The organism is Streptomyces sp. NPDC048337, assembly GCF_043201175.1.
Lineage (GTDB): Bacteria > Actinomycetota > Actinomycetes > Streptomycetales > Streptomycetaceae > Streptomyces.
On sequence record NZ_JBICYR010000011.1, the window covers coordinates 111,729 to 167,012 of the forward strand.

The 55,284-nt window shown below is 71.0% G+C and carries 57 protein-coding genes and 1 pseudogene (2 of these 58 running past the window's edge); 9 read left to right on the forward strand and 49 right to left on the reverse strand.

Annotated features, from left to right (window positions below):
* The 12 genes in view from ACGFYU_RS19685 to ACGFYU_RS19740 are tightly spaced (at most 58 nt apart) and all read right to left on the reverse strand, a layout consistent with a single transcriptional unit that may run on beyond the window.
* A protein-coding gene (locus ACGFYU_RS19685) for an STAS domain-containing protein (RefSeq protein ID WP_393828564.1) crosses the window boundary here: on the reverse strand, positions 1-296 show its 5' portion. It extends 16 nt beyond the left edge of the window; the window shows 296 of its 312 coding nt (coding positions 1-296); it begins with the start codon at positions 294-296; the stop codon falls past the left edge of the window.
* Position 297: 1 nt separating this feature from the next.
* The gene (gene glgX, locus ACGFYU_RS19690; RefSeq protein WP_393828565.1) at positions 298-2,436 is read right to left on the reverse strand and encodes a glycogen debranching protein GlgX; all 2,139 of its coding nucleotides are present in this window, start codon (positions 2,434-2,436) and stop codon (positions 298-300) included.
* Positions 2,433-2,783, reverse strand: coding sequence for an STAS domain-containing protein (locus ACGFYU_RS19695; RefSeq protein WP_393828566.1), 351 nt, complete (start codon positions 2,781-2,783; stop codon positions 2,433-2,435). The genes glgX and ACGFYU_RS19695 overlap by 4 nt, the downstream gene beginning before the upstream one ends.
* 58 nt (positions 2,784-2,841) lie before the next feature.
* Positions 2,842-4,662: an AGE family epimerase/isomerase gene (locus ACGFYU_RS19700; RefSeq protein ID WP_393828567.1), complete on the reverse strand. Its 1,821-nt coding sequence runs from the start codon at positions 4,660-4,662 to the stop codon at positions 2,842-2,844.
* A 1-nt stretch (position 4,663) separates the two neighbouring features.
* Complete coding sequence (locus ACGFYU_RS19705; RefSeq protein WP_393828568.1) at positions 4,664-5,098, reverse strand: VOC family protein; 435 nt, start codon at positions 5,096-5,098, stop codon at positions 4,664-4,666.
* Positions 5,095-5,736, reverse strand: a complete 642-nt coding sequence (locus ACGFYU_RS19710) for a DJ-1/PfpI family protein (RefSeq protein WP_393828569.1) — start codon at positions 5,734-5,736, stop codon at positions 5,095-5,097. Before ACGFYU_RS19710 ends, ACGFYU_RS19705 begins: the two co-directional genes overlap by 4 nt.
* Positions 5,729-7,348 (reverse strand): GMC family oxidoreductase, encoded by a 1,620-nt coding sequence (locus ACGFYU_RS19715; protein ID WP_393828570.1) that lies wholly within the window; start codon positions 7,346-7,348, stop codon positions 5,729-5,731. The genes ACGFYU_RS19710 and ACGFYU_RS19715 overlap by 8 nt, the downstream gene beginning before the upstream one ends.
* Before the next feature lie 12 nt (positions 7,349-7,360).
* Entirely contained in the window at positions 7,361-7,747 is a 387-nt protein-coding gene (locus ACGFYU_RS19720) for a nuclear transport factor 2 family protein (protein WP_393828571.1), read from the reverse strand.
* A 3-nt stretch (positions 7,748-7,750) separates the two neighbouring features.
* Complete coding sequence (locus ACGFYU_RS19725) at positions 7,751-8,206, reverse strand: nuclear transport factor 2 family protein (RefSeq protein WP_393828572.1); 456 nt, start codon at positions 8,204-8,206, stop codon at positions 7,751-7,753.
* 23 nt (positions 8,207-8,229) lie between these two features.
* The gene (locus ACGFYU_RS19730) at positions 8,230-8,664 is read right to left on the reverse strand and encodes a nuclear transport factor 2 family protein (RefSeq protein ID WP_393828573.1); all 435 of its coding nucleotides are present in this window, start codon (positions 8,662-8,664) and stop codon (positions 8,230-8,232) included.
* A gap of 27 nt (positions 8,665-8,691) precedes the next feature.
* On the reverse strand, positions 8,692-10,335 hold the full coding sequence (locus ACGFYU_RS19735; protein ID WP_393828574.1) for a thiamine pyrophosphate-binding protein: 1,644 nt from the start codon (positions 10,333-10,335) through the stop codon (positions 8,692-8,694).
* Positions 10,336-10,368: 33 nt separating this feature from the next.
* Positions 10,369-11,193 carry a type 1 glutamine amidotransferase domain-containing protein gene (locus tag ACGFYU_RS19740; protein WP_393743457.1) on the reverse strand — a complete coding sequence of 275 codons (825 nt, stop codon included), beginning with the start codon at positions 11,191-11,193 and terminating at the stop codon, positions 10,369-10,371.
* A gap of 256 nt (positions 11,194-11,449) precedes the next feature.
* On the opposite strand from ACGFYU_RS19740, the gene ACGFYU_RS19745 reads away from it, so the two are divergent.
* The 5 genes from ACGFYU_RS19745 (at position 11,450) to ACGFYU_RS19765 (ending at position 14,927) form a co-directional block, all read left to right on the forward strand.
* Positions 11,450-11,749: a UBP-type zinc finger domain-containing protein gene (locus ACGFYU_RS19745; RefSeq protein ID WP_393828575.1), complete on the forward strand. Its 300-nt coding sequence runs from the start codon at positions 11,450-11,452 to the stop codon at positions 11,747-11,749.
* A gap of 29 nt (positions 11,750-11,778) precedes the next feature.
* Positions 11,779-13,485, forward strand: coding sequence for an FAD-dependent oxidoreductase (locus ACGFYU_RS19750; protein ID WP_393828680.1), 1,707 nt, complete (start codon positions 11,779-11,781; stop codon positions 13,483-13,485).
* A 55-nt stretch (positions 13,486-13,540) separates the two neighbouring features.
* Complete coding sequence (locus ACGFYU_RS19755; RefSeq protein ID WP_393828576.1) at positions 13,541-14,053, forward strand: hypothetical protein; 513 nt, start codon at positions 13,541-13,543, stop codon at positions 14,051-14,053.
* A 71-nt stretch (positions 14,054-14,124) separates the two neighbouring features.
* The gene (locus ACGFYU_RS19760) at positions 14,125-14,448 is read left to right on the forward strand and encodes a putative quinol monooxygenase (protein WP_393828577.1); all 324 of its coding nucleotides are present in this window, start codon (positions 14,125-14,127) and stop codon (positions 14,446-14,448) included.
* Between the two features lie 2 nt (positions 14,449-14,450).
* Positions 14,451-14,927, forward strand: coding sequence for a group II truncated hemoglobin (locus ACGFYU_RS19765; protein ID WP_393828578.1), 477 nt, complete (start codon positions 14,451-14,453; stop codon positions 14,925-14,927).
* A 70-nt stretch (positions 14,928-14,997) separates the two neighbouring features.
* Here ACGFYU_RS19765 and ACGFYU_RS19770 read toward each other — a convergent pair whose 3' ends face one another.
* The 6 genes from ACGFYU_RS19770 to ACGFYU_RS19795 form a co-directional block, all read right to left on the reverse strand.
* Entirely contained in the window at positions 14,998-15,405 is a 408-nt protein-coding gene (locus ACGFYU_RS19770) for a barstar family protein (RefSeq protein ID WP_393828579.1), read from the reverse strand.
* On the reverse strand, positions 15,402-15,857 hold the full coding sequence (locus tag ACGFYU_RS19775) for a ribonuclease domain-containing protein (protein ID WP_393828580.1): 456 nt from the start codon (positions 15,855-15,857) through the stop codon (positions 15,402-15,404). The genes ACGFYU_RS19770 and ACGFYU_RS19775 overlap by 4 nt, the downstream gene beginning before the upstream one ends.
* Before the next feature lie 64 nt (positions 15,858-15,921).
* Positions 15,922-16,143: a CarD family transcriptional regulator gene (locus ACGFYU_RS19780; RefSeq protein WP_329387870.1), complete on the reverse strand. Its 222-nt coding sequence runs from the start codon at positions 16,141-16,143 to the stop codon at positions 15,922-15,924.
* Positions 16,144-16,236: 93 nt separating this feature from the next.
* Positions 16,237-17,286 carry a sugar-binding transcriptional regulator gene (locus ACGFYU_RS19785; RefSeq protein ID WP_382642715.1) on the reverse strand — a complete coding sequence of 350 codons (1,050 nt, stop codon included), beginning with the start codon at positions 17,284-17,286 and terminating at the stop codon, positions 16,237-16,239.
* Positions 17,287-17,377: 91 nt separating this feature from the next.
* Entirely contained in the window at positions 17,378-18,064 is a 687-nt protein-coding gene (gene rpe, locus ACGFYU_RS19790; RefSeq protein ID WP_393828581.1) for a ribulose-phosphate 3-epimerase, read from the reverse strand.
* A gap of 115 nt (positions 18,065-18,179) precedes the next feature.
* Positions 18,180-18,719 (reverse strand): SCO4225 family membrane protein, encoded by a 540-nt coding sequence (locus ACGFYU_RS19795; RefSeq protein WP_393828582.1) that lies wholly within the window; start codon positions 18,717-18,719, stop codon positions 18,180-18,182.
* Between the two features lie 50 nt (positions 18,720-18,769).
* Here ACGFYU_RS19795 and ACGFYU_RS19800 point away from each other — a divergent pair.
* Positions 18,770-18,901: pseudogene (locus ACGFYU_RS19800) on the forward strand (aldo/keto reductase); the annotation flags it as partial.
* A gap of 125 nt (positions 18,902-19,026) precedes the next feature.
* Here the strand turns inward: ACGFYU_RS19800 and ACGFYU_RS19805 are convergent.
* Positions 19,027-20,499, reverse strand: a complete 1,473-nt coding sequence (locus tag ACGFYU_RS19805; RefSeq protein ID WP_393828583.1) for an RsmB/NOP family class I SAM-dependent RNA methyltransferase — start codon at positions 20,497-20,499, stop codon at positions 19,027-19,029.
* Positions 20,500-20,563: 64 nt separating this feature from the next.
* Positions 20,564-21,508: a methionyl-tRNA formyltransferase gene (gene fmt, locus ACGFYU_RS19810; RefSeq protein WP_393828584.1), complete on the reverse strand. Its 945-nt coding sequence runs from the start codon at positions 21,506-21,508 to the stop codon at positions 20,564-20,566.
* 250 nt (positions 21,509-21,758) lie between these two features.
* On the opposite strand from fmt, the gene ACGFYU_RS19815 reads away from it, so the two are divergent.
* A complete protein-coding gene (locus ACGFYU_RS19815; RefSeq protein WP_393828585.1) occupies positions 21,759-22,280 on the forward strand; it encodes a hypothetical protein in 522 nt (173 codons plus the stop codon).
* 102 nt (positions 22,281-22,382) lie between these two features.
* Here the strand turns inward: ACGFYU_RS19815 and ACGFYU_RS19820 are convergent, their stop codons facing one another.
* The 14 genes from ACGFYU_RS19820 to pyrR form a co-directional block, all read right to left on the reverse strand.
* Complete coding sequence (locus tag ACGFYU_RS19820; protein WP_393828681.1) at positions 22,383-24,431, reverse strand: primosomal protein N'; 2,049 nt, start codon at positions 24,429-24,431, stop codon at positions 22,383-22,385.
* A gap of 182 nt (positions 24,432-24,613) precedes the next feature.
* Entirely contained in the window at positions 24,614-25,822 is a 1,209-nt protein-coding gene (gene metK, locus ACGFYU_RS19825) for a methionine adenosyltransferase (RefSeq protein WP_385406392.1), read from the reverse strand.
* A 196-nt stretch (positions 25,823-26,018) separates the two neighbouring features.
* Positions 26,019-27,233 carry a bifunctional phosphopantothenoylcysteine decarboxylase/phosphopantothenate--cysteine ligase CoaBC gene (gene coaBC / locus ACGFYU_RS19830; protein ID WP_393828586.1) on the reverse strand — a complete coding sequence of 405 codons (1,215 nt, stop codon included), beginning with the start codon at positions 27,231-27,233 and terminating at the stop codon, positions 26,019-26,021.
* A 98-nt stretch (positions 27,234-27,331) separates the two neighbouring features.
* Positions 27,332-27,604, reverse strand: coding sequence for a DNA-directed RNA polymerase subunit omega (rpoZ, locus tag ACGFYU_RS19835; protein ID WP_004948662.1), 273 nt, complete (start codon positions 27,602-27,604; stop codon positions 27,332-27,334).
* 64 nt (positions 27,605-27,668) lie between these two features.
* A complete protein-coding gene (gmk, locus tag ACGFYU_RS19840; protein WP_393828587.1) occupies positions 27,669-28,232 on the reverse strand; it encodes a guanylate kinase in 564 nt (187 codons plus the stop codon).
* A gap of 61 nt (positions 28,233-28,293) precedes the next feature.
* Complete coding sequence (locus tag ACGFYU_RS19845; RefSeq protein WP_008740406.1) at positions 28,294-28,617, reverse strand: integration host factor; 324 nt, start codon at positions 28,615-28,617, stop codon at positions 28,294-28,296.
* Positions 28,618-28,896: 279 nt separating this feature from the next.
* A complete protein-coding gene (gene pyrF, locus ACGFYU_RS19850) occupies positions 28,897-29,730 on the reverse strand; it encodes an orotidine-5'-phosphate decarboxylase (protein ID WP_393828588.1) in 834 nt (277 codons plus the stop codon).
* A 2-nt stretch (positions 29,731-29,732) separates the two neighbouring features.
* Positions 29,733-30,842: a quinone-dependent dihydroorotate dehydrogenase gene (locus ACGFYU_RS19855; RefSeq protein ID WP_393828589.1), complete on the reverse strand. Its 1,110-nt coding sequence runs from the start codon at positions 30,840-30,842 to the stop codon at positions 29,733-29,735.
* Between the two features lie 79 nt (positions 30,843-30,921).
* The gene (gene carB, locus ACGFYU_RS19860) at positions 30,922-34,230 is read right to left on the reverse strand and encodes a carbamoyl-phosphate synthase large subunit (protein ID WP_393828590.1); all 3,309 of its coding nucleotides are present in this window, start codon (positions 34,228-34,230) and stop codon (positions 30,922-30,924) included.
* Complete coding sequence (carA, locus tag ACGFYU_RS19865) at positions 34,223-35,380, reverse strand: glutamine-hydrolyzing carbamoyl-phosphate synthase small subunit (protein ID WP_393828591.1); 1,158 nt, start codon at positions 35,378-35,380, stop codon at positions 34,223-34,225. The genes carB and carA overlap by 8 nt, the downstream gene beginning before the upstream one ends.
* Positions 35,377-35,958, reverse strand: a complete 582-nt coding sequence (locus tag ACGFYU_RS19870; protein ID WP_393828592.1) for a hypothetical protein — start codon at positions 35,956-35,958, stop codon at positions 35,377-35,379. Before ACGFYU_RS19870 ends, carA begins: the two co-directional genes overlap by 4 nt.
* The gene (locus ACGFYU_RS19875; protein WP_393828593.1) at positions 35,955-37,241 is read right to left on the reverse strand and encodes a dihydroorotase; all 1,287 of its coding nucleotides are present in this window, start codon (positions 37,239-37,241) and stop codon (positions 35,955-35,957) included. Before ACGFYU_RS19875 ends, ACGFYU_RS19870 begins: the two co-directional genes overlap by 4 nt.
* Before the next feature lie 2 nt (positions 37,242-37,243).
* A complete protein-coding gene (locus tag ACGFYU_RS19880) occupies positions 37,244-38,233 on the reverse strand; it encodes an aspartate carbamoyltransferase catalytic subunit (RefSeq protein ID WP_393828594.1) in 990 nt (329 codons plus the stop codon).
* Positions 38,234-38,365: 132 nt separating this feature from the next.
* A complete protein-coding gene (gene pyrR / locus ACGFYU_RS19885; RefSeq protein ID WP_393828595.1) occupies positions 38,366-38,941 on the reverse strand; it encodes a bifunctional pyr operon transcriptional regulator/uracil phosphoribosyltransferase PyrR in 576 nt (191 codons plus the stop codon).
* Positions 38,942-39,225: 284 nt separating this feature from the next.
* On the opposite strand from pyrR, the gene bldD reads away from it, so the two are divergent.
* Complete coding sequence (bldD, locus tag ACGFYU_RS19890; RefSeq protein WP_030026184.1) at positions 39,226-39,726, forward strand: transcriptional regulator BldD; 501 nt, start codon at positions 39,226-39,228, stop codon at positions 39,724-39,726.
* A 172-nt stretch (positions 39,727-39,898) separates the two neighbouring features.
* Here the strand turns inward: bldD and nusB are convergent, their stop codons facing one another.
* The 15 genes from nusB to ACGFYU_RS19965 all read right to left on the reverse strand — a co-directional run bounded on the left by nusB (position 39,899) and on the right by ACGFYU_RS19965 (position 53,173).
* Positions 39,899-40,330, reverse strand: a complete 432-nt coding sequence (gene nusB, locus ACGFYU_RS19895; RefSeq protein WP_393828596.1) for a transcription antitermination factor NusB — start codon at positions 40,328-40,330, stop codon at positions 39,899-39,901.
* Positions 40,331-40,332: 2 nt separating this feature from the next.
* Positions 40,333-40,899 (reverse strand): elongation factor P, encoded by a 567-nt coding sequence (gene efp, locus ACGFYU_RS19900; protein WP_249765167.1) that lies wholly within the window; start codon positions 40,897-40,899, stop codon positions 40,333-40,335.
* Positions 40,900-40,958: 59 nt separating this feature from the next.
* On the reverse strand, positions 40,959-42,065 hold the full coding sequence (locus ACGFYU_RS19905; RefSeq protein WP_393828597.1) for a M24 family metallopeptidase: 1,107 nt from the start codon (positions 42,063-42,065) through the stop codon (positions 40,959-40,961).
* A gap of 111 nt (positions 42,066-42,176) precedes the next feature.
* Positions 42,177-42,926, reverse strand: a complete 750-nt coding sequence (locus ACGFYU_RS19910; protein WP_393828598.1) for an AAA family ATPase — start codon at positions 42,924-42,926, stop codon at positions 42,177-42,179.
* A 104-nt stretch (positions 42,927-43,030) separates the two neighbouring features.
* Entirely contained in the window at positions 43,031-43,471 is a 441-nt protein-coding gene (aroQ, locus tag ACGFYU_RS19915) for a type II 3-dehydroquinate dehydratase (protein ID WP_393828599.1), read from the reverse strand.
* Positions 43,468-44,559: a 3-dehydroquinate synthase gene (aroB, locus tag ACGFYU_RS19920; RefSeq protein ID WP_393828600.1), complete on the reverse strand. Its 1,092-nt coding sequence runs from the start codon at positions 44,557-44,559 to the stop codon at positions 43,468-43,470. Before aroB ends, aroQ begins: the two co-directional genes overlap by 4 nt.
* A complete protein-coding gene (locus tag ACGFYU_RS19925; protein ID WP_393828682.1) occupies positions 44,556-45,038 on the reverse strand; it encodes a shikimate kinase in 483 nt (160 codons plus the stop codon). The genes aroB and ACGFYU_RS19925 overlap by 4 nt, the downstream gene beginning before the upstream one ends.
* 41 nt (positions 45,039-45,079) lie before the next feature.
* Entirely contained in the window at positions 45,080-46,264 is a 1,185-nt protein-coding gene (gene aroC, locus ACGFYU_RS19930) for a chorismate synthase (RefSeq protein WP_393828601.1), read from the reverse strand.
* 131 nt (positions 46,265-46,395) lie between these two features.
* Entirely contained in the window at positions 46,396-46,587 is a 192-nt protein-coding gene (locus ACGFYU_RS19935; protein ID WP_393828602.1) for a hypothetical protein, read from the reverse strand.
* Between the two features lie 34 nt (positions 46,588-46,621).
* Positions 46,622-47,446: a shikimate dehydrogenase gene (locus ACGFYU_RS19940; RefSeq protein ID WP_393828603.1), complete on the reverse strand. Its 825-nt coding sequence runs from the start codon at positions 47,444-47,446 to the stop codon at positions 46,622-46,624.
* A 6-nt stretch (positions 47,447-47,452) separates the two neighbouring features.
* Positions 47,453-49,126, reverse strand: coding sequence for an endolytic transglycosylase MltG (gene mltG / locus ACGFYU_RS19945; protein ID WP_393828604.1), 1,674 nt, complete (start codon positions 49,124-49,126; stop codon positions 47,453-47,455).
* A 102-nt stretch (positions 49,127-49,228) separates the two neighbouring features.
* A complete protein-coding gene (gene ruvX, locus ACGFYU_RS19950; protein WP_030656200.1) occupies positions 49,229-49,699 on the reverse strand; it encodes a Holliday junction resolvase RuvX in 471 nt (156 codons plus the stop codon).
* A gap of 5 nt (positions 49,700-49,704) precedes the next feature.
* Positions 49,705-52,374 (reverse strand): alanine--tRNA ligase, encoded by a 2,670-nt coding sequence (gene alaS / locus ACGFYU_RS19955; protein WP_393828605.1) that lies wholly within the window; start codon positions 52,372-52,374, stop codon positions 49,705-49,707.
* On the reverse strand, positions 52,374-52,736 hold the full coding sequence (locus tag ACGFYU_RS19960; RefSeq protein ID WP_393828606.1) for a DUF6167 family protein: 363 nt from the start codon (positions 52,734-52,736) through the stop codon (positions 52,374-52,376). The genes alaS and ACGFYU_RS19960 overlap by 1 nt, the downstream gene beginning before the upstream one ends.
* An 8-nt stretch (positions 52,737-52,744) precedes the next feature.
* Positions 52,745-53,173, reverse strand: a complete 429-nt coding sequence (locus tag ACGFYU_RS19965; protein ID WP_393828607.1) for a DUF948 domain-containing protein — start codon at positions 53,171-53,173, stop codon at positions 52,745-52,747.
* Positions 53,174-53,321: 148 nt separating this feature from the next.
* On the opposite strand from ACGFYU_RS19965, the gene ACGFYU_RS19970 reads away from it, so the two are divergent.
* Positions 53,322-55,284, forward strand: the 5' portion of a protein-coding gene (locus ACGFYU_RS19970; RefSeq protein WP_393828608.1) for an ATP-binding protein. Its footprint extends 188 nt past the window's final position; 1,963 of the gene's 2,151 nt are visible here — the first part of the coding sequence; its start codon is at positions 53,322-53,324; its stop codon lies beyond the right edge, outside the window.

Consider the following 55,284-nt stretch of genomic DNA (forward strand, 5'->3'; position numbering starts at 1 on the left):
ACGATGCTGCGGTCGAGCCCGGCCGTCCGGATGGTCCGGGACACGGGCTCGATGGCACCGACCACCTTGATGGTGACGTGGTTCGCGACCTTCTGCTGGGCGAAGACCAGGGAGCGCAGTCCGGCGCTGGCCATGTAGCCGACGCCGGCCATCCTGATCTCGACGGTGCTGGTGCCGTGGCCGGCGGCCTTCTCGATGGTCTGGTGGAAGTCGGGCGCGGTCTTGGCGTCCAGTTCGCCGGTCAGCTCGATCACGGTGGTGTCGCCCTCGATGCTCAGGGACACGGAAAGCGGCATGTCAGGTCTCCTCAGGATCGTTGGTGCGGCCCACCAGGATCACGACCGAGCGCGGGCCGATCAGGTACTTCCCGGCGTTGTCCAGTTCCTGCTCGGCACCCGGGGTGCGGATGTCGTGCGGTGCCTCGGCGCCGGTGTCCGCGAACAGGTGCCAGCTCCGGCCGCCGGGCAGGGCGGGCAGTTCCAGGTCGTGCGACTCCCAGTGCGAGTTCATGGCCACGTACACCACGTCGTCGTCCCCGGTGCCGCAGCGGGCCACCGCCAGTAGCCGGCTCTCGTCCGACCAGTCGGGCTGCCAGGCCCGTTCCCCGTGCCAGCTGATGTCGGGCAGGCCCAGGTGCTCGCGGACCTGTCCGGTGGGGTGGGCGGTGGAGCGCAGCTCGCGGTGGTGCTTGCGGAAGGCGATCATCTCCCGTGTGAACCGGAGCAGTTCGGCGTTGTCGTCGACCTGGCTCCAGTCGAACCAGGAGAGCTCGTTGTCCTGGCAGTACGTGTTGTTGTTGCCCGCCTGTGTCCGGGCGACCTCGTCGCCGGCCAGCAGCATCGGGATGCCCTGGCTGGTGAAGAGGATGGCGATCGCGTTCTTCATCTGCCGGGTCCGCAGCGCGTTGATCTCGGGATCCTCGGTGGGGCCCTCGGCGCCGCAGTTCCAGCTGTTGTTGTCGTTGGCGCCGTCGTTGTTGTTCTCGCCGTTGGCCTCGTTGTGCTTGTCGTTGTAGGAGACCAGGTCGGCGAGGGTGAAGCCGTCGTGCGCGGTCAGGAAGTTGACCGAGGCGGCGGTGCCGCGGCTGGAGTAGAGGTCGGGGGAGCCGGCGATGCGCGTGGCCAGCTCGCCGGTGACCCCGGAGTCGCCCTTGAGCCAGCGGCGTACGGTATCGCGGTACTTCCCGTTCCACTCCGCCCAGCGGCCGTACGCCGGGAAGTTGCCGACCTCGTAGAGTCCGCCGGCGTCCCAGGCCTCGGCGATGAGCTTGGTGTGCCGCAGGACGGGGTCGTAGGCGAGCAGTTCCAGCAGCGGCGGGTTGGGCAGCGGGGTGCCGTCCAGGGCCCGGCCGAGGATGGCCGCGAGGTCGAAGCGGAAGCCGTCGACGTGGTAGTCGGCGACCCAGTGGCGCAGGCAGTCGAGCACGTAGTTGCGCACGACGGGGTGGTTGCAGTTGACGGTGTTGCCGGTGCCGCTGAAGTTGAAGTAGTAGCCCTCGGGCGTGAGCATGTAGTAGGTGGCGTTGTCGAGCCCCTTGAAGGAGATCGTCGGGCCCTGCTCGTTGCCCTCGGCGGTGTGGTTGAAGACGACGTCGAGGATGACCTCGATGCCGGCCGCGTGCAGGTCCTTGATGAGGGTGCGGAACTCGTCGCCCTGCATCCCGTAGCGTCCGGTGGCCGCGTAGCCGGCCTTGGGCGCGAAGAACGAGACGGTGTTGTAGCCCCAGTAGTCGAAGAGCTGCTCGCCCGTCTCCGGGTTGGTGCGCGGGTTGTCGCTCTCGTCGAACTCGAACACGGGGAGCAGCTCGATGCAGTTCACCCCGAGTTCCTTGAGGTACGGGATCTTCTCGCGCAGCCCCGCGAAGGTGCCGGGGGCGGTGACCTGCGAGGAGGGGTGCCGGGTGAATCCGCGCACGTGGGTCTCGTAGACGACGAGGTCCTCGGCGGGGATGCCCAGCGGGGTGTCGTCGCCCCAGTCGAAGTCCTGGAGGCAGACCCGGGAGCGGTACTGGTAGCCGCGGCTGCGGTCGGGCTCCACGCCCCACACGTCGCGGCCGGCGATCAGCCGGGCGTAGGGGTCGGAGAGGACCTGGCGGGCGTCGAAGCGGTGCCCGGTGACCGGGTCGTAGGGGCCGTCGGCCCGGTACCCGTACTCGATGTTCTCGTGGTCGAGGCCGAAGACCGTCATGGCGAAGACGCTGCCGGTGCGGAATTCCTCGGGGAATTCCAGTTCGGCCATCGGCTCGGGCTCTCCGCGCTTGTAGATGACCAGGGTCATGGAGGTGGCCTGGTCGGAGAAGACGGAGAAACTGACCCCGCCGGGGACCACGTTGGCCCCGAAGGGGAACGGTTTGCCGGCGCGGACGCGGTATCCGCCCACCTCGTGGGTCGGGTACGCGTCGACGCGCAGGACCTGCTCGGACTGTGCCTCGCTCATCGCGCGGCCTTGGCCTTGGCCTTGGCGGCCGCGGCCGCCGCCTCGCCGGTCTCGAAGAAGTCGAGGAACCCGGTGGCCGACATGACGAACCGGACTTCCTCGCTCACCCCGTAGAGGGTGACGGCCACGTCGGCGTGCTGGGCCTCGCGGTAGACGACGAGCAGGGTGCGCAGGCCGGCGCTGGAGACGTAGGTGACCGCGGTGAGGTCGATCTTCAGCGGCTTGCCTTCGCGGACCAGCGGCAGCAGCGTCTGGAGCAGCGAGCCGGATGTCTCGCTGTTGATCTCGCCGGTGGCGACGAGCACGGTGCCCGTCTTGTTGCGGCGTTCCTTGAGGTTGAGAGTCATTGCTTGCTTTCCCCTCTGGTTGGGGCGCCCCCCGTTGAGCGCGCGGACCCCTGGAGAACTACTTGGTCACGGGCCGGAGCCGGACCTTGACCTTGACCCGCCCCTGGACGTCGGGGAGGTGGACGGTCAGCTCGTCCGCGTCGAACTCCTCGTACGGCTTCTCGTCGATCTCCACGGACGCGATCCGCACCGAGCCGGCCGGGAGCAGGTCGGGCGAGACGCGCAGGACGCGGTCGGGCAGGTTGGTCGGGTCGGGCTGGAAGTGGAAGTCCATCTCCCGGCCGTTTATGAGCAGGTTGTTGTAGACGGCGGCGAGGTAGCACAGCTCCGCCGAGTGGTACATGGACATCGAGTGGCTGCCCTTGAGCCGCTCGGTGCCGAGGAGGTACGGCGTGCCGCTGGCGAGCACGTTGAAGTAGACGGCTCCCTCGTCGTGGTCGAGGAAGAAGGTGTTGTAGAAGGCCTGCGCCTGCCGGGCCTCGCGCAGGTTGGCGTCGCCGCCGACGGTGCCGCCCAGGATGAGGTAGGCGAGGATGGCCTGCTCCTGCTGCCACCAGGCCTTGCGGTCGTGCCAGGCGAATCGATACGCCTCCTGGTCACCGGACTTGATCCGCTCGACGACGTCGTACCAGCCGCCGCGCTGTACGTCGCTGCCGACGGCCGGCATGATCTCGCCGATCTTCTTGGCGAGCTCCTCGTAGGCCGGCTTGGCCTTCAGCGAGTTCATCCGCATCAGGTTCCAGGCGATCTTCAGGTTGTGGCCGACCACGGCGCGGTCCTGCTGCCAGCTGTGCGCCTTGTCGTGCGACCAGTCGCGGAAGAAGCGCTCCTGGACGAAGGGGCTGTTCTTGTAGTCCGGGAACTTGTCCGCGATGGTGTCGAAGGTGTATTCGAGGAAGTCGGCGTACTTCTGCTCGCCGGTCGCCAGGTACAGGTTGATCAGGTACGCGGGCGCGTGGTCGCCGACCGAGTTCCAGTTCTTGCGCTCGGCGTTCTCGCCCAGGGACTCGTGGTCGGCGCTGAAGAGGATCGGGTCGATGTGCGAGTAGTAGCCGCCCTGCTCCGGGTCGAAGAAGAACTTGTCGAACAGCCGGATGGTGGCGTCCGCGTCGTTCTTGATCCGGATGTCACCGGTGACGCGGTACGTCTGGATGGGGCCGGCCAGCGCGTAGATCTGCTCGTACATCGGGATGGCGTCGTAGTCGTCGGAGAACTCCGAGGTGAACAGCTTGCGTTCGCTGTCCCCGTCGACGCTGATGCCGTGGTACCAGAAGACCACGTCCTCCTCGCTGTCCACGACCCGCATGTGCTTGCGCAGGTACTCGGTGCCGCGCTCGGCGACCTCCAGGTACTCGTCCTTGCCGGTCAGCAGGTAGGCCGAGGCCATGCCGTAGACCAGGCGGGAGATCGTGTCGGTCTCCTGGACGTGGCTGGCGGTCTTGTCACCGCCGAGCCGGATCTCGGTGCGGTACTCGGTGAAGTCCACCGGCCCGTCGCCGAACTGCGCCCGCTTGTAGAAGTCGGCCAGCGATTCGATCTGCTTGATCCACCAGCTGGGCTCCTCGAAGCGGTAGTCCTCGGCGCCGCGGCCCAGGAACACCAGGCGCTTGGCGTCGAAACGCCCGCCCTGCTCCGGGTAGTGGACGCCGTAGACGAAGAGGAACCGGCCCGGCGAGAGCATCTCGTCGATGTGCCCGGAGGCGTCGATGTAGGGCTCTTCCAGGTTGCGGACCAGCTCGGCGCTGGGGCCGCCGGCGAGCGAGACGTCGAACTCGCGCCCGTCGGAGGTCTTCAGGCGCAGCACGCGCGACCCGGAGTCGAAGCGGGCGACGTATCCGGCGATGGTGTCGGAGAAGGAGAAGCTCACGGCGTCCGCCATGTCATGCACCGTCCTTGTCGTGTGTCGGGTCGTCCTCGTATCCCTGGCTGACCTCGACGATCACCCCGTCCGGGTCGCGGACCCACACGGTCCGCCAGCCGCAGATGAAGTCGTCGAAGTCCAGCGGCCCCAGGGTCACTTCGGCCGCGTCCCCCAGCTGCGCCAGGAACGCGTCCACGTCGTCGGTCTGGAAGGCCAGGTGGCGCATCCGGCCCGGGGCCTGCGGCCCGTCGTCGTGCGCCGTGCGGGCCGGTTCGGCGCCGACCGCGAAGAGCTCCAGGTACGCGTCCCCCTTGCGCAGGAACACGATCTGCGTCTCCCCGAGGTCGACCACCCGGGCCCGGGTGAAGCCGAAGTACCGGGTGTAGAACTCCTCGGTGGTCTTCTGGTCCGTGCAGTTCAGGCCCACGTGCGACCAGCGCAGTCCGGCCGTCATCTGGGGGCACCTCCCAGCGGTAGCTGGGGGACGGCCCCCCGGCCCCGCCCGGCCGCGATCAGCTCGATGATCCGGCGGGCGAAGAGGTGGTGGTGGGCGCCCGTGCGGCCGGTGACCAGGTCGCCGTCGACCACCACGTCCGCGTCGACGTACTCGCCGCCCATGTTGCGGACGTCGCCGATGAGGTTGTTGTGGCAGACCACCTTGCGGCCGCGGATCTTGCCGGGGATCGAGGAGGCCAGCCACATGCCGTGGCAGATGATCCCCTTGAGGACCGTCGGCTCCTCGAAGGCCCGGCGCAGCAGCTCGGTCGCCGGCGCGAGGACGTCCACGTCCTCGGTGTAGCGCAGCCGGTCGGCCACCATGCCCGAGGGCACGATGATCGCCGCGTACCGGCGCAGATCGTCGTCGCTCAGCCCCTCCAGGGACTTGTCGGCGGTGAAGGGCGCCCGGTACTCGTGCCCGGAGAAGGTGATGGAGTCGTTGCCCCACAGCCGGGTCAGGAAGTCGACCTCGGCGCCCTCCTCCGCGAACCGGTGCTGGTAGTAGAAGATCTCCGGCTCGTAGAAGTCGCTCTCGACCAGGACCGCGATCCGGGTCCCGCTCAGCGCACCCTCGCGCAGCACGGCATCAGGCACGGGACACCCCCTTCAGGAAGTCCGCCGCGCGCTCGGCGATCATCGCGATGGCGGTGTGGCAGTTGCCGGACGGAACCGCGGGCATCACGCTCGCGTCGACGACGCGCAGGTTCCGTACGCCGTGCACCCGCAGCTCGGGGTCGACGACTGCGAGGTCGTCGATGCCCATGCGGCAGGAGCCGGCCTGGTGGTGGTAGCTCTCCGACTTCTGCTTCACGAAGGCGCGCAGGTCGTCGTCGCTCGCGTGGCCCGGACCGGGCTGGAGCTCCTGCTTGTACCAGGGCGAGAAGGCGGAGGTCGCGAAGATGTCCCGGGCGATCTTGACGCCCTGCACCATCCGCTCCAGGTCCCACCGGTCGCCCAGGTAGTTCGGGTTGATCAGCGGATGGGCCAGCGGGTCGGCGCTCGCCAGCTTGATCCAGCCGCGCGAGACCGGCCGTACGACACCGGGCAGGATGGACACCGTGTTCGGGTGGTCCTGGCCGACGATCACGTCGAACGGGACGTGGACGAAGGCGATCTGCAGGTCCGGCGCGGGCAGCCCGGGCCGGGAGGACAGGAACAGAGCGCTCTCCGACAGGTTCTGCGCCGGCGGCGGCAGCTCCTGGGTGACCTCCGCCATCAGCCCGGTCAGGACGTGGTTGTGGAAGTTCTCGCCGACCCCGGGCAGGGCCGCGGTGACCTCGATGCCGTGCTCGCGCAGCTGGTGCGGGTGGCCGATGCCGGAGAGCAGCAGCAGCTTCGGGGACTCGATCGCCCCGGCGGCCACGATCACCTCCCGGCGGGCGCGTACGGTCTGCAACCCTGGCGCGGCCGCGCCACTGTGGCCGTCCGCGACCGTCCGGCCGGGAACGTCGCTGCCCGAAAGCGCGGCGGGGGCCTGGAGCTGGACGTACTCGACGCCCGTGCAGGTGTCCCCGTCGAAGAGCAGCCGGCTGGACTGGGCGCTGGTGCGCAGGGTCAGGTTGGAGCGGTCGAGCGCGGGCTCCAGGTAGGCGGCGAGGACGCCCTGGCGGCGGCCGTCGGCCACGTCGATGTGGTGCCAGCCGGTGCCGAACAGCCCGCGCCGCGGCCCGTCGGTGTTGAAGTCGGCGATCTCCTCGTGCCCGAGCTCGACGGCCGCGTCGATGAAGGCGCGGGAGACCGGGTTGGGGTTGTGCCGCCCGGCGTGCGTGATCCGCTGCGGCCCCCGGGTGCCGGTGGTGGCCGCGGTGGCGTCCTCCTGGCCCTCCAGCAGGGCGAAGTACGGGAGCACGTCCTCGTACGCCCAGCCGGCCGCGCCCTGGTAGGCCCAGTTGTCGAAGTCCGAGGCGTGGCCCCGGATGTGCATCATGATGTAGAGGTTGCTGCTGCCGCCCGGGGCCTTGCCGCGCGGTTCGTACGTACGGCGGCCGCCCAGGCCGGGCTGCGGGGTGCTGGTGTAGCCCCAGTCCACGGGCCCGCCGAGCAGCTTGTACCAGGAGGACGGATCGTCCACCTCGGGCGGGATCCGGGAGCCGCCGGCCTCCAGGACGAGGACGGACACGTCCGGGTCCTCGGAGAGCCTGTTGGCCAGCACGCTGCCCGCGGTGCCCGATCCCACAACGATGTAGTCGTACTCTTCAGCGCTCACGGATCGGCCCCCTCAGCCCTGGTTCAGCACCTGGAAGGGGACCGTGTCATGGTAGTTCGCCATGTAGGCGATCTTCCCGTCCGCGATCCGGAAGAAGTTCATGACCTCGGCCTCGATGGCCTCGCCGGAGGCGCTGACGGCCGTCAGGTGGGAGACGGCCGCCGCCTTCTCCCCGCCTGCGTCGACGATGAAGTGCACGGGCTCGTTCCGGAAGACCCGGTACATCGTGCCCATGCCCTTCATCATCGAGCGCAGGACGTCCAGGCCCTCGATGTGGCCGGCGAGCTGCTCGTCCATGACCTGGTCGTCGGCGAACAGGTCGCACCAGCGGTCCCAGTCCCCGGCGTTGGCGTACTCGTAGTACTTCTGCAGGATCTGCTTCGCGTCCATCGCGCTCATCCCCTATCGGTCCCTGCGGGTTCCGTCCGGCGCGAAGGGCGCCCAGAACTGGCTGAAGGCGGAGGCCGTGTCGCCGAAGAGCCCGTCGCGGCCCTCCACGACGCGGCCGTCCTGCCAGCGCAAGAAGTGGAAGACGGGGTAGTCCATCCGCTCGTACGGGGACGGGCTGTCCCGGTCCGCGCCGTCCCGCAGGGCGACGTTGCGGCACACGTCCGCGGAGCAGTCCTCGCCGACGAGGATCGCCTCCAGGTCCATCCGGAAGGTGCCGCCGGTGAGCTTGTGGGTCTGCCCCATCAGCTCCAGGAAGGCGTCCAGGCTCTCGTACCAGCCGGCGAGCGGGTGGTTGCCCGGCACCAGCCAGCGCAGGTCCTCGGAGTAGTACTCCAGGATGCGCGCCCGGTCGCCGGAGCCGAGGGCGGCATAGGCCGCCCGGACCCGCTCCGGTGTCACTTCGGTCATCGTCGCTTCTCCTTCGCCGGCCGTCAGAGGGAGCCGGAACCGGGCATAGGAGCCAGGTCGTTGACGGTGTACTGCTTGATCAGCGGTCCGTCGGGGCCGGCCACCACGGTCCAGGTCTGGTCGGCGTCGAATCCGAGCCACTCGCTGCGGGCGGCCGGCGCGTCCCAGATCTTCGCCTGCCAGTTGACGAGGACCCGGACGACCGCCCGGTCGCCCTCGATGACCGGCTCCACCTTGGTGACCGTGTGCACCTCGTCGAAGAACCGGTTCGTGACGGCCTCGTACCAGCGGCCGAAGCCCTGGTGTCCGAGGAAGGTGTCCTCGGGGACCTTGAACTCCAGGTCTTCGGTGATCAGGGCGAGCACGTGGTCGAGCTCTACGTGCCGGTCCAGCGCCACGTACCAGTCCTCGGCGAACCTGCGGATCGCGTCCTCGGTCAACTGCCGCTCGGCGGGCATGCGGTCTCCTCCTGTCCGGTGGGTGTCTCAGATCTGGATGTCGACGAGGAACGGTCCGGGGTGGGCCAGCATCCGGCTCACGGCGGTCACCGCCTCGTCCGGCTTCTCCACCCGTATCCCGCCGGCGCCGAGGGACCGGGCCAGCCCGGCGAAGTCGATCTCGGGGTGGGAGAGGTCGAAGGAGCCCGGGAAGCCGTGCTCCGGGATGTCCCGCTCGCGCCAGTACTGGGCGATGTTGTCGTCCAGCAGCCGGTACTTGCGGTTGTTGCAGACCACGAACTTGGCGTCGATCCCGTGCCGGACCGCCGTCCACAGCGCCTGGTAGGTGTACATCGACCCGCCGTCGCCCGCGAAGCCGACGACGAGCCGGTCCGGGCGGGCGAGCTTGGCGCCGACCGCGCCCGGGAAGCCCACGCCCAGCGAGCCGCCCCGGGTCAGGTGGTAGTCGCCCGGGCGCTCCGCCGGCAGGTACTTGGTGACCAGCGGGGAGGTGGTCAGCGCCTCGTCGAAGACGATGAGGTCCCCGCCGGTGCGCTCGGCCAGCGTCCGCAGGAAGGCGGACATCGCCGTGCCCTCGTCGGTCACCGACCGCGCCTCGCGGGCCCGCTCCCGGGTCCGTACGTCGAGCCGGGCCGCGGCGGCGGCCCGCCGCTGCGGGGTCAGCAGGTGTTCCAGTACGGCGGCCAGCGCGCGCAGCGCCTGCTTGGGGTCCGCGGCGAGGCCCAGGTCCACGGGGTGGTTCTTGGCGATCTCGTAGGCGTTGAGGTCGATGTGGACCACCTTGGCGCCCGGCCGGAAGGGGCTCTCCAGCTCGGGGAACACCTCCGGGAAGACATAGGTGCCGACGATCAGCACCCCATCGGCGTCCGCCACGAGGTCCTTGCTGTGCGGGCCGAACATGTGGCCCGTCTGGCCGCGCCGCAGCGGGTGCGAGGCCGCGATGTTGACCTCCGAGGAGTCGACCTCGTACACGTCGGCGCCCAGCAGCTCGGCGACGGCGACGAGTTCCCGCTGCGCCCCGGAGAGCGAGACCCCGTCGCCGACGAGGACGAGCGGACGCTCGGCGGAGGCGAGCAGGTCGGCCGCCCGCCCCACCGAGGCCGGCGAGGGCGCCACGTCCGTGAGCGGCACCGTGGCGGGCAGTACGGGCTCGGAGTTGAGCTCGTCCAGCACGTCCATGGGCAGCGCCACGAACACGGGCCCGCGGGGCGGGGTGAGCGCGATCTTCACGGCCCGCCGGATGGTGCGGAGCACGGACCGCGGATCGGTGACCCGGGTCGCGTACTTGGTCACCGGCTTCGCCATCGCCACCAGATCGGACGCCATCTGCGCGTCCATGGCGTCGTAGCGCACCCCGGCGTCGCCGGCGACCACGACGAGCGGGGTGTGGCCGCGCAGCGACTGGTAGAGCATGCCAATGCCGTTGCCCAGCCCCACCCCGGAGTGCAGCTGGAGGAGGGCCGCGCCGCCGGTCGCCCGGGCGTATCCGTCGGCGATACCGGCGGCCACGGTCTCCTGGAGGGCGAGGACGTACTGGAAGTCCTCGGCCGCGTCCACCGCGTCGAGGAATCCCTGTTCCACCGTCCCGGGATTTCCGAACATCACCTTCAGACCGTCGGCCTTGAACTGCTCGATCAGCCTTTCCCGTCCGGGAGTGGCTCCGGTATTCATCGAACTCCCCCTCATTCCCAACAGTTACCGGAATTACCAGCCGTAACGGGTGAGACCGTCCTCCAGGACTTCCACGATCTTCTGTCCCGTGAGGTACGAGTCAGGGGTGGACCGTCCGGTCACGAACGGGAAGTCGACGATGACCGAAACCGGCTTGCCGAAATTGCCGTGGTACGCGCCGCGCGGCCCGGTGGCGTCACGCAGGATGTACTCCAGCGGATACGGCGGCGGCCCCATGTTGAAGTCGGTACCGAGGAATCCGGTGCCGTCCTTGTAGTCGTACTCCTTGCAGTGGCCGGTCACGTGCTTGCCCCAGATGATGCTCTTGCGGTCGCTCCAGTCCCGGGCGAAGGCCAGGCAGGCGACCCCGTAGCACTCCGCGGCCACGACCTTGCCGGCCTTCTTGAAGGCCAGGATCAGGGCGTGCACGCGCTCGTTGTTGGCGAGGTCGGCGATCGGGCCGCTGCCGCCGACGATGAGGATCGCGTCGTAGTCGGCGATGTCAGCGTCGAGCTTGTCCAGATCGCGGTGGTACTGCTCCAGCTTGCGCAGGTAGCCCTCGTCGCTCGTGTACGGGCGCTCGGGGACCCACGCCTCGATGTCCAGCGGCGAGTCCAGCCGGCTCGACTGCTCGAACTCCCGTCCCAGCCGGGCGTTCTCCTCGGTGGTGACCGAGCGTCCCAGTGGAGGATCGATGTAGTTCGCGTCGAGGCTCGGCGGAAGAGCGTGCGCACGCTTCCCGGTCGGCGTGGCGAATATGACCTCGTAGCCGCGTTCGTCGAACTTCGATACGGGCCCTATCAGTTCCTCGGCCCAGTAACCGTGTTCGGAGACAATGACCAGAATCTTTCTGCTCACGTATTCCTCCAGGCGCCGCCTGTTGTCGTTGGCGTCCACCACACTGGCCGGGCCCGGAGGCTGCGTCAAAGCGCGGGTATGCGACTTCGTGAGGTAGCGGGCCAGGTCATGGGAGCACCTCAGGAAGTCGTCCCGCGAGGTCATGAAGTAACTTCAGGACTACCTGACTTCGGCCGAATCACTGAACCATTACCGGGACTCCGCCTTATGGTCTGGACGCGCCGGGAATCACGGGCGCGCGGTGCTGATGAGCAGCATGAGCACGAGGAGAGGGACGGGGACGATGACGATGGACCTGTTGTGCACACACATCGATCGGATACGTCCGGTGAAGCCCGGCACCGAGGGCTGCGAGGAGTGCCTCATCGCCGGCGACACCTGGGTGCACCTGCGGATGTGCCTCAGCTGCGGGCACGTCGGATGCTGCGACTCCTCGAAGAACCGTCACGCCACCCGCCACTACCGCACGACCGAGCACCCCATCGCGGCCTCGCACGAGCCCGGCGAGGACTGGGCCTGGTGCTACGCCGACAAGCTGATGCTGGACCCGGCGTGAACGCGGCCCCGGAGAGCGGCGCCCCCGCCGTGACGACCGACACCGCCGCCACGACCGACGCGGCCGCACGGGTGGAGAGCAGGAAGCCGGTCATCCTGGCCGTGGACGACGACCCGCAGGTGCTGCGCGCCGTCCGCCGTGATCTGCGCAGCGCCTACGGCGACCGCTACCGCGTCCTCGGCGCGTCCTCCGCCGCCGACGCCCTGAAGATCCTGGACTCCCTCGACGAACGCGGCCACGACCCGGCGCTGTTCCTCGTCGACCAGCGGATGCCCGACGTCACCGGCGTCGAGTTCCTCCTGGAAGCCGTCAGCCGCTTCCCCGACGCCCGCCGGGTCCTGCTCACGGCGTACGCGGAGACCGACGCGGCGATCACCGCCATCAACCGGGTCCGGCTGGACTACTACCTGCTCAAGCCCTGGGACCCGCCGCACGAGCGGCTCTTCCCGGTCCTCGACGACCTGCTGTCGGACTGGCTGGCCACCTACCGCCCGGCGTACGACGGGATCATCGTCGCCGGCCACCTGGTCTCCCCCGGCACCCACGCCGTCCGGGACTTCTTCACCCGCAACGGCCAGCCGTTCCGCTTCCTCAACGTCGAACGGGACCCGGAAGCCCTGACACTGATCGCCGGCCAGCCCGACGCGGCCCTCCCCCTCGTCCGCTTCCCGGACGGGTCGGTGCTCTCCGCACCCACGGACACCCAGCTCGCCCAGCACCTGGGCCTGGCCACCACCGCCTCCCGCCCGCACTACGAGTGCGTCATCGTCGGCGCGGGCCCGGCCGGCCTGGCGGCGGGCGTCTACTCGGCCTCCGAAGGCCTCTCCACCCTGATGCTGGACGCCCGCGCCCCCGGCGGCCAGGCCGGCACCTCCAGCCTGATCGAGAACTACCTCGGCTTCCCCTCGGGCCTCTCCGGGGGCGACCTGACCCGCCGCGCCACCATCCAGGCGTCGCGGTTCGGCGCCGAGATCCTGCACCCGGTGGAGGTGGTCTCGCTGACCCGGGACGACCCCGCGAAGATCCTCACCCTGGCGGACGGCACGGAGATCAGCGCGGAGACGGTCCTCCTGGCCACCGGGGTCTCCTACAACCGCCTGGAAGCCCCCGGCGCGGACCGCTTCGAGGGCGCGGGGCTCTACTACGGCGCGGCCACCACCGAGAGCTCCGCCTGCATCTCGCAGCACGTGTTCATCGTGGGCGGGGCCAACTCGGCCGGCCAGGCGGCCGTCCACTTCGCCAAGTACGCGGCCCGCGTGACGATCCTGGTCCGCGCGGCCTCCCTGGACGCGAGCATGTCCCGCTACCTGATCGACGAGATCGGCCGCACCCCGAACATCGAGGTCAAGGTCCGCACGACGGTGGTCCGCCTCGACGGCGAGGAGCACCTGGAGCGGCTGACCCTCCACGACGCGGACACCGGCGAGGACACGGAGATCCCGGCCCGCTTCATGTTCACCTTCATCGGCGCCCGCCCGCACACCGACTGGCTGTCGGGCGTCGTCGAGCGCGACGAGTACGGCTTCGTCCTCACCGGCTCGGACCTGATCTCGAACGGCGGCGAACTCCCGGCCGAGTGGAGCCTGGAACGCGCCCCCTACCCCCTGGAGACGAGCGTCCCCGGCGTCTTCGCGGCGGGCGACGTCCGCGCCCACTCGGTCAAACGGGTCGCCTCGGGCGTCGGCGAGGGCGCGATGGCGGTCTCCCTGATCCACCGCTACCGCTCGATGGGCTGAGAGCGAACAGAGAAGCCCTTGCGATCAAGGCAGGACCGGACGCAACGTTGATTACATGATTACAGCCGAACAGAGCGAACAGCTCCGCGCATGGTTCGCCGAGCGCCTGCCGGTGGACATCTACGAATCCCTCGTCTCGGTCACGGTCGACCGCGAGGAGATCACGGTCGTCGGCACCATCCCGGCGACCGAGTCGGTCAATGAGTTCCGCGAGCGCACCCGCGAGCAGCGCATCGAGGTGGCCCGCGAGGCCGAGGAGCTCTACCGCCGCAAGGTCGCCTGGGGCGTCCGGGTGGGTGAGGAGACGGCCCTCTTCACCCACCTCGCCGTCCCGGTGATGACCCGCCTGCGCCAGTCCGAACGCCAGGTGCTCGACACCCTGGTCGCCGGCGGCGTCGCCCGCAGCCGGGCCGACGCCCTCGCCTGGTGCGTCCGCCTCGTCGGACGCAACACCGACGCGTGGCTGACGGAACTGCGCGAGTCCCTGGACAAGGTCCACCAGGTCCGCGCGCAGGGCCCGGACGTGTCGGACGCGGACGCGGACTCCATGAAGTCCGAGTCCGAATGACCAAAAGCCCCCACACCGGCGCATGATCGCGTAAGGCTGGCCACGACCACCACCCTGGGAGGGCACGCACCATGACCACGACCGTCGAATACATCCGCTACCGGATCGCATTGGACGACCAGCCGGCCTTCGAAGACGCCTACACCCGGGCCGCCGAGGCCCTGGCCGCTGCGCCCGAGTGCATCGACTACGAGCTGGCCCGCTGCGAGGAGGAGAAGGAGCGCTACATCCTCCGGATCCGCTGGACATCGGTCGACGCGCACCTCAACGGCTTCCGCAAGGGCGAGCACTTCCCCGCCTTCTTCAGCGCGATCCGTCCGTACGTGACGGCGATCGAGGAAATGCAGCACTACGCGGTGACCGACGTCGCGGGCACCGGAAAGGCCTCCGCATAACCATGAGCACCACACCCACCATCTACGAGTGGATGGGCGGCGCGGAGGCGATGAACCGCCTCACCGACGCCTTCTACGCCCACGCCCTGCGGGACGAGATCCTGGCCCCGGTCTTCGCCGGCATGGACTCGCAGCACCCGCAGCACGTCGCGGTCTGGCTGTCGGAGGTCTTCGGCGGCCCGGCCGACTACACCGCCCACCACGGCGGGCACCAGCACATGGCCACCAAACACCTGGGCCGCGGCATCACCGAGAAGCAGCGCCGCCGCTGGGTGGACCTCCTGATGGACACGGCCGACGTGGTCGGCCTCCCGACGGACCCCGAGTTCCGCGCGGTGTTCGCCTACTACATCGAGTGGGGCACCCGCATGGCCCTGATCTACTCGGGCCCCAACCCACCCCCCGTGGACGCGGCCAAGATCCCGGTCTGGTCCTGGGGCCAAACCCCACCCTGGATCCCGAAAACCCCCCAGAACTGACCCCTTCCGCCCCGGATCCAGCCCCTCCGGCGTTTGAGGAGCGGGGTCCGGGGCGGAGCCCCAGGTCCATTCAGCCCCGCCGGGGCTTGCGGCGCGGGGCGTCGGCGGCGTCCGCCAGCAGCACCGTCAACATCGGCGCCCCCTCCTGCTCCCGCCAGAAATCCACGGCCTCCTCCAGGATCTCCCGCAACGTCTCCCACTCCGCCGGCCGCGCAGCGGCATAGGCCCGCCACGACGTCACCGCCACCAGCCGCCCCGCGGCCCCGGCGTCCGGCAGCCACGACAGATCCCGCACCGCATCGGCCAGCGCGTCCCAGTTCCTGCCGACCCACTCCGGCAGGAACAGGGCCTCCCGGCAGCGGGCCATCAGCTCGGCCTTGCTCCGTACGCCGTCCAAGTCCAGCCGTACGGTCGTCCAGCCCGCCTCCTCGGCGGCTGCCAGCGCCGGCCCGAGCGGCTGCGGTTCCAGGGTGGTCATCGGAGAACCGCCTTGAAGGTGTCGTAGTGGTCGTCCGTGTAGAAGAACTCCCCACCCTCACCGGTCACGATCCGCCGCGCCCCGCGGTCCCGCTCCCCCGGCGTCCTCACCGTGAACTCGTGGTAGTAGCCACGCTTCTGCTTCGGCAGCGCCTTCTCGAAGTTCCCGAAGACGGTCCCGTCCTGCCGGTACGGATACGGCCCGCCCTTGTCGATGAGCGCGAGCACCTCCCGGGCCTGCTGCGGCAGCGCGTCCGCCCGTACGGTCGCCATCCCCTTGGCCCACCCGGGCACGGCGGTGCCACCGGTCCCACCCCTGGAGGCACCGGGACTGGCACTGGCGGCGGGCCCGGCCTGCTGCCCGCCGCAGCCCACCGCACCGACCAGCGCGGCGCAGAGGAACAGGGCCCCCAGCAAACGCAGCAACGATCGGGGCGCGTTCCGAAAGATCATGCACCGATCGTGCCAAATATCCGATTCGCTCGCGAATCGCCCAATGGCCTCAGATGGCCTCGGCTCAGAGCGCGGACATCTTGGTGTACGGGCTCAGGACCCTTTTCTGGACCGATCCGAAGTCGACGAGAACAGCGATCCCCTCCTCGATTCCGACGACACGGCCGAGGCCGTGCTCATCGTGAGAGACCCGGTCGCCGACGCTGAACTGCCGGATGGGCTGTTCCACGGGGGCCTTGAACGGGCTGGACGGCAAATGGCGGCGAGGTACTGCTGACTTTGTCATCGGGACCAGTATGCGCCCAGCAGGCCGCCGCACGGTCCGCCCTTCGGATCTCAATTCCAACACCATCCGCCCCAGCGGCGGCGGCCGCGGCGCCTACAGGTCGTCCGGGTCGGCCCGCTCCAGCGCCGGCCGCAGCCCCGGCGCCGACTCGGTCAGCAGGTAGTCGGCGACCGCCGTATCGGTGACGAGGCTGGTCACCAGCCCCGACCGGAGCACCGCTCCGATCGCGGAGGCCTTGCGCAGCCCGCCCGCGATCGCCACGACCTCGGGGATCCGCCGCAGCCGGTCCGCCTCGACGGTGATGCACCGCTCGCCGAGGTCCCGGCCGACCCGCCGCCCCTCGGAATCGAACAGATGGGCGGACATCTCGGCCGCCACGCCGAGCGAGGCGTAGTGGGCCCGCTCCTCGTCGCTGAGCATGTCGTGGACGGTGGAGATGCCCGGCTCCCACGACCCGATGGAGACGGCCGCGACCGTCACCTTGTCGAAGTACTCGAAGGCGCGCGCGATCCCGGTCTGGCTCCGCAGCGCGGCCGCGGTCGCCGGATCGGGCAGCAGCATCGGCGCGTAGATCGGGTGCGCGTCGCCGCCCGAGACCTGGGCGGCCCTGCGCACGGCCTCGACCGAACCCCGCTCGGCGGTTCCCGCGTCGTAGACACCGGTCAGCTGCACCACGGTGCAGGGCGGCAGCCGGTGCAGGGAGGCGGCCATGTGGATGGTCGACCGACCCCACGCGAGGCCCAGTACGTCGCCCTCGTTGACCAGCTCGCCGAGCAGATCGGCGGCGACCGCGCCGAGGTTCTCCGGATCGGGCGCGTCCTCGGTGGCGTCGGCGGGCGACTCCACGACCACCGCGTGCCGCAGCCCGTACCGGGCCCGGAGCGCGTCGGACCGCTCCGCGTCCAGTTCGGCCGGCACGCGGATCTCGATCCGTACGAGATCGCGTTCCAGCGCGGTCTCCAGGACCCTGGCCACCTTGAAGCGGCTCACGCCGAACTCCTCGGCGATCTGGATCTTGGATTTGCCCTCGAGGTAGAAGCGGCGCGCCATGGCCGCCGCCTGCACCAGCTCCGCGGGTCCCATCCGCAGGGCTGACCGTCCCGCCGACATTGCAGACACCGCGCTCTCCTCACTGCTGTTCACACTCTCGACTCGCCGTTCATCCTGTCAGATCCAACGGCTGTTGATCAGCCTGGACAGCTTCCGTTCACCGAGCTGTTCATCAACGCTTGGCTCAGTGGTCGCAAGCCCACGGCGCGACGGAGATCGCCGCGTCCGCCTGCTCACGCAGCGTACGTACGGCGGCGGACGGGTCGACCGCGCCGTAGACCGCGCTGCCCGCCACGAAGACGTCGGCGCCGGCCTCGGCACAGCGTTCGATGGTCGACGCCGAGACCCCGCCGTCCACCTGGAGCCACAGCTCCAGTCCGTGCTTGGCGATCAGCTCCCTGGTACGGCGGATCTTGGGCAGCATGATGTCGAGGAAGGCCTGACCGCCGAAGCCCGGCTCGACCGTCATGATCAGCAGCATGTCGAGCTCGGGGAGGATGTCCTCGTACTGCTCGATCGGGGTCGCGGGCTTGAGCGCCATGGACGCCCGCGCCCCCTTGGCCCGGATCTCCCGCGCCAGCCGCACCGGGGCGGCCGCGGCCTCGGCGTGGAAGGTGACCGAACCCGCGCCGGCCTCCACGTACTGGGGCGCCCAGCGGTCCGGGTTCTCGATCATCAGGTGGAGATCGAGGGGGGTGTCCGTGGCCCTGCTCAGGGATTCCACGATCGGCATGCCGAGGGTGAGGTTCGGGACGAAGTGGTTGTCCATGACGTCGACATGCAGCCAGTCGGCTCCCTCGACGGCCTTCGCCTCCTCGGCGAGTCGGGCGAAGTCGGCGGACAGGATGCTGGGGAAAATCTGAGCGGCCATGCCCCCAAGCCTGCCATGCCCCCGCACGGTTCCGGCCACGACCCCGGAACTCACACGCCGCGAGCGAGGAGGGCCTCTCCAGTCCGGTGGCGCAACCAGCCCCTGCCACCAAGCGCTACCCCTGTGCCGCCCGCCCCACGCCGCTGCGCCGACCCGCCAGGACTCGTACCAGCCCCCAGAGCAGCGTGGCGTTCATCAGGGCGCCGACCACGATCGCACCGTAGAGGCCGAACCCGGTCCACGCGTCGAGCCCGTCGAGCCCGTCGAGCGACGATGCCGCGGAGGGCTCCACGCTCCAGTCGGCCGGAGGCGGAGGAGGCATCTCCGAAGGCGCGGGCAGGGGGGTGGGCGGCTCCGGGCCCGTGTGGACCAGGCCGTCCGGGGGCTCGGTTGGAGCCTCCGCCCCGGGCACGAAGGGCAGCAGCGCCAGGACACTGAACGGTGCGGTGGCGAACAGCGTCCACACCCCGGCGAACCCCGCGTCCCCGGTCCGGCTGAGGACCTCTACCCAGATCTGAATCCCCAGCACCACAGCCAAGTAGCCACCCGGCAACCACACTTCGAGCCGTGACCGTCGTCGTCCCACTGTTCCCCCGTTCGTCCGGTAGCCAGTATTGGGACAGCCGAACCTCCACGCCTGAGTACGGCTACTCACGTGGACCTGGCGTAACGACGCGACCTACCAACCAGACCTGGAGGACGACCATGCGCTACCGCGACCTGGGACGCAGTGGACTGTCGGTGTCGGAGATCGGCTACGGGGCCTGGGGCATCGGTGCGTCCGGTTGGGTGGGTGCCACCGAGGACGAGTCCCTGCGTGCCCTGCGCCGCTCCATCGCTCACCCGGACGGCGGGCACCGTGCCCGTGTTCACGACGCGCACCATCCTGCAACCCGGGGGCCTCACCCTCGACGTGGGTGAGGCGGTGACACCGGCCTGAGCACCGCAGGGGCGGGCCGCCGCTACGCCACCCGGCGCAGCAGTGCCAGGTACATCGCGTCCGTCCCGTGCAGGTGCGGCCAGAGCTGGACGTCCGGGCCGTCGCCCAGGCCCGGGACTCCCGCCATGTACGGGCGGGCGTCGATCAGTTCGGCGGCGACCGGGGAGTTGCCCGCGCCGCGGCCCTTCAGGACGTCGTCGACGACGACCCGGGTCTCCGCGAGGTGCGGGGAGCAGGTCGCGTAGCCCACCACACCGCCCACCCGCACGGCCGACAGGGCCTCGCGCAGCAGTGCCCGCTGGAGCGGGGCGAAGCCCTCCAGGTCCTCGGGGCGGCGGCGCCAGCGGGCCTCCGGGCGGCGGCGCAGGGCGCCGAGGCCGGTGCACGGCACGTCCATCAGGACGCGGTCGAAGGAGCCCGGACGCCACGCCGGCCGGGTGCCGTCGGCCGCGATGACCTGGTACGGGCCGGGGTTGCCCGCCAGGGCCCGCTCCACGAGGCGCGCCCGGTGCGGCTGCTTCTCGGAGGCCAGCAGGAACGCCCCGCGCTGCGCCGCGAGCGCGGCGAGCAGGGCCGCCTTGCCGCCGGGGCCCGCGCAGCCGTCGAGCCAGCGCTCGTCGCGCCCCTCGACCGGCGCGGCGGCCAGGGCCATCGCCACCAGCTGGCTGCCCTCGTCCTGGACACCCGCGCGCCCCTCGCGCACGGCCTCCAGCGCACCCGGCTCGCCGCCCTCGGCCATCCGGACGGCGTACGGGGACCAGCGGCCCGGCAGCGCCGAGTCCTCGCCGACCGCCTCCAGCAGCTCCTCCGGGGTGGACCGGCCCGGCCGTGCGACCAGGGTGACCTCGGGCCGTTCGTTGTCGGCCTCCAGCAGGTCCTCGATCCCGGCGCGCCCGCCGCCGAGGGAGTCCCACAGGGCACTGACCACCCAGCGGGGGTGGGAGTGGTAGATGGCCAGGTGTTCCTCGGCGTCGTCCTCGTAGGGCGGGGCGACCCGCTCCAGCCAGGCGTCGAGGTCGTGCGCGGCGATCTTGCGGAGCACGGCGTTCACGAACTTCGCGCGCCCGTCGCCGAGCACCACCCGGGCGAGCTCCACGCTCGCCGAGACGGCCGCGTGCGTCGGGATGCGGGTGCCGAGCAGCTGGTGGGCGCCGAGCGAGAGCACGTCCAGCACCGGAGGGTCCACCTCGCGCAGCGGCCGGTCGATGCACGCCTTGATGACCGCGTCGTACGTGCCCTGCCGGCGCAGCGTCCCGTAGACCAGCTCGGTGGCCAGCGCCGCGTCACGCGCCTGGAAGCTCTCGTCCTGGCGGGCCTTGCGCAGCAGCGGCGGCAGCACGAGGTTCGCGTACGCGTCGCGCTCGTCCACCGCCCGCAGCACCTCGAAGGCCAGCATCCGGACGGGGTCCTTCTGGGGCCGTCGGTACGGCTTCGCCGGCTTGCTCTGCTTGCCGCCCGCGCCTGCGGCGGGACGACGACGGGACTGTTCGCTCACGTGAAAGGTGCTCCGGATTTACGAGGTACTGAAGGTATGGCGAAATGACAGGGTCGGGCTGGATTCAGCCTACGTCGACCCCGCCGAGCCGCTCGCCGGGGGCGATCCGCACCCCGCGCGCCCAGTCGGCGCCGCGCATCGGCTTCTTGCCCTGCGGCTGCACCCAGAGCAGCTCCACGGCGTGCGAGCCGGTGCCGACGTAGACGTTGTTCTTGGCCGGGGCCAGCACGCCGGGGGCCAGGTCGGTGCGGTTGGTCACCAGGCCGACGGAGATCAGCTTGAGCCGCTCGCCCCGGAAGACGGTCCAGGCGCCCGGTGCCGGGGTGCAGCCGCGGACGACGCGGTCGGCGCGCATCGCGGGGGCCGTCCAGTCGATCCGGGCGTCCTCCACGGTGATCTTGGGCGCGATGGAGATGCCGTCGACGGGCTGCTCGACCGCGCGCAGGGTGCCGTCCTCGATGCCGTCCATGGTGGCGGCGAGCAGACCGGAGCCGGCGAAGGCGAGGCGGGTGAGGAGGTCGCCGCTGGTGTCGGTGGGCCGGATCTCCTCGGTCAGGATCCCGTAGACCGGCCCGGTGTCCAGCCCCTCCTCGATCCGGAAGGTGGAGGCGCCGGTGACCTGGTCCCCCGCCATGATCGAGTGCTGTACGGGCGCGGCGCCGCGCCAGGCCGGCAGCAGCGAGAAGTGCAGGTTGACCCAGCCGTGGCGGGGGATCTCCAGGGCGCTCTTGGGGATCAGCGCCCCGTACGCGACGACCGGGCAGCAGTCGGGGTCGATCTCGCGCAGCCGGGCCTGGAACTCGGGGTCGCGCGGCCGGGTGGGCTTCAGGATCTCGATCCCGGCCTCCTCGGCACGCTCGGCGACCGGGCTGGCGACGAGCCGCCGGCCGCGGCCGGCCGGTGCGTCGGGCCGGGTGACGACGGCCGCGACCTCGTGCCGCCCGGAGGCGATCAGGGCGTCCAGGGCGGGCACGGCGACCTCGGGGGTGCCGGCGAAGACGAGCTTCACTGGGTCCTACCTCGCTATCTCGGCTGTCAGCAGCGCACCAGTCTAGGGGGCGTACACCGGGCCCCCCACCTGTGGTGCCGAGGGGGCGTACGCACACACGCGCGCCTCTCGCATATGCCGACACGCCCCCAGAGCGTGACCTGGGCGCCGGGTGGCGCGTTGGTCAAGAGAGATTGACCAAAACGGGCCGCGTTGTGAACGGTGTCTGCGGCCCGATCCGCCCTTCAGCACCGGTTCGAGAGGCTTCTTCATGGCCGACCACGCCACCCACGACGCCCAAGCCCGGGCCAGCCTGCACCTCTTGGTGCGGGACATCGAGCGGGTTCGCCGGCAGGTGGATGCTCTGCGTACGCTCACCGCCCAGCTCGGCAATGTGTACCGCCCGCGCCGCTCAGGCCCCTCCACTGGCTTCGTCGTCTACGGTCGGGCGCCCGCGCCCACCGTCCGCCTCGCGCAGGAGCTGCGGGACAGCGTCGAGACGCTGGTGACCGCCGCGGTGGACTTCGACCGCTCGCTCGGCTTCTCGTGGGACGCGGTCGGTTCGGCGCTCGGCGTCACCAAGCAGGCCGTGCACCGGCGGTACGGTGCGCGGCGCGCGCAGGCGGCCGAGGCCGCCGAGCCGCCCGCCGAGGGCACGACCACGCGCACTCTGGGGCCCCTGCCCTCCATTCCGGCGGCGCGCTCGGTGCCGCCGCAGCCGCTGCGCGAGGAGTCCCAGACCGCGGCGAGCGCCCCCCGCTCCCCGGCCTTCCCGGGCCCGCGCAACGGCTGACCGTCCCCCGCCGCCGGGACGCCGACCCCCGACGGCCCCAGCCGATCCCCCGACCCCGCCGGAGCCGAGCGCCCAGGCGGGGTCGTTCGGCGTTGCGGACCGTCAGCCGATGTCCGGTGGGTCGATGCGGATGCGGACCGCGTCCGAGGCCGGGACGCCGCGGGCCATGCGGGCGGCCTGTGCCGACTTGAGGGCGGCTGCCAGGGCCGCGCCGCTGCCCGGGGGGACGCGGACCAGGGCCCGCTCTCCCGGAGAGGCCTCCCCCCGCCGCCCAGGCAGCGGCACCGGCCCCAGGACCTCCGCGTCCGGCGGCAGCCCCGCCCCGGCCAGGAAGGCCTCGACGGCCTCGCCCCGCCCGGCCACGGCCGCCATCCGGGACACCGGCGGGAACCCGAGCTGGGCCCGCTCCGCGAGCTCCCGGACCGCGTGACCGACGGGGTCCCACCGCACCAGCGCCTGCACCGGCCGGAGCGTCGGCTCGGCGACCACCACGACCTGCCCGTCCCCCCGTACCAGCGAGGCGGCCGCGATCCACCGCCGCAGCGCGTCCTCGCCCGCCCGCAGGTCGGGCCGGGTCAGCATCGCCCAGCCGTCGAGCAGCAGGGCCGCCGCGTACCCGGCGCCCGCCGCGACCGGCTCCGCCCCTGGAGTGCACACCACCAGCGCCGGCCGCTCCGGCACCTCGTCCAGGATGTGGTCGCGCCCGGACGTCCGTACGGGCACGGCCGGGAAGGCCCGCCCCAGCTCCTCGGCGGTCCGCCGCGCGCCGACCACCTGGGCCCGCAGCCGGAAGGACCCGCACTCCTCGCAGTGCCAGGCCGGCTCCGCCCGCCCGCACCACCCGCAGTGGAGGTCCCGCGCGTCGGGGGCCTCCAGCGGACCGGCGCAGACCGTGCAGCGGGCCGGGGTCCGGCACCGCTCGCACGCCAGCCGGGGCACATAGCCCCGCCGCGGCACCTGCACCAGGACCGGCCCGGTCTTCAGCCCCTCCCGTACGGTCTCCCACGCCAGGCTCGGCAGGCGCGCGGCGCGGGCCGCCTCGTCCCGTGCCAGCAGCTCGTCGCCCACGGTCCGGATCCGAGGGGCGCACTCCCGGACCGTCTCGCGGCTCGCGACCAGCGGCCGGGCCCAGCCGGACTCGACCAGCTGCGCCGCCTCGACGGTGCAGCCGGTGCTCCCGGCGAGGAAGCCGCAGCCGTCGCTGACCGCGCGCAGTTCCAGGACCTCCCGGACGTGCGGGAAGGGGGCCCGGTCGTCACTGTGGCTGGAGTCGCCGTCGTCCCAGATCACGACGAGCCCGAGGTCCCGTACGGGGGCGAACATCGCGGCCCGGGTGCCGACGACGGCCCGCACCGAGCCCCGGCTCACGGCAAGCCATTCGCGGTAGCGCTTCTCGGGGCCCGATTCGGCGGTGAGCAGCGCGTGCCGCCCCTCGCCGAGCAGGGCGGTGAGCGCGGCGTCGACGCGGGCGGCGGTCCGCCCGTCGGGGACGACGGCGAGGGCCCCGCGTCCGGAGGCGAGGGTGGCGGCCATGGCCCGGGCGAGTTCGTCGGCCCAGCCGGGGCCGGGCAGGGCGGTCCAGACGGCGCGCGGGGTGCCGCCGCCGGCGAGGGCGCGGAGGAAGGCGGGGCCGGCGCCGTAGCGTGTCCAGCCGCCGGGTTCGGGCGCGGCGGGCGGGGGCAGGGGGGCCGGTGATGGCGCGGCCTCGGCTTTGGCGCTCCGCGCGGGCAGGGCGAGCTGGAGTACGTCGGCCAGGCTGCCGGCGTACCGGTCGGCGACGGCCCGGGCGAGGGCGAGCATGCGGGGGCCGAGGACCACTTCGGGCGAGACGACCTGGGCGAGGGCGGCGAGGGCTCCGTTGTAGTCGGAGTCGGCGCGGCGTTCGACGATGAAGCCGTCGATGAGCCCGCCGCCCTCGCGCCTGCCGCCGTGGACCCGGTGGGAGCCGGCGCCGAAGCGGACCCGGACGCGGACACCGGGCTGGGCGGTTTCGGAGAGCTCGGCGGGGACCGCGTAGTCGAAGAGCCGGTCGAGGTGGAGCACGCCCTTGTTCACGAGGACGCGGGCCACGGGCAGTTCCTCGGCGACGGCGGCCCCGCGCCAGGTGCGGGGCTTGGCCTTGGGCGCTTTGGCCTTCGCCTCGGCGACCATCTCCCGGATCAGCGCGAGCTGCTCCGGCGGGCCGCCGGCCGCGGATTCGTTCTCGCCGTTGTCGCTGCTCACAGCAGCATTCTTACCAAACGGCACCGACAGCGGACCCTCCCGAGCAACGCGATACGGCCCCGGACCGGCGGGTCCGGGGCCGTACGCTCCCGCCGTGGGCGGGATGGTGCTTACAGGCCGGCGGCCGCGCGCAGCGCGTCCACGCGGTCGGTGCGCTCCCAGGTGAAGTCCGGCAGCTCACGGCCGAAGTGGCCGTAGGCGGCGGTCTGGGCGTAGATCGGGCGCAGCAGGTCCAGGTCGCGGATGATCGCGGCCGGGCGGAGGTCGAAGACCTCGCCGATCGCGTCCTCGATCTTCTGGACCTCGACCTTGGCGGTGCCGAAGGTCTCGACGAAGAGACCGACGGGCTCGGCCTTGCCGATGGCGTACGCGACCTGGACCTCGCAGCGCGAGGCGAGACCGGCGGCGACGACGTTCTTCGCGACCCAGCGCATCGCGTAGGCGGCCGAACGGTCCACCTTCGACGGGTCCTTGCCGGAGAAGGCACCGCCACCGTGGCGGGCCATGCCGCCGTACGTGTCGATGATGATCTTGCGGCCGGTCAGACCGGCGTCGCCCATCGGGCCGCCGATCTCGAAGCGGCCGGTCGGGTTCACCAGCAGGCGGTAGCCCTCGGTGTCGAGCTTGATGCCGTCCTCGATGAGCTGGGCCAGCACGTGCTCGACCACGAACTCGCGGATGTCGGGCGCGAGCAGCGAGTCCAGGTCGATGTCGGAGGCGTGCTGGGAGGAGACGACGACCGTGTCGAGGCGGACGGCCTTGTCGCCGTCGTACTCGATGGTGACCTGGGTCTTGCCGTCGGGGCGCAGGTACGGGATGGTCCCGTTCTTGCGGACCTCGGACAGCCGGCGGGAGAGCCGGTGCGCCAGGTGGATCGGGAGCGGCATCAGCTCGGGGGTCTCGTCGCAGGCGTAGCCGAACATCAGGCCCTGGTCGCCGGCGCCCTGCTTGTCGAGCTCGTCCTCATCGCCCTCGACCCGCGTCTCGTAGGCCGTGTCGACACCCTGCGCGATGTCCGGGGACTGCGCGCCGATGGACACCGACACGCCACAGGAGGCACCGTCGAAGCCCTTCTTGGAGGAGTCGTAGCCGATCTCGAGGATCTTGTCGCGGACGAGCTGCGCGATCGGCGCGTAGGCCTTCGTCGTCACCTCTCCCGCGATGTGCACGAGACCCGTGGTGATGAGGGTCTCCACCGCCACGCGCGAGGTGGGGTCCTCGGTGAGGAGTGCGTCGAGGATCGTGTCGCTGATCTGGTCAGCGATCTTGTCAGGGTGGCCCTCGGTCACAGACTCCGAGGTAAAGAGACGACGGGACACAACGCTCCCTGGGGGTTGCAGCGGCTGCTGGCTGATCATTTGGCGGAACCACATCGGGGGCTGCGCCCGATCACGTTCCGAATGCAGTTTATCGGTCGCCACCGTTTGCCGGACCACCCGTCTCGCCCTATGAATCGGGTGTGACCTGCGGCACTCCATTCTGGCCTACGGAAGTGACCATGAGAAGGGATCCTGGTCAGGCGCGTCGCGCGGGGAGCCGGGGCGCCACCTGGTCCCAAATGACTTCCGCCAGCGCTTCCTTCGGACCGTAGGGCACCTGCGTCTCGGACCCGTCTGACGCGAGGATGACAGCTTCATTCTCCTCGGAACCGAAGGTCTTGGTCTCGCCGACCTCGTTGACGACGAGAAGATCACATCCCTTGCGCCGGAGCTTGGCGCGGCCGTTGGCCAGGACGTCGTCGGTCTCGGCGGCGAATCCGACCACGATCTGCCCCTCCCGGGCCCGGTCGGCCGAGATCTCCGCGAGGACGTCGGGGTTGCGGACGAGGGCGACCGGCGCGGGCTCCTGTCCGTCCTTCTTCTTGATCTTCCCCCCGGCGTACTCGGCGGGCCGGAAGTCGGCCACGGCCGCCGCCATCACCACGGCGTCGGCGTCGGCCGCCGCCTTGAGCACGGCCTCGCGCAGCTGTACGGCCGTCCCCACCCGTACGACGTCCACCCCGGCCGGGTCGGCCAGCGCGGTGTTGGCCGCGACCAGGGTGACCCGGGCCCCGCGCGCGACGGCCGTACGGGCGAGGGCGTAGCCCTGCTTGCCCGAGGAGCGGTTGCCCAGGAAGCGGACCGGGTCGAGGGGCTCGCGCGTGCCGCCGGCGCTGATCACGACGTGCCGCCCGACGAGGTCCGGCTCGGCGACCCCGCGCGCCAGGACCGTCCGGCACACCTCGAAGATCTCCTCGGGGTCGGGCAGCCGCCCCTTGCCGGTGTCTTTGCCGGTGAGCCGGCCCACGGCGGGCTCGACGACGACGGCTCCGCGCCGCCGCAGGGTGGCCACGTTCTCCTGGGTGGCGGGGTGCTCCCACATCTCGGTGTGCATGGCGGGGGCGAAGACCACCGGACAGCGTGCGGTGAGCAGGGTGTTCGTGAGCAGGTCGTCGGCGAGCCCGTGGGCGGCCTTGGCCAGCATGTCGGCGGTGGCCGGGGCGACGACGACGAGGTCGGCCTCCTGCCCGATGCGTACGTGGGGCACCTCGTGGACGGTCTCCCACACCTCGGTGGAGGCCGGGTTCCCGGACAGGGCGGCCCAGGTGGCCTCGCCGACGAAGTGGAGCGACGAGGCCGTCGGCACCACCCGTACCTCGTGGCCGGACTCGGTCAGCCGGCGCAGCAGCTCGCACGCCTTGTAGGCGGCGATCCCGCCGCTGACTCCCAGCACGACCTTCGGCTTAGCCACCACGCACTCCCCTTCGACACATCCGTCGTACCTACCCATGACACACCACAGGCCCGGCAGATGTTCTGCCGGGCCTGTGGTGAAGGAATTGCCGTGCCTTACTGGGCCGGGGCCTCGATGGCCTCGGAGGTCAGCAGACCCGCGTTGATCTCGCGCAGCGCGATCGAAAGCGGCTTCTCGTGGACGTGGGTGTCCACCAGCGGGCCGACGTACTCCAGCAGGCCCTCGCCGAGCTGGGAGTAGTACGCGTTGATCTGACGCGCGCGCTTGGCCGCGTAGATCACGAGGCTGTACTTCGAGTCCGTGGCCTCGAGCAGCTCGTCGATCGGCGGGTTGATGATGCCCTCGGGCGCGGTGATGGAAGAGGACACGCTCTACCTTCCGAAGATGGGTGAAAGATCAGGCATTGATCGAATCGAAACGATCGATCAACGATCAGCCAACGTCCATCAAGGCTAGCAGCTCACGCGCCACGTCCTCGACGGAGGTGTTGACCAGGGTGGTGTCGAACTCGGACTCGGCAGCCAGCTCGATCTTGGCGGCCCCGAGTCGGCGCTCGATGACCTCGGCCGATTCGGTGCCCCGGCCGGTGAGCCGGCGGACCAGCTCGTCCCAGCTCGGCGGGGCCAGGAAGACCAGCTGGGCGTCGGGCATGGACTCGCGGACGAGCCGTGCGCCCTGGAGGTCGATCTCCAGCAGTACCGGCTCGCCGTTCTCGAGGCGCTCCAGCACCGCGCCGCGCGGTGTGCCGTAGCGGTTGCCCGCGAACTCGGCCCACTCCAGCAGCTCGCCGTTGGCGATCAGCTTGTCGAACTCGTCGTCGTTGACGAAGAAGTACTGGACTCCGTGTCGCTCACCGGGCCGCGGCTTGCGGGTGGTGGCCGACACCGAGAGCCAGACCTCGGGGTGGACCTTGCGCATATGCGCGACGACCGTGCTCTTGCCGACCCCCGAAGGGCCGGAGAGCACGGTCAGCCGCGGACGAACCTCTGCTGCCATAGAAGGATTATCCAGGTTCCCGGGACTGCCTGAGAACGCCGGAAGAACTTCAGGCGACGCGTCAGCCGGCGGGAGTGCCGAACTCACGCTCCAGAGAAGCGATCTGGTTGGAACCGAGACCTCGGACACGCCGTGACTCGGAGATGCCGAGGCGCTCCATGATCTGCTTGGCGCGCACCTTGCCCACGCCAGGCAGGGACTCCAGCAGGGCGGAGACCTTCATCTTGCCGATGACGTCGTTCTCCTGGCCGGTCTTGATGACCTCTTGGAGCGAGGCGCCGGAGTGCTTGAGTCGATTCTTCACCTCGGCCCGCTCCCGGCGAGCCGCGGCGGCCTTTTCGAGCGCGGCTGCGCGCTGTTCAGGGGTAAGGGGCGGAAGAGCCACGCCTACGTCACCTCGGATGTCGAACTGTCGGATACGGACCGGTGGGGAGCCCAAGGGCACCACACCAGGCGAGCTCCCGAACAGCGGTCCAACTCGTTCGCTGCACGTTCACTCTGCTCGGAGACTAGCGGCCATGACCGCTCCAGTCAGCGAGAACGGACGAAAAGTCCTGGTCAGCCTCCACTGAACCGTACATCACGGACAAAATACCCCTGTTTTGTCCGGTGAAAGCCGTTCGAATTTCGTCAAGTAGTGCGACCGACGTGTCCGACGGCTCCCTTACGCGGAGACGGCCTCGCGGATTTCGTCCGCGAAGGCGGCCGCGCTCGCGCGGAGGGCGGCGACGTCCGGACCGTGCTTCAGGACGCCCCGCGACACGTTCGGGACCACATTGCGGACCGCCTTGCCGAAGACCGCCGGGAGGTCGGCGGCCGTCGCGCCCTGGGCGCCGATCCCCGGGGCGAGCAGCGGGCCGTTGATGTCCAGGTCGAAGGAGGACAGGTCGCCCAGCGTGGCGCCGACCACCGCTCCGAAGGAGCCCATGGGGCTGGCGCCCTCGTTCTCCGCCGCCAGGTGGGCGAGCATCGTCGCGCCGATCGACCGGCCGTCCGTACGGACCGCCCGCTGGACCTCCGCGCCCTCCGGGTTGGAGGTGAGCGCCAGGACGAACAGGCCCGCGCCCGACTCCCGCGCCAGGTCGACCGCCGGCTTCAGCGAGCCGTAGCCCAGGTACGGGGAGACCGTCAGCGCGTCGGAGAACAGCGGGGAGGCGGGGTCCAGGAAGGCCGAGGCGTACGCCGCCATCGTCGAGCCGATGTCGCCCCGCTTGGCGTCCATGACGACCAGCGTGCCCGCCGCCCGCGCGTCCGCCACCGTCCGCTCCAGCACCGCGACGCCCCGCGAGCCGAACCGCTCGAAGAAGGCCGCCTGCGGCTTGAAGACCGCCACCGACTCCGCCAGCGCCTCGACGACCGTACGCGAGAACCGCTCCAGGCCGTCGATGTCGTCGTTCAGGCCCCACTGGGCCAGCAGCGCGGCGTGCGGGTCGATGCCCACGCAGAGCGGGCCGCGGGAGTCCATCGCCTCGCGGAGGCGGGTGCCAAAGGGGGTCACGGTCACTGCGCGGCCTTTCGGGTCTCGGCGCCCACGGCTTCGGCGAGCGTCGCGTACGGGCTGGCGGCCAGGCGCGCGGCCAGGCCCTTGTGGATGGCGCGGGCGTAGCAGGGGCCCTCGTAGATGAAGGCGCTGTAGCCCTGGATCAGGGTGGCGCCGGCCAGGATCCGCTGCCAGGCGTCCTCGGCGTTCTCGATGCCCCCGACGCCGACGAGGACCAGCCGGTCCCCCACGCGGGCGTACAGGCGGCGCAGGACCTCCAGGGAGCGCTCCTTGACCGGGGCTCCGGACAGTCCGCCCGTCTCCTTGACGAGGGAGGGGGCGGAGCGCAGGCCCAGGCCCTCGCGCGCGATGGTGGTGTTCGTCGCGATGATGCCGTCCAGGCCGAGCTCCAGCGCCAGGTCGGCGACCGCGTCCACGTCCTCGTCGGCGAGGTCGGGGGCGATCTTGACCAGGAGGGGGACCCGGCGGTCGGTCACCGTGCGGTCCGCGGCCTCGCGGACCGCCGTCAGCAGCGGGCGCAGCGACTCCGTCGCCTGGAGGTTGCGCAGCCCGGGGGTGTTCGGGGAGGAGACGTTGACGACGAGGTAGTCGGCGTGCCGGGCGAGCCGCTCGGTGGAGGCGACGTAGTCCGCCACGGCCTCCTCCTCCGGTACGACCTTGGTCTTGCCGATGTTGACTCCGACGACCGTGTTGAAGACCGGCGTACGGGACGCCAGGCGCTCCGCGACGGCCGCCGAGCCCTCGTTGTTGAAGCCCATGCGGTTGATCAGCGCGCGGTCCGGGACGAGGCGGAAGAGTCGCTTCTTGGGGTTGCCCGGCTGCGCCTCGGCCGTGACCGTGCCGATCTCGATGTGGTCGAAGCCGAGCATCGACATGCCGTCGATGGCGACGGCGTTCTTGTCGAAGCCGGCCGCGAGGCCGAAGGGGCCGTGCATGCGCAGGCCGAGCGCCTCGGTGCGCAGTTCCTTGTACCGGGGGGCCAGGGCCGCGGCGACGAAGGTGCGCAGCACCGGGGTCCGGGCGGCGAGGCGGATCCAGCGGAAGGCCATGTAGTGGGCCTGCTCCGGGTCCATGCGCTTGAAGACCAGGTTGAAGAACAGTTTGTACATCGTCCGAAATATCCCTTACGCGCTCATGAAAGGGGGGACACCGGAAGCTGTCGCCGGTGCCCCCCTTTCGTACCGGCTGCTAGTCGCGGGCCGCGGTCAGGTGCTCCGCGTGCTCCTGGAGGGAGCGCACGCCCACGTCTCCGTGGTTGAGCGCGTCGATGCCCTGGACGGCCGCGGCGAGTGCCTGGACCGTGGTGAGGCACGGGACGCTGCGCGCCACGGCCGCCGTGCGGATCTCGTAGCCGTCGAGGCGGCCGCCGGTGCCGTACGGGGTGTTGACGATCAGGTCGACCTGGCCGTCGTGGATGAGCTGGACGATGGTCTTCTCGCCGTTCGGGCCCTCGCCCTCGCTGAGCTTGCGCACCACGGTGGCGTTGATGCCGTTGCGGCGCAGCACCTCGGCGGTGCCGGAGGTGGCGAGCAGCTCGAAGCCGTGGGCGACGAGCTCGCGCGCCGGGAAGATCATCGAGCGCTTGTCGCGGTTGGCGACGGAGATGAACGCGCGGCCCTTGGTGGGCAGCGGGCCGTAGGCGCCGGCCTGCGACTTGGCGTAGGCGGTGCCGAAGACGGCGTCGATGCCCATGACCTCGCCGGTGGAGCGCATCTCCGGGCCGAGGACGGTGTCCACGCCGCGGCCGTGGATGTCGCGGAAGCGCGACCACGGCATGACGGCCTCCTTGACGGAGATCGGCGCGTCGATCGGCAGGGTGCCGCCGTCGCCGGTCTTCGGGAGCAGGCCTTCGGCGCGCAGCTCGGCGATGGTGGTGCCGAGCGAGATGCGGGCGGCGGCCTTCGCGAGCGGGACGGCGGTCGCCTTCGAGGTGAAGGGGACGGTCCGGGAGGCGCGGGGGTTGGCCTCCAGGACGTAGAGGATGTCACCCGCCATCGCGAACTGGATGTTGATCAGACCGCGGACGCCGACGCCCTTGGCGATGGCCTCGGTGGAGGCGCGCAGGCGCTTGATGTCGTAGCCGCCGAGGGTGATCGGGGGCAGGGCGCAGGCGGAGTCACCGGAGTGGATGCCGGCTTCCTCGATGTGCTCCATGACGCCGCCGAGGTAGAGCTCGTTGCCGTCGTAGAGGGCGTCGACGTCGATCTCGATGGCGTCGTCGAGGAAGCGGTCGACCAGCACGGGGCGGGTCGGGGAGATCTCGGTGGACTCGGCGATGTACGCCTCGAGGCGGGCCTCGTCGTAGACGATCTCCATGCCGCGGCCGCCGAGCACGTAGGACGGACGGACGAGGACGGGGTAGCCGATCTCGTCGGCGATGGCCTTCGCACCCGTGAAGGTGGTGGCGGTGCCGTGCTTGGGGGCCGGCAGGCCGGCGTCGGCGAGGACCTGGCCGAAGGCGCCGCGGTCCTCGGCGGCGTGGATGGCCTCCGGGGAGGTGCCGACGACGGGGACGCCGTTGTCCTTCAGCGCCTGGGCGAGGCCGAGCGGGGTCTGGCCACCGAGCTGGACGACGACACCGGCGATCGGGCCCGCCAGGGACTCGGCGTGGACGATCTCCAGCACGTCCTCGAGCGTCAGCGGCTCGAAGTACAGGCGGTCGGAGGTGTCGTAGTCGGTGGAGACGGTCTCCGGGTTGCAGTTGACCATCACGGTCTCGTAGCCGGCGTCGCTGAGGGCGAAGGAGGCGTGGACGCAGGAGTAGTCGAACTCGATGCCCTGGCCGATGCGGTTCGGGCCGGAGCCCAGGATGATCACCGCGGGCTTGGTGCGCGGGGCGACCTCGCTCTCCTCGTCGTACGAGGAGTAGAAGTACGGGGTCTTCGCGGCGAACTCGGCGGCGCAGGTGTCGACCGTCTTGTAGACCGGGCGGACGCCCAGCGCGTGGCGGACCTCGCGGACGACGTCCTCGCGCAGGCCGCGGATCTCGGCGATCTGGGCGTCGGAGAAGCCGTGGCGCTTGGCGTCGGCGAGCAGCTCGGGGTCGAGCTTCTCGGCGGCGGCGAGCTCGTCGGCGATCTCCTTGATGAGGAAGAGCTGGTCGACGAACCAGGGGTCGATCTTCGTGGACTCGAAGACCTCTTCCTGGGTGGCGCCGGCGCGGATGGCCTGCATGACGGTGTTGATGCGGCCGTCGGTCGGGCGGACCGCGGTGCGCAGCAGCTCGTCCTTGTCGCCCGGCTCACCGACGAAGGTGAACTGGGAGCCCTTCTTCTCCAGGGAGCGCAGGGCCTTCTGCAGGGCCTCGGTGAAGTTGCGGCCGATGGCCATGGCCTCGCCCACCGACTTCATGGTGGTGGTGAGGGTGGCGTCGGCGGCCGGGAACTTCTCGAAGGCGAAGCGCGGGGCCTTGACGACGACGTAGTCGAGGGTCGGCTCGAAGGAGGCCGGCGTCTTCTCGGTGATGTCGTTGGGGACCTCGTCGAGCGTGTAGCCGATGGCCAGCTTCGCGGCGATCTTGGCGATCGGGAAGCCGGTGGCCTTCGACGCGAGCGCCGAGGACCGGGAGACGCGCGGGTTCATCTCGATGACGATGACGCGGCCGTCGTCGGGGTTGATCGCGAACTGGATGTTGCAGCCGCCGGTGTCGACGCCGACCTCACGGATGATCGCGATGCCGATGTCGCGCAGCCGCTGGTACTCGCGGTCGGTGAGCGTCATCGCCGGGGCGACGGTGATCGAGTCGCCGGTGTGGACGCCCATCGGGTCGAAGTTCTCGATGGAGCAGACGACGACCACGTTGTCCTTGGTGTCGCGCATCAGCTCAAGCTCGTACTCCTTCCAGCCGAGGATGGACTCCTCCAGGAGCACCTCGGTGGTCGGGGAGAGCGTGAGGCCCTGGCCGGCGATGCGGCGCAGCTCTTCCTCGTCGTGGGCGAAGCCGGAGCCGGCGCCGCCCATGGTGAAGGAGGGCCGGACGACGACGGGGTAGCCGCCGAGGGTCTCGACGCCCGCGAGGACGTCCTCCATCGAGTGGCAGATGACCGAGCGGGCGGACTCGCCGTAGCCGATCTTGGCCTTGACGGCCTCGACGACGCCCTTGAAGAGGTCGCGGTCCTCGCCCTTGTTGATGGCCTCGACGTTGGCGCCGATGAGCTCGACGCCGTACTTCTCCAGCACACCCTGCTCGTGCATGGAGATGGCGGTGTTCAGCGCGGTCTGGCCGCCGAGGGTCGGGAGCAGCGCGTCGGGGCGCTCCTTCGCGATGATCTTCTCGACGAACTCGGGGGTGATCGGCTCGACGTACGTGGCGTCGGCGATCTCCGGGTCGGTCATGATCGTCGCGGGGTTGGAGTTCACCAGGATGACCCGCAGGCCCTCGGCCTTGAGGATGCGGCAGGCCTGGGTGCCGGAGTAGTCGAACTCGGCGGCCTGGCCGATGACGATCGGGCCGGAGCCGATGACCAGGACGGACTGGATATCGGTGCGCTTAGGCACGCTCGGCCTCCATCAGGGCGGTTTCCATCAAAGACGTGAAGCGGTCGAAGAGGTACGCGGCGTCGTGCGGGCCGGCAGCCGCCTCGGGGTGGTACTGGACGCTGAAGGCCGGCTGGTCGAGCAGCTGGAGGCCCTCCACCACGTTGTCGTTGAGGCAGACGTGGGAGACCTCGGCGCGGCCGTAGGGGGTCTCGGTGACCTTGTCGAGCGGCGCGTCGACGGCGAAGCCGTGGTTGTGCGCGGTGATCTCGACCTTGCCGGTGGTGCGGTCCTGCACCGGCTGGTTGATGCCGCGGTGGCCGTACTTCAGTTTGTAGGTGCCGAAGCCGAGCGAGCGGCCCAGGATCTGGTTGCCGAAGCAGATGCCGAAGAGCGGGGTCTTGCGCTCCAGGACGCCCTGCATGACGGAGACCGCGTGGTCGGCGGTGGCCGGGTCGCCCGGGCCGTTGGAGAAGAACACGCCGTCCGGGTCGACCGCGTACACGTCCTCGACGGTGGCGGTCGCGGGCAGCACGTGCACCTCGATGCCGCGCTCGGCCATGCGGTGCGGGGTCATGCCCTTGATGCCGAGGTCGACGGCGGCGACGGTGAAGCGCTTCTCGCCGATGGCGGGGACGACGTACGTCTCCTTGGTGGCGACCTCGGCGGAGAGGTTCGCGCCCTTCATCTCGGCGGACTGGCGCACCTTGGCGAGCAGCATGCCGTCGTCGGCGACGGCGTTGCCGGAGAAGATGCCGACGCGCATGGCGCCGCGCTCGCGCAGGTGGCGGGTCAGGGCGCGGGTGTCGACGCCGGAGATGCCGACGACGCCCTGGTGGACGAGCTCCTCGTCCAGCGAGCGCCGGGAGCGCCAGTTGGAGGGGACGCGGGCGGGGTCGCGGACGACGTAACCGGACACCCAGATGCGGGAGGACTCGGGGTCCTCGTCGTTGACGCCGGTGTTGCCCACGTGCGGGGCGGTCATCACGACGACCTGGCGGTGGTACGACGGGTCGGTCAGGGTCTCCTGGTAGCCGGTCATGCCGGTGGAGAACACTGCCTCGCCGAAGGTCTCCCCGTGGGCGCCGTAGGCGCGGCCTCGGAAGATCCGACCGTCCTCCAGGACGAGTACGGCGGGAGTTTTGTCTGCTCCCCTGGTGGAGGTCGTCATCGTTCGGCGCCTTCCGTCGTGATGGATTGGTTCATGAGATTGACGGCTTCGACCCAGGCGGCGTGTTCGGCCGCGCGGTCGGAGCGGAATCCGGAGTCGATCAGCTTGTCGCCGTGCGCCCATGTGACGACGAGCAGACCGCCCTCGGTGAGTACCTTGCCCGCGATTCCCTTGTCGAGGCGGGCGCCGCGCAGCTGCGCGGCCGGTACGAAGAAGTCGGTGGCACCCGGTCGGACCACGTCGAGGCCCGCGTCGGTGAGCGTGAGCTCGACCCGGCTGCGGACGCCCAGACCGTGGGCGACGATCCGGTCGAGCCACTGCCCGGCGGTGGTGGACCCGTGGTACCGGCCGGTCAGCGCCAGCCGGTGTTCGGGGAGACCGTCGGGGGCGGCGGGCAGCTCCGGCAGGTCGTTCTGCAGAGCGCCGCGCCATTTCCAGCCCTGCCGCATCAGCCAGTACACGAAGGCGACGAAGACGGCCAGGCCGATCACCCACGCCATGCGGGCACCGAAGCTGGTCACCTCCGCCGACTGTCGCTCGGCGGCCTCGGCGGCCAGTTGGATTACTGCAGGTGTCACGCCAGCGTCCCGTCCACGACCGTTGCCCGGCCCCGCAGGAAGGTGTGAGTGACGCGCCCCGGCAGCTCACGGCCCTCGTAAGGCGTGTTGCGGCTGCGGGAGGCGAAGTGTGCGGGGTCCACGACACCACGGTACGAGGTATCGACCAAGGTCAGGTTCGCGGGTTCACCTGCCGAGACGGGGCGGCCGTGGTTCTCCAGGCCGCCGATGCGCGCCGGGGCGAAGGACATCCGCTCGGCGACGCCCGCCCAGTCGAGCAGGCCGGTCTCGACCATCGTCTGCTGGACGACGGAGAGGGCGGTCTCCAGGCCGACCATGCCCATGGCGGCCGCGGCCCACTCGCAGTCCTTGTCCTCGTGCGGGTGCGGGGCGTGGTCGGTGGCGACGATGTCGATCGTGCCGTCGGCGAGCGCCTCGCGCAGGGCCAGCACGTCCTTCTCGGTGCGCAGCGGCGGGTTGACCTTGTAGACCGCGTTGTACGAGCGCACGAGCTCGTCGGTGAGGAGCAGGTGGTGCGGGGTCACCTCGGCGGTGACGTCGATGCCGCGGGACTTGGCCCAGCGGACGATCTCGACGGAGCCGGCGGTGGAGAGGTGGCAGATGTGGACGCGGGAGCCGACGTGCTCGGCGAGGAGGACGTCGCGCGCGATGATCGACTCCTCGGCGACGGCCGGCCAGCCGCCCAGACCCAGCTCGGCGGAGACGACGCCCTCGTTCATCTGGGCGCCCTCGGTGAGGCGGGGCTCCTGGGCGTGCTGGGCGACGACGCCGCCGAAGGCCTTCACGTACTCCAGGGCGCGTCGCATGATGACGGCGTCGTCCACGCACTTGCCGTCGTCGGAGAAGACGGTGACGCGGGCGGCGGAGTCGTGCATGGCGCCGAGCTCGGAGAGCTGCTTGCCCTCCAGGCCGACGGTGACGGCGCCGATGGGCTGTACGTCGCAGTAGCCGGACTCCTTGCCCAGGCGCCAGACCTGCTCGACGACGCCGGCGGTGTCGGCGACCGGGAAGGTGTTCGCCATGGCGAAGACGGCGGTGTAGCCGCCGGAAGCGGCGGCGCGGGTGCCGGTCAGGACGGTCTCGGAGTCCTCGCGGCCGGGCTCGCGCAGGTGGGTGTGGAGGTCGACGAGGCCCGGGAGGAGGACCTGGCCCTCGGCCTCGATGACGGTCGCGCCCTCGGCGGAGAGGTTCTGGCCGACCTCGGCGATGGTCTCGCCGTCGATCAGGACGTCCTGCGCCTCGCCACCGAGTACCTTCGCGCCACGGATCAGGATCTTGCTCATCTTTACTTGCTCTCCTCGATGCGGGGCGTGCTGGTGGTGGTGACGGCGGGCTCGGAGCCTCCGAGCAGCAGGTACAGGACGGCCATCCGGGTCGAGACGCCGTTGGCGACCTGCTCGACGGCCGTGCAGCGGTCGGAGTCGGCGACCTCGGCGGTGATCTCCATGCCGCGGTTCATCGGGCCGGGGTGCATCACGATGGCGTGCTCGGGCATCTTCGCCATGCGGTCGCCGTCGAGCCCGTACCGGCGGGAGTACTCGCGCTCGGTCGGGAAGAAGGCGGCGTTCATGCGTTCGCGCTGCACACGCAGCATCATCACAGCGTCGGACTTCGGCAGCACCTCGTCGAGGTTGTACGAGACCTCGCAGGGCCAGGTCTCGACGCCGATCGGGACCAGGGTCGGCGGGGCCACGAGGGTGACCTCGGCGCCGAGGGTGTGCAGCAGGTGGACGTTGGAGCGGGCGACGCGGCTGTGCAGCACGTCGCCGACGATGGTGATGCGGCGACCGGCGAGGTCCTTGCCGAGGCCGGCGTCCCGGCCTACGAGGCGGCGGCGCATGGTGAAGGCGTCCAGCAGGGCCTGGGTGGGGTGCTCGTGGGTGCCGTCGCCGGCGTTGACCACGGCGGAGTCGATCCAGCCGGAGGTCGCGAGCCGGTAGGGGGCGCCGGAGGCGTGGTGGCGGATGACGACAGCGTCGGCGCCCATGGCCTCCAGGGTCAGCGCCGTGTCCTTCAGGGATTCGCCCTTGGAAACCGAGGAGCCCTTGGCGGAGAAGTTGATGACATCGGCGGAGAGCCGCTTGGCGGCCGCCTCGAAGGAGATCCGGGTGCGGGTCGAGTCCTCGAAGAAGAGGTTGACGACGGTGAGGCCGCGCAGGGTGGGCAGCTTCTTGATCGGCCGGTCCGCTACGCGGGCCATCTCCTCGGCGGTGTCGAGGATCAGGACGGCGTCGTCGCGCGTGAGATCGGCGGCCGAGATGAGGTGGCGCTTCATCTGGATGGCTCCGTAGGTCAGGAGGGCAGGCCGGCCGGCCGTTCTTCGGGCGGGGCGGCCGGACAGGGGCAGCAGGGTGGGGCGGGGCAGGCTTCGGCGCGGACCCCGCGGGGGCCCGGTGATGCGTACGGGCTACTGCCCGGCTGCCTGGGCGGTCCGCTGGCCGAGCAGCACGGCGTCACGGCCGTCCTCCTCCTGGAGCTGGACCTTGACGGTCTCCCGCAGCGACGTGGGGAGGTTCTTGCCGACGTAGTCGGCGCGGATCGGCAGTTCGCGGTGGCCCCGGTCGACGAGGACGGCGAGCTGCACGGCGCGGGGGCGGCCGAGGTCACCGAGGGCGTCGAGGGCGGCGCGGATGGTGCGGCCGGAGAAGAGGACGTCGTCGACGAGGACGACGAGGCGGCCGCTCAGGTCGCCGCCGGGGATCTCGGTGCGGCCGATCGCGCGGGCGGGCTTGAGCCGCAGGTCGTCGCGGTACATCGTGATGTCGAGGGAGCCGACCGGGATCTTCGTGTCGGTGATCTCTTCGAGCTTGGCGGCCAGCCGGCGGGCGAGGTACACACCGCGGGTGGGGATGCCGAGGAGCACCACGTCGTCGGCGCCCTTGGCACGTTCGACGATCTCGTGGGCGATGCGGGTCAGGACCCGGGCGATGTCCTGCGCTTCGAGAACGGAGCGCGCGGCATCGGTGTTCTGCTGGGTGTCCATGAAAAGGACCTCCTTCTCCGCCTCACGGGACGGACCTTAAAGGACGTCTGATGTACGTCTCCCACGGTACCAGGGCGAGGCCGGTGACCCCGCACCGGGCCGGGGCGCGGGGGCTTCCACGGGGCTCCTGGAGCCGTTCCCGAGGGGGCGATGGTGACCATTCGGCTTGACGCATCCAAGTAACGCTGCGTAACCTCACAGTGAGTTACCAGCCGCGCGGCGGAGCCGCATGTCAGCCACGTTGTAAGCCATGTAGTCACAGCGTCACAGCGTCCGGGAGCGTTATGTCCAGCGAATACGCCAAACAGCTCGGGGCCAAGCTCCGCGCCATCCGCACCCAGCAGGGCCTCTCCCTCCACGGTGTCGAGGAGAAGTCGCAGGGCCGGTGGAAGGCCGTGGTGGTCGGTTCCTACGAGCGCGGGGACCGCGCCGTGACCGTCCAGCGCCTTGCCGAGCTGGCGGACTTCTACGGGGTTCCGGTGCAGGAACTGCTGCCGGGCACGACGCCCGGCGGGGCGGCCGAGCCGCCGCCGAAGCTGCGCCTCGACCTGGAGCGCCTGGCGGGCGTGCCCGCCGAGAAGGCCGGCCCGCTCCAGCGCTACGCGGCGACGATCCAGAGCCAGCGTGGCGACTACAACGGCAAGGTGCTGTCGATCCGCCAGGACGACCTGCGCACCCTGGCCGTCATCTACGACCAGTCCCCCTCGGTCCTGACCGAGCAGCTCATCAGCTGGGGCGTGCTCGACGCGGATGCGCGTCGTGCCGTGGCCCACGAGGACGTCTAGTCCCCGGTCCCTGGACCAGCAGAAACGTTACCGGCGGGTGCCGGGAGCCCGAGAGGGTTCCCGGCACCCGCCGTTTTCGCGTGCGGACTCCGCGCGGAGGGTGCGCCGAACGCAAACGGAGGGCCCGCAGCGCGTACGCTGCGGGCCCTCCGTCTCGCCGAACCGCCGGAGGCTACTCGCCTCGGCGCAGGCTCGGCTTCAGCTCCTTGAAGCGGGCCAGCAGCCCGTTCACGAACGAGGGCGACTCGTCCGTCGAGAACTCCTTGGCCAGCTGCACGGCCTCGTCGATGGCCACGGCGTCCGGCGTGTCGTCCACCCAGATCAGCTCGTAGGCACCGAGCCGCAGGATGTTCCGGTCCGCGACCGGCATGCGGTCGAGCTCCCAGTCCACGGCGTAGGTGACGATCAGGTCGTCGATCCGGTTCACCTTGTCGGCGTAACCCTCGACGAGATCCATCGTGAAGGCGTTGACCGGCGGCTGCCGGTCGTCCGACCGGGCGTGGCGGATCCAGTCCGCGAGGACCTCGCGCACGGGCACCCCGCGCTGGTCGGCCTCGAACAGGATCTGGAAAGCGCGCTTGCGCGCGTTGCTGCGGGCAGCCACGGTTAGCTGCTCACCCGGCCGAGGTAGGCGCTGGTGCGGGTGTCGACCTTGACCTTCTCGCCGGTGGTGACGAAGAGCGGGACCTGGATCTCGTGGCCGGTCTCCAGCGTCGCCGGCTTGGTGCCACCGGTGGAGCGGTCGCCCTGGACGCCCGGGTCGGTCTGCTCGATCGTCAGCTCGACGGCGGCCGGCAGCTCGACGTAGAGCACCTCGCCCTCGTGCTGGGCGACGGAGGCGGTGAAGCCCTCGATCAGGAAGTTGGCGGCGTCGCCGACGGCCTTCTTGTCGACCATCAGCTGGTCGTAGGTGCTCATGTCCATGAAGACGAAGTACTCGCCGTCCATGTACGAGAACTGCATGTCACGCCGGTCGATCGTGGCGGTCTCGACCTTCGTGCCGGCGTTGAAGGTCTTGTCGACGACCTTGCCGGAGAGCACGTGCTTGAGCTTGGTGCGCACGAAGGCCGGGCCCTTGCCGGGCTTGACGTGCTGGAACTCGACGACGGACCAGAGCTGGTCACCGTCGAGCTTGAGCACCATGCCGTTCTTGAGGTCGTTCGTGGAAGCCACGGTTGCGGAATCTCCTGCACTGGAAGACCACGGGTGCGCGCACAGTCCGGCGGAGCGGACTAGAGCGCGAGCAGCTCCTTGGTCGTAATGGTGAGTAGCTCGGGACCGCCGTCCGCCTCGGGGCGCACGACGAGCGTGTCATCGATCCGGACACCTCCCCGGCCCGGGAGGTGAACCCCCGGTTCGACGGTGACCGGCACGCAAGCGTCCAGTTTACCCATTGCCGTAGGTGCAAGCTGCGGGTCCTCGTCGATTTCGAGTCCCACGCCGTGTCCGGTCCACGGAGCGAGGGCCTCCCCGTGGCCCGCGGAGTCCAGTACGGAACGTGCCGCGTGGTCCACGTCCCGGTAGGCGGCCCCGGGGAGCAGTGCCTCGCGCCCGGCCCGCTGCGCGGCGAAGACGAGGTCGTACAGCTCGATCTGCCAGTCCGCGGGGGTGGTGCCGATGACGAAGGTCCGGCCGATCTCGCACCGGTAGCCCCGGTAGCAGGCGCCGAGGCAGACGGAGAGGAAGTCGCCCTCCTCGACCCGCCGGTCGGAGGGGCGGTGCCGGGAGCGGCCGGAGTGCGGGCCGGTGCCCACGGAGGTCGGGAAGGCGGGCCCGTCGGCGCCGTGGTCGACGAGTCGCCGCTCCAGCTCCAGGGCGAGGTGGCGTTCGGTGCGTCCGACGAGGATGGACTCCAGCAGCTCGCCGAGGGCCTGGTCGGCGATCTCGGCGGCGATGCGGAGGCAGGCGATCTCCTCCTCGTCCTTGACGAGGCGCTGCTGCTCCACGGCGGTGCCGAGGTCCGCGAGGCGGAGCTTGGGCGCCACGGAGCGCAGGGCCCGGTGCCGTGCCACGGTGAGGTGGTGTTCCTCCACCGCCAGGGAGTCGGCCCGCAGCGCGGCGGCCATGTCCCCGGCCGCGACGGCCGGGTCCCCGCCGGGGCTCGCCAGCACGGAGACCCTGAGCCGGTCGTCGAGGCGCCCCTCGTCGGCCTCGCCGGTCGGTGTCCTGCCGCAGAACATCACGTCCTCGGTGGGCCCGACGAGCAGGACGGCACCGAGCGGGGAGGCCCCGGAGAGGTAGCGGACGTTCGCCGGACGCGTGATCAGTGCGGCAGCGTTCCCTGCGGCGGCGCAGCGGTCGCGAAGCGTGCCCCGGCGGGCGGCGTACACGTCTGACATGTCTTCGAGCGTACGAGCGCTCCGCGCCTCTGGCCTGGCGAGCGCGTCCGGACGGGGCCGCCTCCGGGGGCCGGCTCCCGGCAGCGGCGGCGCGCCTGCACAGCAGAACCGTTAAGCCAGCGCACGCGCGAGGGTCTCGTCCAAGGCGCGTGCCGTCGCCTCGACGTCCAGGTGCGAGTTGTCGATGATCGGCAGGCCGGAGCCGTACCAGCCCGCCATCCGCCCGTGGATCCGCGCGACCTCCTCGTCGGAGAGCCGGCGGTTGCCGGAGCGGGCCGCGTTGCGTTCCAGGACGATCTCCAGGCCGGGCAGCAGCACCACCGGCAGCAGGGTGGGCCCCACGTGCCGTTTCCAGCCGCCCAGGCCGACGACCGGCCGGTCCGGGAAGACGGCGTCGTCGAGGATGCAGGAGATCCCGTTGGCCAGGTAGTTGCGGGCGGCGAAGCCGCAGGTGCGGCGGGCGAGGCGGTACTGGGCCTCGGAGTGTTCGTTCCACCCCGCCTGCGGGTCGGCGAAGCCCGAGCACACCCACTCGCGGACGTCGTCGAGGCTGATGTGGGCGGTCGCCACGGGCCGGGTGCTCGCCCAGTGCCGGGCCACGGTGGTCTTCCCCGCGCCGGCCGGGCCGATCAGCAGCACGGCGAGGGTGGCCGCCCCGGTGCCGGGCACCGCGGGCGGCAGCGGGATGTGCCCGGTGGCCTCGGGCACGGGCACCACCGGGTGCGTGTGCGGCGGGGCCGGCATGGGCGGCGGCATCCCCGGCCAGCCCTGCGCCGGAGGTATCGGCGGCTGCGGAGGCGCCGCCGGATGCGGTCCCGGCTGCCCCCAGCCGGCGCTCCCGCCCCCCACTCCTTGCTGCATCCGCTGCCACTCCGTCTCGTTCCGGCGACTGATGCGAGAACGTTATATGACCCCGGGAGCCCGGCGGTCCACCAGCACCGCCGGGCAGGGGGTCGGTCGGGGCGTCAGAGGGAGATCTCGTCCGCCAGTGCGCGCAGTGCCAGCCGGTAAGAGCCGATCCCGAAGCCCGCCACCGTCCCGGTCGCCACGGAGGCGATGACCGAAGTGTGCCGGAACTCCTCGCGGGCGTACGGGTTCGAGATGTGCACCTCGATGAGGGGCGCGGTGCGCTGCGCGGCCGCGTCCCGCATGGCGTACGAGTAGTGCGTGAAGGCCCCGGGGTTGATGACCACCGGGATCTTCCCGTCGGCCGCCTCGTGCAGCCACCGCACCAGCTGCCCCTCGTCGTTGGTCTCGCGGACCTCGACGTCGAAGCCGAGCTCCTCGCCCAGCGCGCGGCAGCTCTCCACCAGCCCGGCGTACGAGGTGGCCCCGTACACGTCGGGCTCGCGGGACCCGAGCCGACCCAGGTTGGGGCCGTTCAGGACGAGTACCTTGCGGCTCACGCGGACACCTCGCCGTACGCGGCGATCAGGTGCGCCGGGTCGGGGCCCTCCAGGACGGTCGGCTTGCCCAGCCCGTCCAGGACGATGAAGCGCAGCAGGTTGCCGCGGGACTTCTTGTCGACCTGCATGGTCTGGAGCAGCTTGGGCCACTGGTCGCCGCGGTAGGTCAGCGGCAGGCCGACGGCCGCGAGGATCTCCTTGTGGCGGTCGGCGGTGGCGTCGTCGAGGCGGCCCGAGAGGCGGCCGAGCTCGGCGGCGAAGACCATGCCGACGGACACGGCCGCGCCGTGCCGCCACTTGTAGCGCTCGTTCTTCTCGATGGCGTGCGCGAGGGTGTGGCCGTAGTTGAGGATCTCCCGCAGCCCCGACTCCTTGAGGTCGCTCGAGACCACGTCGGCCTTGACCTGGATGGAGCGGCAGATCAGCTCGGCCGTGTGCGGGCCCTCGGGCGTGCGCGCGGCGGCCGGGTCCTCCTCGATCAGGTCCAGGATCTTCGGGTCGGAGATGAATCCGGCCTTGATGATCTCGGCGAGGCCGCTGACGTAGTCGTTGACCGGCAGCGATTCCAGGGCGGCCAGGTCGCAGAGCACACCGGCCGGCGGGTGGAAGGAGCCCACCAGGTTCTTGCCCTCGGCGGTGTTGATGCCGGTCTTGCCGCCGACGGCCGCGTCCACCATCGCGAGGACGGTGGTCGGTACGGCGATCCAGCGCACGCCGCGCAGCCAGGTCGCGGCGACGAAGCCCGCGAGGTCGGTGGTGGCTCCCCCGCCGACGCCGACGATGACGTCGGTGCGGGTGAAGCCGGACTGGCCGAGCGCCTTCCAGCAGTACGCGGCCACCTCGGCGGTCTTGGCCTCCTCGGCGTTCGGCACCTGGATGGCGACCGCCTCGTAGCCCTGCTCGGCGAGGTCGTCGCGCAGGGCCTCCCCGGTCGAGGCGAGGGCCTCGGGGTGGATGACGGCGACCCGCTGGGCCTTCGTACCGATCAGGGAGCCGAGCTCGCCGAGCAGCTGCCGGCCGACGAGCACGTCGTACGCGTCATGGCCGGCGCTCGCGCCGACGTGGATCCGCGTCACCTGGTCTGTCATACGTCCTTCAACTCCAGAGCGTCGAGGACCGCCTGGGCGACCTCTTCGGGGGTGCGGTCGTCGGTGGCCACCACGACACGCGCGACTTCGGTGTACAGGGGGCGCCGGGCGTCCATCAGTTCGCGCCACTGGCGGCGCGGGTTGACTGCGAGCAGCGGGCGCGCGGCGCCGAGGCCCACGCGCCGTACGGCCTCTTCGACGTCCATCGACAGATAGGCGACGGGGAGGCCGGCGAGCAGGGTGCGGGTGCCCTCGTCGAGGACGGCGCCGCCGCCGAGGGCGAGCACTCCGGTGTGCTCGGCGACGGCGGTGGCGACCGCCCGCCGCTCCAGCTCACGGAAGTACGGCTCGCCCTCGTCGACGAAGATGTCGGAGATCTCCCGGCCCTGGGCCGCGACGATGTCCGCGTCGGTGTCCCGGTAGGGGACGCCGAGCCGCTCGGCGAGCAGCGCCCCCACCGTGGACTTGCCGGACCCCATGGGGCCGACGAGTACGACGACCGGTCCGCTCGGTCCGCCCGTCACCGGATCTGCAGGTTGTCGAGGTAGGCCCGCACGTTGCGGCGGGTCTCGGGGACGGAGTCGCCGCCGAACTTCTCGACGACGGCGTCGGCCAGGACCAGGGCCACCATGGCCTCGGCGACGATGCCGGCGGCCGGCACGGCACACACGTCGGAGCGCTGGTGGTGCGCCACCGTCGCCTCGCCGGTCGCCACGTCCACGGTCGCCAGCGCGCGCGGCACGGTCGCGATGGGCTTCATCGCGGCCCGTACGCGCAGCAGTTCGCCGGTGGTCAGGCCGCCCTCGGTACCGCCGGAGCGGCCGGAGGTCCGCTTGAGGCCCTCGGGGGTGGAGACGATCTCGTCGTGGGCCTTGGAGCCGGGCACCCGGGCGAGCTCGAAGCCGTCGCCGACCTCGACTCCCTTGATGGCCTGGATGCCCATGAGCGCGGCGGCGAGGCGGGCGTCGAGGCGGCGGTCCCAGTGGACGTGCGAGCCGAGGCCGACGGGAACCCCGTAGGCGAGGACCTCGACGACGCCGCCGAGGGTGTCGCCGTCCTTGTGGGCCTGGTCGATCTCGGCGACCATCGCCTTGCTCGCGTCGGCGTCGAGGCAGCGCACCGGGTCGGCGTCGAGCTTCTCGACGTCGGCGGGGGTCGGGTAGACGCCGTACGGGGCCTTGGCCGCGGCCAGTTCCACGACGTGCGAGACGATCTCGATCCCGGCGACCTCCTTGATGAAGGACCGGGCGACGGCGCCGAGGGCCACGCGGGCGGCCGTCTCGCGGGCGCTGGCGCGCTCCAGGATCGGCCGGGCCTCGTCGAAGCCGTACTTCTGCATGCCCGCGAGGTCGGCGTGGCCGGGGCGGGGGCGGGTCAGCGGCGCGTTGCGGCCGGTGTCCTTCAGCAGCGAGGGGTCGACCGGGTCGGCCGACATGACGGTCTCCCACTTCGGCCACTCTGTGTTGCCGATCATGACGGCGATCGGCGATCCCTGCGACAGCCCGTGCCGGACGCCGCCGAGGAAGGTGATCTCGTCCTGCTCGAACTTCATCCGGGCCCCGCGGCCGTAGCCGAGCCGGCGCCGGGCCAGGTGGTCGGCCACCAGCTCGGTGGTGACCGGGACGCCGGCGGGGAGGCCCTCCAGCGTCGCAACCAGTGCCGGTCCGTGGGACTCCCCGGCGGTCAGCCAACGCAACCTGCTCAACGATGCTCCTATGCTCGCGCCTGGTAAAGCGACGGCGCGATCGGGTGCGCGGCCCTGACCCGCCGTACCTGATCCTCCCATGTCCGGACGGGTATGACGGGCCCCGGTCCAGCTATCGGACGCCTTGTCCGTCAGCTGACCCCGGCGCGGCGCTCGCGGAGCCAGGCGATCGCCATCCACACGCCGACGGAACCGATGATTCCGAAGATGATCAGCTTGGCCCAGAGCGGCAGGCCGCCGAACGCCACTCTGAGCAGGGTGAAGAGCGCGAAGGGAACGTCCCACTTCGACGCGAGTATCTGGTCGGTGCCCGACTGTTCCATGCCGCCCCCGTGATCAACTGTGCAGGCGGGCAGCCTAACGGGCGGCCAGCGCCCGCTCTCCGGCGGCCCGCATGGCGGCGAGCGGGCCCGGGGTGCGGCCGGTCATCTGCTCGACCTGGAGGACGGCCTGGTGGACCAGGAGGTCCAGGCCGCCGACGACCTTGCCGCCCCGGCGGTCCCAGGCGGCCGCGAGGTCGGTCGGCCAGGGGTCGTAGAGGACGTCGAAGAGGGTGCCCGGGGCTTCGGGTACGGCGGCCGCCAGGGCGTCCGTCGTACCGGCCGGCGTGGTCGCGATCACCAGCGGCGCGGCCAGTGCCCCGGCCGCCTCGGACCAGTCCGCCGTCCGGACGGGGACCCCGAGCCGCTCGCCCCACTGCCGCATCTCGTCGGCGCGGGCGCGCGAGCGGACGTACGCGGTGACCTCGCCGGAGCAGACCCGCGAGAGCGCGGCCAGCGCCGAGGAGGCGGTGGCGCCGGCGCCGAGGATGGCGGCGGACGGCACCTTCTCGATGCCGCGTTCGCGGAGCGCGGCGACGATGCCGGGGATGTCGGTGTTGTCGCCGAGGCGGCGGCCGTCCTCGGTGAGGACGACGGTGTTGACCGCCTCGACGGAGGCCGCCGTGTCGCTGATCCCGTCGAGCAGCGGGATGATCGCCCGCTTCAGCGGCATGGTCAGCGACAGCCCGGCCCACTCGGGGCCGAGGCCGGCGACGAACCCCGGGAGCGCGGCCTCGTCGATCTCGAAGCGGTCGTACGACCAGTCGTCGAGGCCGAGCTCCCGGTAGGCGGCGCGGTGCAGCACCGGTGAAAGAGAGTGCTCGATGGGCGAACCCAGCACCGCGGCCCTTGTGCGTGACATGCCTACCTACCCGCCGTTTTTCTGCTTCTGCCGTTCGTTGAACTCCGCGACCAGTTTCTCGTGCTCGTCGAAGGTCTTGGTGAAGGTGGTCTTGTTTCCGTCGACGGACACGAAGAACATCCAGCCGCCCTTGTCGGGGTTGAGCGTGGCGTTCAGGGCGTCGTCGCCGGGGTTGCCGATCGGGCCCGGAGGCAGGCCCTTGTAGAAGTACGTGTTGTACGCGTGGTCGAGCGTCCTCGTCTCCGTGCGGGAGACGTTGATGTTGCTCGTGCCCTTGAGGTAGTTGATCGTCGAGTCGAACTCGAGCTTCTGGTTGGTGACGTCGTTCGTCTTCTTCAGACGGTTGTAGATGACCTCGGACATCTTCTTGAAGTCGTCGTGGTTCATGCCCTCGGCGTTGATGAGGCTCGCGACCGTGACCACCTGCAGCGGGTTGTCGAGGCCGAGCTCCTTGGCCTTGCCCTCGATGCCGACCGCCGCGTAGTTGTCGTTCGCCTTCTTGACCATCTGCGTGAGCACGGAGGCGGGCGTGCTGTCCTTGCTGAGGTCGTAGCGCGCCGGGAAGAGGAACCCTTCGAGCGGGTCCATGATCTTCGGGTTGCTGTTCGCCCAGGCGGGCAGGCCGAGGTTCTTGATCTCGCGCTTGGCGACCTCGTGGGTGGTGCCCTCCTGCTGGCCCAGGCTCTTGTCGATCGCCTTGTAGACGTCGACGTTGCGCATGCCCTCGGTGACCATCACCATGTGCAGCTTCGAGGGGTCGCTCATCACGGCGACGGCGGCCGCGGCCGACATCCGCTTCTTGAGCGGGTAGACGCCCGACTGGATGGCCTTGCCGCCGGGAGCCTTCTGGGCCTTGGCGGCCGCGTCGGCGAACGCCTGCGCGCTGGCCACGACGCCGGCCTTCTTGAGGATGACGCCCATCTGGAGGAGGCCCGAGCCCTTGGGGATCTCGACCTCCACCACCTCGTCGGTACCTTCACCGACGTAGTCCTCGGGCGCGCCGAACCTGGCCTTGAGGTAGTTGTAGCCGTAGTAGCCGCCACCGCCGACCACGCCGACGATCACCACGGCGGCGATCAGGCAGGCCATGCCGCTGCGCTTCTTCGGCTTGCCGCCCTTCGAGCGGCCGGAGCGGCGCCCGCCGCCGGGCTCGTCGCCGTCGTCGCCGCGGCCTCCGCCGGCCAGGAACGACTCCTCGGGCTCCTCGTCCACGTCCTCGGCCGGTTGCGCCAGGTGCCGCTGGCCCGGGGGCTGCGGAGGCGGGTAGGCCTCCTCGGTGGTGTACAGGTCCGGGGCCTCACCCGTCGGGTACACGGGGACGGGCTGCGAGGCGTACGGGTCCGCGCCCGCGTAGGGGTCGGTCTGCACCGCTCCCACGTACTGGCCCTGGCCGGTGTCCCAGCCCTGGCTGTCGTACACCGGCTGCTGCGGGGCGTAGCCCTGGTGCTGCTGCTGGGCGTACTGCGGGTGCTGTGGCTGCTGCTGGGGGTAGTGCGGCTGCTGTGGCTGCTGCGGGTACGGCTGGTGGTACTGCGGTTCCTGTGGGTACTGCTGCTGCGGATCGCCGCCGTAGGGCGCCTGACCCTGCTGGGTCTGGTGCCCGGTCCACCCCTGGTCCCCGTACAGGGGATCCTCGGGGTGCCACGGTTCGGAGCCTCGGCCCCGGCCATACTCAGTCATCGGTCCCCTAGAGCCGCGAGACGAAGGCCACGGAGTCCGGCGTTCCGTGGGCGACGGCTGTTCGAATGCCGTCTCATCGCGCGGAACGTTACCGTATCGCGATCAGACAACCACTTCGACGCACTCACCGGGCGGATTACCTGATACCCGTTCGGTCTCAAGAGCGTTCTGAAGGATCACCACAGCGGCTGCCTGGTCGATGACCGACCGGCCCTTCTTCGCGTTCCTGCCGGAGGCACGCAGCCCCTGGGCGGCGGTGACCGTGGTCATCCGCTCGTCCACCAGACGGACCGTCACGGGCTTGATGCCCTTCGCGAGTTCGCCCGCGAAGGCGCGCACCTTGGCCGCGGCCGGCCCCTCCCGCCCGCTGAGCGAGCGGGGGAGGCCGACCACGACTTCGAGGGGCTCGTACTCCTCGACGAGCTGCCGCAGCCGCCGGTGGGCGAAGGGGATGTCCCGTCCCGGAACGGTCTCGACCGGTGTGGCCAACACCCCGTCGGGATCGCACGAGGCGACTCCGATGCGGGCGTCCCCCACGTCGATGGCGAGCCGGCGGCCGCGGCGCAGTGTCATCTCGATCAGACCGTCTCTACGACGAGGCGCTCGACCGCGGCGATGGCCTCGGGGATGGCACCCGGGTTCTGGCCGCCGCCCTGGGCGACGTCCGGCTTGCCGCCACCGCCGCCACCGAGGGTCTTGGCGGCCGTACGGACCAGGTCGCCGGCCTTGAGGCCGCGCTCGCGGGCGACCTCGTTGGTGGCGATGACGGTCAGCGGGCGGTCGTTGGCCACGGTGAACAGGGCCACGACGGCCGGGCGGTCGCCCGGGATGCGGCCGCGGACGTCGAGGACCAGCTTGCGCAGGTCGTCGGCGCCGGTGCCGTCCGGCACCTGGCCGACGACGAGGGCGACGCCGTGGATGTCCTGGGCGTTCTGGGCGAGACCGGCGGCGGCCTGGAGGACCTTCTCCGCGCGGAACTTCTCGATCTCCTTCTCGGCGTCCTTCAGCTTGCCGAGCATGGAGGCGATCTTCTCCGGCAGCTCCTCCGGACGGCCCTTGACCAGCTCCTGGAGCTGGGCGACGACCGTGTGCTCCCTGGCGAGGAAGTTGTACGCGTCCGCGCCGACGAGGGCCTCGACACGGCGCACGCCGGAGCCGATGGAGGACTCGCCGAGCAGCTTCACCAGGCCGAGCTGGCTGGTGTTGCCGACGTGCGTACCGCCGCACAGCTCCTTGGAGAAGTCGCCGATCGTCACGACGCGCACGCGCTCGCCGTACTTCTCGCCGAACTCGGCGATGGCGCCCTGCTTCTTCGCCTCGTCGATGCTCATGATCTCGGCGGTGACGTCCAGCTCGCGGGAGAGCACGTCGTTGATCTTCTGCTCGACGTCGGTCAGGACCGAGCCGGGGACGGCGTTCGGCGAACCGAAGTCGAAGCGGAAGCGGCCGGGCGAGTTCTCGGAACCGGCCTGGGCGGCCGTGGGGCCGAGGGCGTCGCGCAGCGCCTGGTGGGTCAGGTGCGTGGCCGAGTGGGCGCGGGCGATGGCCCGGCGGCGGTTGACGTCGATGGCGGCGTACGCGGAGGCGCCCACCGTCACCTCGCCGACCTGGACGGAGCCCTTGTGTACGGAGACACCGGGGACCGGCTGCTGGACGTCGCGGACGTCGATGATGGCGCCGGAGTCGAGCTTGATGCGGCCCTGGTCGGCGAGCTGGCCGCCGCCCTCGGCGTAGAAGGGGGTGCGGTCGAGGATGACCTCGACGTCGTCGCCCTCGGTGGCGGCGGGCGCGGGCATGCCGTTGACGATCAGGCCGACGACGGTGGACTCGCCCTGGGTGGTGGCGTAGCCGGTGAACTCGGTGGCGCCGGCGTTGTCGGCGATCAGCCGGTAGGCGGAGACGTCGGCGTGGCCGGTCTTCTTGGCCTTGGCGTCGGCCTTGGCCTTGTCCCGCTGCTCCTTCATCAGGCGGCGGAAGCCGGTCTCGTCCACGGAGAGGCCCTGCTCGGCGGCGATCTCCAGGGTGAGGTCGATCGGGAAGCCCCAGGTGTCGTGGAGCAGGAACGCCTTGTCGCCGGGCAGGACCGTGCCGCCGGCGGCCTTGGTCTCGGTCACGGCGCTGTCGAGGACGTTGGAGCCGGCGTTCAGCGTCTTGAGGAAGCGGGTCTCCTCGGCGAGCGCGACGGTCTCGATGCGCATGCGGTCGGTGAGCAGCTCGGGGTACTGCTGCCCCATCGTGTTGATCACGACGTCGACGAGGTCCTGCACGACCGGGCCGGTGGCGCCCATGAGGCGCATGTTGCGGATGGCGCGGCGCATGATGCGGCGCAGCACGTAGCCGCGGCCCTCGTTGCCGGGGGTGACGCCGTCGCCGATGAGCATGACGGAGGTGCGGATGTGGTCGGCGACCACGCGCATGGACACGTCGGTGTCGTGCGCGGCGCCGTACCGCACGCCGGTCAGCTCGGTGGCCTTGTCCATGACCACGCGCAGGGTGTCGGTCTCGTACATGTTCTGCACGCCCTGCAGGATCATCGCGAGGCGTTCGAGGCCGAGACCTGTGTCGATGTTCTTCGACGGCAGGTCGCCGAGGATCGGGAAGTCTTCCTTGCCCTCGCCGGCGCCGCGCTCGTACTGCATGAAGACCAGGTTCCAGATCTCCACGTAGCGCTCGTCGTTGACGGCGGGGCCGCCCTCGACGCCGAACTCGGGGCCGCGGTCGTAGTTGATCTCCGAGCACGGGCCGCACGGGCCGGGGACGCCCATGGACCAGAAGTTGTCCTTCTTGCCCAGGCGCTGGATGCGCTCGGCGGGTACGCCGATCACGTCGCGCCAGATCGTCTCGGCCTCGTCGTCGTCGAGGTAGACGGTGATCCAGAGCTTCTCCGGCTCCAGGCCGTAGCCGCCGTCCGCCACGGAGCTGGTGAGCAGCTCCCAGGCGTACTTGATGGCGCCTTCCTTGAAGTAGTCGCCGAAGGAGAAGTTGCCGCACATCTGGAAGAACGTGCCGTGGCGGGTGGTCTTGCCGACCTCTTCGATGTCCGGCGTACGGACGCACTTCTGCACGCTGGTGGCGCGCGGGGCCGGGGGCTTGGTCTCGCCGAGGAAGTACGGCTTGAAGGGCACCATGCCCGCGTTGACCAGCAGCAGAGTCGGGTCGTCCGCGATGAGCGACGCCGAAGGGACAACGGCGTGACCGCGCTCCTCGAAGAAGCTCAGCCAGCGGCGGCGGATTTCAGCCGACTCCATCAGTGGTCCTCATTCCGGTTGTACGTGACCGTCGAGCGGTTCGATCGGTGGGTGGTCTTGTCGTGCGGGTCGTACTCGATGGCCCGCAGCCGCCGCGGCCCGGGGAGGGCGGTGACGTTGTCGGGCCGGTCGGGATCCTGGTGGAGTCCCAGTGCATCGTTCAGCTCGTCCTCGCGCTGCGTCATTCCCGCCTTGACGTCGAGGGCGAAGTCCTTGAGGCGGTGGCCCGCCTCCAGCGCCTTGTCGGCGGCCTGGGCGGCGAGGCTCTCCGGCGTCAGCTTCTTCAGCTGCCGGTTGACCTTGGTGGTGGCCCACACGCCGGCTGCGGCGCCTGCGGTGAACCAGAAGGCTCGGCGGAACATCGGTGGTCTCAGCCCTTCTGCTTCCGGCGCCTGGCCGCCGGCACCGTACGGCCAACGATCACGCTACGTCGGGATGGATTCGCGGGCACATCGTCGGCCTTGCCCAGCGCCTTGCGGACGCCGTAGCCGAAGGCCGCCACCTTGACCAGCGGTCCCCCGAAGGTGGAGGCCACGGTGGAGGAGAGCGCGGAGGCGTTGGAGGTGACCTCCTGGACGTCGCTCGCGATCGCGTCGACCCGGTCGAGCTGGGTGCGCGCGGAGCGGACGGTCGTGGAGGCGTCGGCGAGCAGCGGGACGGCCTGGTCGGTCACGTCGGCCACCAGCTTGGTGGTCGCCTTGAGCACCTGGGCCAGCCTCACCAGCACCGCGGCGAGGAAGGAGACCAGAATGGCCCAGAAGACGGCCACGAGGATCCCGGCCACCTCTCCACCGGACACGTCACACCGCTCTCTGTCTGTACTTGAACCGCGCTGAAGACGCGCCCTCCGACCCTATCGCGCCGGAGATCCCCGCCCGTACCGGAATTCGGGGACCGGGTGGATCGCCTTGTACGCAGCGCTTCCGGACCAGTACCCTCCGTGTCCCATGCGCCAGAGACCGCTTCCCCACACCGCCTACGGCAATCTTCCCTCGGAGCTCGGCGGGTTCGTCGGGCGGGGTGTCGAACTGGCCGAGCTGGAGCGGCTCCTGGAATCCTCCCGGCTGGTCACGGTGACCGGCGTGGGCGGGGTGGGCAAGTCCCGGCTGGTGCTCGCGGCGGCCCGGGCGGCCGCCGAGCGGGCGCAGGAACGCTACTGCGACGGCATGTGGCTGGCCGAGCTGGCGACCGTACGCGATCCGGCGCTGCTTGAGCTGGCGCTCGCGGAGGCGTTCGGACTGACCGATCACACCACCCGGCCGCCGCGGACGGTGCTGGCCGAGCATCTGGCGGATCGGCGGCTGCTCCTGGTGCTGGACGGCTTCGAGCAGCTGGTCGAGGAGGCCGCCGAGCTCGTACGGGAGCTTCTGCGCCGCTCCCCCGGCCTGCGGGTGCTCGCCGCGGGCCGGCGTCCGCTGGCCCTGGACGGGGAGCTGGCCTTCCCGCTGGCCCCGCCGGTCCCGGAGGAGGCGCTGGCCCTGCTGGCGGCCCGGGTGTCCGCGGCGGACCCGTCCTTCGCGGTGACGGACGCCAACCGGGCGCCGCTGGTCGAGCTGTGCGCCCGCCTCGACGGGATCCCGCTGGCCCTGGAGCTGGCTGCGGGGCGGCTGCGGACCCTCTGCCCCGATCAGGTGCTGGCCCGGCTGGAGGACCGCTTCGCGCTGCTGACCGGCGGGGCGCGCGGGGTGCTCCCGCGCCATCGGGCGCTGCGTACGGCGATCGGCTGGAGCCACGAGCTGTGCACGGCGGCGGAGCGGCTGCTGTGGGCGCGGCTCTCGGTGTTCGCCGGGCAGTTCGACCTCGACGCCGCCGAATACGTGTGCGCGGGGCCCGCTCTGCCGGTGGAGGAGGTGCTGGACCTGGTCGGGGAGCTACTGGCCCAGTCCCTGCTGGTCAAGGAGGAGACGCCGGCCGGGGTGCGCTACCGGATGCTGGAGACCGTACGGGTGTACGGGGCGGGGTGGCTGGAGTCCTCGGGCGACGCGGCGCGGCTGCGGCGGCGCCACCGCGACTGGTACATGGGCCTGGCGACCTGGTGCGAGCTGGAGTGGTTCAGCCCGCGCCAGGAGGAGGTGGCCGCGCTGGTGGAGGCGGAGCTGCCGAATCTGCGGCTCGCCCTGGAGTGCTGCCTGGACGAGCCGGACGAGGTCCACCTAGGCCTGTACCTGGCGGGCACGCTCTGGTTCTACTGGGCGGGCTGCGGCCGGCTGACCGAGGGCCGGCACTGGCTGGACCGGGCCCTGGAGGCCTCGGACCGGGCTGCGGCCGGGTACGAGGACTCGCGGCTGAAGGCGCTGTGGGTGCTGGGCTACGTGGCCGCCCTGCAGGGGGACGCGGTGGCCTCGATGCGCGCCCTGTACGAGTGCCGGGACGGGGCGGCGGAGAGCGGGAACCCGCTGGCCGCGGCCTACGCGGTGCACCGGCTGGGCTGTCTGGCCCTGGTCTCGGACGACATGGCGAGGGCCGGGGAGCTGCTGGGCTCGGCCCTGCAGCGCTACCGGGCGGCCGGGGAGCTGAACAGCAACGTGCTGATGTGCCAGGTGGAGCTGGCGATGGCGCTGGCCTTCCAGGGGGATCCGGCGGGCGCGCGCACGCTGTGCGAGGAGGTCCGGCAGATCTGCGAGGAGCGCGGGGAGCGCTGGACGAAGGCGTACGCGCTGTACGTCCTCGCCTACGGGGCACTGGACGCCGGGGACACGCAGGAGGCGCGGCGGCTGCTGACGGAGTGCGTGGCGATCAACCACGCGTTCCACGATCTGGTCGGGCTGGTGCTCGCGCTGGAGCTGCTCGCGCTGGTCACGGTCGTGGAGGGCGATCCCGTCGAGGCGGCGGTGCTCCAGGGCGCGGCGGAGCCGATGTGGGGCGGGGTGGGGCTCCAGCTGTTCGGCTCGGGGTACTTCACCGCCCCGC

Excerpts from the sequence above, each read along its gene's own strand:
- ACGFYU_RS19960 (WP_393828606.1), bottom strand. The coding sequence starts at position 52,736 with ATGTTCCGCCGAGCCTTCTGGTTCACCGCAGGCGCCGCAGCCGGCGTG.
- ACGFYU_RS19730 (WP_393828573.1), bottom strand. The coding sequence starts at position 8,664 with ATGCCCGCCGAGCGGCAGTTGACCGAGGACGCGATCCGCAGGTTCGCC.
- ACGFYU_RS19880 (WP_393828594.1), bottom strand. The coding sequence starts at position 38,233 with ATGAAGCGCCACCTCATCTCGGCCGCCGATCTCACGCGCGACGACGCC.
- pyrR (WP_393828595.1), bottom strand. The coding sequence starts at position 38,941 with ATGGACACCCAGCAGAACACCGATGCCGCGCGCTCCGTTCTCGAAGCG.
- ACGFYU_RS19765 (WP_393828578.1), top strand. The coding sequence starts at position 14,451 with ATGAGCACCACACCCACCATCTACGAGTGGATGGGCGGCGCGGAGGCG.
- ACGFYU_RS19705 (WP_393828568.1), bottom strand. The coding sequence starts at position 5,098 with ATGACGGCCGGACTGCGCTGGTCGCACGTGGGCCTGAACTGCACGGAC.
- ACGFYU_RS19700 (WP_393828567.1), bottom strand. The coding sequence starts at position 4,662 with ATGGCGGACGCCGTGAGCTTCTCCTTCTCCGACACCATCGCCGGATAC.
- carA (WP_393828591.1), bottom strand. The coding sequence starts at position 35,380 with ATGACGACCTCCACCAGGGGAGCAGACAAAACTCCCGCCGTACTCGTC.
- ACGFYU_RS19720 (WP_393828571.1), bottom strand. The coding sequence starts at position 7,747 with ATGAGCGCGATGGACGCGAAGCAGATCCTGCAGAAGTACTACGAGTAC.
- ACGFYU_RS19780 (WP_329387870.1), bottom strand. The coding sequence starts at position 16,143 with ATGACAAAGTCAGCAGTACCTCGCCGCCATTTGCCGTCCAGCCCGTTC.
- ACGFYU_RS19925 (WP_393828682.1), bottom strand. The coding sequence starts at position 45,038 with ATGGGGTCCGGCAAGTCCACGGTGGGGGCGCTGCTCGCCGAGCGGCTC.
- ACGFYU_RS19760 (WP_393828577.1), top strand. The coding sequence starts at position 14,125 with ATGACCACGACCGTCGAATACATCCGCTACCGGATCGCATTGGACGAC.
- ACGFYU_RS19725 (WP_393828572.1), bottom strand. The coding sequence starts at position 8,206 with ATGACCGAAGTGACACCGGAGCGGGTCCGGGCGGCCTATGCCGCCCTC.
- ACGFYU_RS19905 (WP_393828597.1), bottom strand. The coding sequence starts at position 42,065 with ATGTCAGACGTGTACGCCGCCCGCCGGGGCACGCTTCGCGACCGCTGC.
- bldD (WP_030026184.1), top strand. The coding sequence starts at position 39,226 with ATGTCCAGCGAATACGCCAAACAGCTCGGGGCCAAGCTCCGCGCCATC.
- ACGFYU_RS19820 (WP_393828681.1), bottom strand. The coding sequence starts at position 24,431 with ATGGTCGCCGAGGCGAAGGCCAAAGCGCCCAAGGCCAAGCCCCGCACC.
- ACGFYU_RS19735 (WP_393828574.1), bottom strand. The coding sequence starts at position 10,335 with ATGAATACCGGAGCCACTCCCGGACGGGAAAGGCTGATCGAGCAGTTC.
- ACGFYU_RS19745 (WP_393828575.1), top strand. The coding sequence starts at position 11,450 with ATGAGCACGAGGAGAGGGACGGGGACGATGACGATGGACCTGTTGTGC.
- ACGFYU_RS19940 (WP_393828603.1), bottom strand. The coding sequence starts at position 47,446 with ATGTCACGCACAAGGGCCGCGGTGCTGGGTTCGCCCATCGAGCACTCT.
- ACGFYU_RS19815 (WP_393828585.1), top strand. The coding sequence starts at position 21,759 with ATGGCCGACCACGCCACCCACGACGCCCAAGCCCGGGCCAGCCTGCAC.
- ACGFYU_RS19755 (WP_393828576.1), top strand. The coding sequence starts at position 13,541 with ATGATTACAGCCGAACAGAGCGAACAGCTCCGCGCATGGTTCGCCGAG.
- ACGFYU_RS19855 (WP_393828589.1), bottom strand. The coding sequence starts at position 30,842 with ATGTACAAACTGTTCTTCAACCTGGTCTTCAAGCGCATGGACCCGGAG.
- ACGFYU_RS19695 (WP_393828566.1), bottom strand. The coding sequence starts at position 2,783 with ATGACTCTCAACCTCAAGGAACGCCGCAACAAGACGGGCACCGTGCTC.
- alaS (WP_393828605.1), bottom strand. The coding sequence starts at position 52,374 with ATGGAGTCGGCTGAAATCCGCCGCCGCTGGCTGAGCTTCTTCGAGGAG.
- glgX (WP_393828565.1), bottom strand. The coding sequence starts at position 2,436 with ATGAGCGAGGCACAGTCCGAGCAGGTCCTGCGCGTCGACGCGTACCCG.
- gmk (WP_393828587.1), bottom strand. The coding sequence starts at position 28,232 with ATGGCAGCAGAGGTTCGTCCGCGGCTGACCGTGCTCTCCGGCCCTTCG.
- ruvX (WP_030656200.1), bottom strand. The coding sequence starts at position 49,699 with ATGACACTGCGCCGCGGCCGCCGGCTCGCCATCGACGTGGGGGACGCC.
- rpe (WP_393828581.1), bottom strand. The coding sequence starts at position 18,064 with ATGGCCGCTCAGATTTTCCCCAGCATCCTGTCCGCCGACTTCGCCCGA.
- mltG (WP_393828604.1), bottom strand. The coding sequence starts at position 49,126 with ATGACTGAGTATGGCCGGGGCCGAGGCTCCGAACCGTGGCACCCCGAG.
- ACGFYU_RS19770 (WP_393828579.1), bottom strand. The coding sequence starts at position 15,405 with ATGACCACCCTGGAACCGCAGCCGCTCGGGCCGGCGCTGGCAGCCGCC.
- ACGFYU_RS19935 (WP_393828602.1), bottom strand. The coding sequence starts at position 46,587 with ATGGAACAGTCGGGCACCGACCAGATACTCGCGTCGAAGTGGGACGTT.
- ACGFYU_RS19910 (WP_393828598.1), bottom strand. The coding sequence starts at position 42,926 with ATGCAGCAAGGAGTGGGGGGCGGGAGCGCCGGCTGGGGGCAGCCGGGA.
- ACGFYU_RS19875 (WP_393828593.1), bottom strand. The coding sequence starts at position 37,241 with ATGAGCAAGATCCTGATCCGTGGCGCGAAGGTACTCGGTGGCGAGGCG.
- ACGFYU_RS19775 (WP_393828580.1), bottom strand. The coding sequence starts at position 15,857 with ATGATCTTTCGGAACGCGCCCCGATCGTTGCTGCGTTTGCTGGGGGCC.
- aroB (WP_393828600.1), bottom strand. The coding sequence starts at position 44,559 with ATGACAGACCAGGTGACGCGGATCCACGTCGGCGCGAGCGCCGGCCAT.